Here is a 55,537-nt window from a genome sequence, read left to right on the forward strand (position 1 = left end):
TCCGATCTCGCCGCCGCGCTGTCGGTCTACGACATCGATCCGCACCGCGCCCGCCCGATGGCCTTCGGCGTCATCGGCCTCGTCGACGGCGACGAACACCGCGTGCAGATCGCGTTCCAGGATCGCCCGATTCGGGCGGCCCGGCGCGATTTCTGCTCAGAACGGCTGCGGCAGAACAGGTTCCGCCGGAGGCGGATCCGCGGGCGGGATCGGCGGGATACCGGGTTCCGGGTGCGGATCCGGCGCGGGCGGAATCGGCTCGGGGATCGGCCTTTCCGGTAGCGGATCCGGTGGTGGTATCGGCGGCACAGGTTCCGGTGCCGGCGGAAACGGCGCCACCGCGGTGGAATTCGAGGTAGGCACGAGGGTCCTCTCTGTCGGTCCGGACCGCCGGGGCCCGGGAATTCCGGGAGACATGTTCGCGCTTACCCGCACTCGGCCCGGCTATGCGTGCCGAGCCCGCACGCTGCTCCGCCCGATCGGCCCGCAGCCAGTTGTTCGGGCTGCAACCGCATTACAGCCTCGGTTCCTTCGCCGACCGCAGCCATGTGGTGCACCGTGATCTGTCCGGCATCGAACGCATCCCGCATCTGCTCGAACCCACCGCCACCCCCACCGCGACCGCGGTGGCCGCCCGGCGCGGCGGCCGCTGACCGGACGGATTTCGGCCACTCGGCTAACATCCGGCCCCACACCGTCGATGATGGAGTGGCGGATCCGACCATGCGCGCAGGGGGAAGACATGACCGCTCCGGACGACACCGGCCGACTGTGGAAGGTCTCGGGCCGCGCCGGGCCGCTGGGCCTCGGCATCGACGTGCAATTCCCGTACCACCCGGGACTTCTCGCCGAAATCCTGAAGGCGGAGATCGCCGACCCGCTGACCCTGCTGTTGCAGAAGGTGCTGCACATCACCGAATTCGTCGGTGACTCGCTGCTCGATCCGGGCGGCTCGGCCAAGGCGGGCGATCAGATCTCGGTGCGGCGGCTGCGGCAGCGGCTGGCCACCGCGAAGGCGCCGCGGAAACCGTTGCCGCTGCGGGTCTCCGGCGTCTTCTGCACCGGGGTGCTGCTCAGTTACGGCTGGTGGGAGCGGACCGGTCCGGGCGCCAATCCCGTCGGCCGCAACGACATCCAGCGCTGGACCTACGCCGGCTTCGAGGAATGGGCGCCGTCCTGGGATTTCACCAGCGAGGTGGAATCCGGCGACGAATCCTTCTTCCTGGGCCAGCTCGGCCACGGCGACGAGGCGAATTCGATGCTGGTCGTGGTGGTCGGCCGCCGCGCCCGGGAGATCCGCCGCGGGCTGGTGCCCTCGATGCAGCACCGCAAGGTCGCGGCCGTCTCCGTGGAGGTCACCGGATTGCTGTGCCACCGCAGCCATCTGCGCAAGCGCAACCCCGCGCTGGCCCCGATCGCCGACCGCTGGCCCTACGATTTCAACTACTGCCTGCTGCTCGACTCCGACCACCACCGCATCACCGAGGTGAACGAGGTGCCGGACTTCTATTCGGCGTATCTGTGGAAGTGCCTGTGGGCCACCGACGGTGTCGCCGACGGCACCCTGCCGCGGCTCGACGACTGCTATCTCATCTGGGAGCACACCGATCTGACCAAACCCGACGCGATCCGCTACAACCTGGACAGCCTCCAGCACAAGGAGCAATTCCTGCGCAAGGAGTACGGCGCCCTGGAACTGTTGCAGAAGTCCAGCCCGCTGATCCCGGAGACACCGAGCCTGTCCGCCGGTTCGTTCCAGCGCCTGTTCGGCGCCATCGGCCGGACGTGACCGTGCCGGCCTTCCGCGAACTCACCGACGACCCGGCCGATCTGGCGGCGCTGCGCGCGTTCTACGACACCTTGTACGTCGCGGAATTCCCCGACCCGGACGAGCGGGAATCGCTGGCGAACATGGCCGGCTATCTGCGGCGGAAACGGCAGGGCTGGTACGGCCGCAACAACTATCACATCGTGCTCGGCGAGGCCGACGGCGCGGTGGTGGCCGCCTCGATCAGTGACTATCTCGCCGAGCCCAATACGGGCGTCATCGAATTCCTGCTGATCGCGCCCGCGGGCCGCGGCGCCGGCACCGGGCGGAAGCTGCTCGCCCACACCGAGGCCCTGCTCGACGCGGATGCCCGGCGCGCGCACGATCGCCCCCTGGACGCCGTTCTGGCCGAGATGAACGACCCGCTGGTCAGTTCCGCGGTGACCGACAATCTCGACCCGGTGACGCGGGCCCTGATCTGGCACCGCTGGGGCTATCGCGGCCTGGATTTCCCGTACGTGCAGCCCGCGCTGTCCGCCGACCAGGACCCGGTCACGAACCTGATCCTCATCGGCAAGCCACTGCGCCCCGACTGGTCGGCCGCGATTCCGGCGCCGGTGGTCGCGAGCAGCGTCCACGAATACCTGCGCTGGGCGATGCGGATCGACGATCCCGGCGCCAGCGCCGAATTCCGGGCCATGGCAGCCACTCTCGCCCGCACCGACCGGGTCCGCGGGCTGCCGCTGGACCGCTACGTGGGCCGCGACGGCGCCTTCGAGATACGCCCGGCCACCGACGACGCCGAATTCGACGCGGCGATGACGGTGTACCGCAAAGCCTTTGCGCCCGGCCCGGCGACCGTGCCGGAGTCCGCGTTCCGGCGGGCACGCAGCGATCCGGATCACCGGCTGTGGACCGTGCGCCGGACCCCGGCCGATCCCGTGCCCGCGGGCCTCGCCTCCTTCTTCGTGCTGCCCGCGGCGGGTTTCGCCGGCTACCTCGCGCTCACCGGGCCGCTGCGCCACACCGGCCTGTTCCGGCCGCTGATCGCCCGGATGGAGACCGCGCTGCTGGCGGAGCGGACCGGGATACGCGGCTGGTACGCTGAACTCGCCCCCGGCACCGACATCGCCCCCTATCTCGCGATCGGCTGCCGCGAACTCGACGTCGACTACCATCAGCCCGCACCCGACGTGCCGATGCGCCTGATCTTCAAGGCGCCCGGCCGGTCCTACGCGCCGCCGGTCCTCACGACGGCCGACCACCTCACCGATATCGAGCACATCCTGGCCATGGTCTACGGCATCGCCGAGCCCCGCGAGCACCCCACCCGCCGACGCCTGGCCGCCGGCCTCCCGCCGGCCCCCACCGCCGCGGTCCCGTTGCGCTGAGGGCTATCCCAGCGTCGGCAGCGCTTCCCCGGTGGTCGCGGACCGCCGCTGCTCCAGCCAGAATCCGTACTCCCGCAGCGAGGTTTCCAGCCCGTCGGCCACATAGCCGCGGTAGGCGCGCAGCCCGCGGGTGTTGTCGTGATGGTCGGTGCGGCCGCTGTCGGACCAGGCGCGGCAGGTGTCGTCGATCCACTCCAGCAGCCGCTTCCGCTCGGCCCACCAGTCCCGGATCGCCTCCAGCGTCCAGTGGTCGTCGCCGTCACAGGCGTAGGCGTGGAACGGATCCGACCACGCCGCCGTCAGCACCACCTGGGTCTCGCGTGCGTTGCGCGGCTGCCGGAACACCACCTCGCTGCCCCGGTCGTCCTCGTAGACGATGTGGTCCGGCGCGACGAGCCGTCCCACCCAACACGAATCGGTGAGCGCCCCGTAGAACGGCCCGGGCACGTTGCGCCAGTCCCGATTACCCCACCGGCCCCGCAGATAGTGGTCCGGTGGCCCCAGCAGCATGCCGTCGAGGCCGGAGACCGGCAGCCCGGCCGAACCGGCGACGATCGGTCGCGGATCCCAGTACACCACTTCACGGTACGACGGCGCGGGCCCGTACTCGCGCCGAACCGGGGCCGGTGGCACGGAGATGCCGGATGATCTGGTCCGGGCAACCACAGGTTTCGCCGATGTTCAGGTGGAGCTCGACGGGATCGACCGCGACACACCGCTGCCCGACTACGGCACCTTCCTCGACGCGGACCGGCTGCCGCACAGCAGCTGACGCACCGATCGTCAGCCGGCCGGCTCCGAGAACATGGCTTCGCCGATGGTGGCGGCAGTGACGCGAGCCAGGTTGGCGATGAAGGGGATTCGTTCCGGGATCATCAGCCGGGTGGTGCCACGGACGCCGAGGGCGAAGCGCGCGTGGCCGTCCGGGCCGAAGACCGGGACGGCGATGATCCGGAAGCCCCATTCGGTCTGCTCGTCGTTGAGGGCGTAGCCGGTGTCGCGGGCGAGTTCGAGTTCGGCGGACAGGGCGGCGGCGTGCTGCGGGGTGCGTTCGGTGCCCAGATCGTAGGGCAGCTCCTCGAGCTCCGCGCGGGTCACCGGCGACCAGGCCAGCAGTGCCTTGCCGAGCGCGCTGGCGTGCAGCGGGAAGCGGACCTCGGACAGGTTGTGGCCGTGCGTCTCCCGCCACCGGGTGAAGGCCAGGTTGATGGCGTCGGTGCCGTGCCGGACCGCGATGGAGACGGCGGTGCCGGTTTCGACGGCGAGTTGTTCGAGGTGGGGCTCGGCCAGGTAGATGCGGTGGCGGCGGTAGGCCAGGTGGCCGTACTCGGCGAGCGCGACCCCCAGCCGGTAGCGGCCGCTGCCCGAATCCTGTTCCACGAAGCCGGATTCCAGCAGGGTGCGCAGCAGCCGATGGGTGGTGCTCATCGCGAGGCCCTGGGCGCGGGCGATATCGGTGACGCCGAGTTCGGCATCGTCCTGGAAGCAGCTCAGCACCGCCAGCGCCCGCGACACCGTCTGTAGCGCGGAGCCGTCGACCGTCATCGGCGCCTCCCTTCCGCTCGCCGGGCCCGGCGGGCCGCCGACACTGGCCACCACCGCGAATAATTCCGTATATCGGAATCTCATCCTCACACAGGACCGGATGACTGGCAAGGATGGGGGCCACAGGCAGCCACATCGTGCTACTGCACAGCAATTCGGACATGTCAACAATTCCGATCAACGGAACAGCATCCCTTGTTGCGGTGTTGCCTGATCCCTACTGTCGGAGCCCATGCCCGCACCTGCGCCCAGCCTGCCCCCGACCGCCGCCGTCGCGACGCCGTCGGCGGCGAGAACCGTTGTGCCCGCGGGCTTCCGCGCGGTCGGGCGGTCCGGGCTGGTGGTGTCCGAGGTGGGTATCGGCGCCAGCACCTTCGGTCGCGTCGGCATGGTCGCCGACACCCAGGCGGCGGTGGACCGCATCGTCGGGCGGGCGCTGGATCTCGGGATCACCTACTTCGACGTGGCCGACGTCTACGGCGAGCACCCCGGCCAGAGCGAGACCATGCTCGGAAAAGCGCTGGGAGCCAACCGGGATCGCGTCGTGATCGGGTCGAAGTTCGGGATCGGGCTCAACGGGCTCAACGGCCCCGACTGGGGTGTGCGCGGATCGCGCCGCTACGTGCGGCTGGCCGTGGAGTCCTCGCTGCGCCGCCTCGGCACCGATTGGATCGATCTGTACCAGATCCACACTCCCGATCCGGTGACCCCGATCGAGGAGACGCTGTCGGTGCTCGACGATCTGGTGTGCGAGGGCAAGATCCGCTATATCGGCAGTTCCAATTTCGCCGGCTGGCAGGTCGCCGACGCCGAATACGTCGCCCGCCTGCACGGGCTGACCCGTTTCGTCTCGGCGACCAACGAGTACAACCTGCTGTGGCGGGAGCCCGCCCGGGAATTGCTGCCCGCACTGACCGCCTACGGGCTGGGCTTCTTCCCGTACTTCCCGTTGCAGAACGGATTGCTGACCGGGAAATACCGCCGCGGCGTGGCACCGGCCGGAGCGAAGATCACCAACCTGAAGAAACATCTGCTGACCGCGGCCCCGTGGGAGGCGCTGGACCGGTACGCCGAATTTGCCCGGGAACGCGCGGTCACCCCGGCCGCGCTGGCCTTCGGATGGCTGCTCGCCCACGAATCCGTGTCGAGCGTGATCGCGGGCGTCACCGGTCCCGACAATCTCGCCGCGGCGCGGTGGCGGCCCACGACGGCGGAATTCGCCGAGCTGTCGGCGCTGTTCGGCGGCGATCTCAGCGGTGCGCCCGGCCAGGTCACGGCCTGACCGGCCCGACAGCGGCATTCTTCTCTCCAGCGAGGTGGACACATGACGACGGATTCCGGCCGGAATCGCAGCCTGCATCTGGGCTACATGTATTGGTCGAACGGCACCCATCCGGCGGGCTGGCGGCTGCCCGAGGCCGTGCACGACCGCGGTTTCGACGGCCGCTACGTCGCCGAACTGGCCCAGCTCGCCGAGCGCGGGAAATTCGATTTCTTCTTCTTCGGCGACCGGCTCGCGACCGGACCGGAATATCAATACACCAACACCTCGGTGCTGTCGCGGATCGAACCGTTCACCGCGGCCGGGTACCTCGCGACGCTGACCAGCCGGATCGGCATCGTGGTGACCGCCAATCCGACCTATTACGAGCCGTTCAACCTGGCCCGGCTGACCGCGTCGCTGGATCACATCTCGGCCGGGCGGGCGTCCTGGAACATCGTCACCGGCGCCGACGGCCGGGCCGCGGACAACTACACCCGCACCGAGCACGGCGACGCCACCGCGCGTTACGACCGGGCCGACGAATTCGTGGACCTGGTCCGCCGGTTGTGGGACAGCTGGGAGGACGACGCGTTCCTCCGCAACCCCGAGACCGGAGAGTTCGTCGACGCCACCAAGATTCACACCGTCGGCCACGAGGGCCGCACCTTCCGGGTGCGCGGGCCGCTGAACGTCGCCCGGCCGCCGCAGGGGCATCCGGTGATCCTGCACGCCGGAACCTCCGACCGTTCCCGCGATCTGGGCGCGCGCGACGCCGACGTGCTGTTCGCCGCGGCCGCGACGATCGAGCAGGGCAAGCAGTACTCCGACGACATCCGCCGTCGCACGGCCGCATTCGGGCGCGATCCCGCCGAGATCGCGGTGCTGCCCGGCCTCACCCCGATCGTGGCGCGCACCCGGGCGCAGGCGCGGGAGCTGTACGACCGGCTCAACGCGCTGATCGCGCTCGACGACGACATCCGTTACGGCGGACAGGATCCCGCCGCCTGGTCCCTCGATACGCCACCGCCGCCACGGGAGGCGCAGGGCCGGGGGCTGCGCAATCTGGGCGCGCTGTCGCAGCGGGTGGGCGTGGATCTCACCGGGACGCGGCCGGGCGATCCGCTCGATGCCGCGACGGCGGCGGCGCTGAATCCGGCCGGGCGCGCGCTGCTGGCCGCCGCCGAGGCCCGCACCGGCCGATCCGTCGGCGGCGCACCGCCGGTGACCGTGCTGGATCTGCTGTACACCCACGTCGTCGGCGGGCACATCGTCGTCGGCGACCCCACCGATGTCGCCGACTACATCCAGGCCTGGTTCGACGCCGGTGCCTCCGACGGCTTCAACATCCAATCCGCTTATCTCACCGAGCAATTGGAGATCTTCGTCGAGCTGGTGATTCCGGAGTTGCAGCGCCGCGGCCTGTTCCGGCACGACTACACCGGCCGCACACTGCGCGAACACCTGGGCCTCGCACGCCCAGCCAACCACTGGGCACACGCCGACACCACGTCCGGAGGGCGATAGACGATGTCCGAACCACAGCGCCGACTGCACCTGGGACTCATGTTCTGGGCCACCGGAACCCACACCGCGGGCTGGCGATACCCGGGCGCGAAGGCCGACGGCGCCTTCGACATCGGATTCATCCAGGAGGTCACCCGGCTGGTCGAGCGGGCCAAGTTCGACTTCCTGTTCCTCGGTGACCGTTTGGCCACCGATCCGGCCCTGGCCAAGACGAATCCGGCCCAGATGTCGCGACTGGAGCCGTTCACGGTGGCCGGGGCGCTCGCGGCGGTCACCTCGCACATCGGCATCGCGGTGACCGCGAATCCGACCTACTACGACCCGTTCACGGTGGCGCGGCTGCTGGCATCGCTGGATCACCTCAGTGGCGGCCGCGCGGCGTGGAATCTGGTGACCGGCGCGGACGGCGCCGCCGCCCACAACTTCAGCCGGGACGCGCACTGGGACACCGAGCAACGCTACGACTGGGCCGACGAATTCGTCGACGTCGTGCGCGAGCTCTGGGACAGCACCGAGGACGACGCCTTCCCACGGGACAAGAGCACCGGCCGGTTCCTCGACGAATCGAAGCTGCACACGATCGACCATGTGGGCCCGAACTTCTCGGTGCGGGGGCCGCTGAACGTGGCCCGGCCGCCGCAGGGGCAGGTGGTGCTGCTGCACGCGGGCACCTCCGACCGCTCCCGCGAGCTCGGCGCCCGCGAGGCCGACGTGATCTTCGCCGGACAGCCGAATCTCGCGGCGGCGCAAGCGTATTACGCGGATGTGAAGGCGCGGGCGGTACGGTACGGGCGCAGCGAGCACGACATCGCGATCCTGCCGGGCCTGAGCGTGGTGGTGGCCGCCACCACCGACGAGGCGGTGGCGACCTACGACCGGCTCAACGCGCTGCTGCCGCTGGATCCCGAAGGCGTGGTGGCGGATTCGGTGCGCTTCGGCGGCCTCGGCCAGGGGCTCAAGCGCAATCTGGCCTCGGTGTCGCAGGTGCTCGGCGTCGACGTGACCGGGTACGAACATCACGGCGCGGTGCCCCGCGAGATCTTCGACCGGTCCGGACCCGAGGGCCGGAAGGTGTTCGAGGGCATCACCGAGACGACCCGCCGCACCGTAGCGGGGTCCCGGCCGATCACCTTCTTCGATTTGATCAACGGCATCACCGTCGGCTCCCGCACGGTGGTCGGCGACGCCGTCGAGGTGGCCGACCACATCCAGTACTGGTTCGAACAGCGGGCCGCCGACGGCTTCAACATCTTCCCCGACTTCGTACCGGGCTCGGTGCAGGCGTTCACCGAGCTGGTGGTGCCGGAGTTGCAGCGCCGCAAGCTGTTCCGCACCGAGTACGCCGGGACCACCTTCCGCGATCAGCTCGGGCTGGCGCGACCGGCCGCGCGGCGCCACCGCACCAGCGCCCGGCAGCGGGCGGAAGCCGTTGCGGCCGCGCCGGACTCGGCACAGGCGGGCGTGTGACCATGACCGTCGATCATGCCGAGATCCGGACCGCACCGATGGTGACCCCGCCGCGCCCGGCCGCGGCCCGCCGGGGGCGGTTGCGCACCGCGCTGTCGCGGCGCAATCTCGCGATCCTGGCCGGGCAACTGCTCGTCGTGGCCGCGGTGCTGGGACTGCTGCAATGGCTGGTCGATTCGGGCCGCGTCGGCGCCATCTACCTCGCCTCCCCCACGCAGATCCTGCACGTGTTCCCGCATCTGATCACCCAGGAGCATCTGTTCGGCAATCTGCTGATCACGCTCTACGAAGCGGCGGTCGGCACCGTGCTGGCCTTCGCGCTCGGCGTGACCACCGGAATCTGGATGGGCCTGTCGCGCACCGGCGAACGCTTTTTCAATCCGTTCATCGCCGCGGCGATGGCGGTGCCGAAGGTGACGATCATCCCGCTGCTGACGTTGTATCTGGGCGTCGGGGTGGACCACAAGATCGTGATCGTGCTGCTGTTCGGCTATTTCCTGTTCGTGTTCAACACCATCGCCGGAATCCGGCAGGTGCAGGAGAACCATCTGAAGGTCGCCCGCGCGCACGGCGCCTCCCGGTGGCAGATCGTGTTCAAGGTGATCCTGCCGTCGGCGGCGCCCAGTATCGTCGCCGCGCTGCGGGTGGAAACCGGCACCGCACTGGTGGCGGCGCTGTTCGGCGAGATCATCGCGTCGAAGGCCGGCCTGGGAAACATGCTCAACCGGGCGATCGGCGTCTACGACACCGCCACACTGTTCGCCCTCGTGCTCTCGATCACGGTGTTCTCCGTGCTCGTCATAGCCGCCGTCGACCTGCTGGAGAAGAAGGTCCTTCTCCGCTGGAAATACGCCTGATCCGGCCGCTTTCCGCGCCGGACCGTCCCAGTATCGAAGGAAATATCGTGTTGAAGAGGAAATCCCTGGCCGCACTGATCGGCGTCGCGGCGCTGGCGCTGGTCGTGAGCGGCTGCTCCGGGACGGTCGATTCACTGTCCGGCAACAGTGCGGCCGGGGACGCGGGGCACGCCACGCTGACCCTCCAGGACAGCACCGAATACACCCAGCTGCCGCTCCGATTCGGCGTGGAGAAGGGTATTTTCGCGAAGGAGGGCCTGGACGTGAAGTTCACCCAGGTCCAGGACGCGGTGACCGGTGTGGCCACCGGCGAGCTGACCTTCGCGTTCGGGCCGACCAGCACCTATCTGCGCGCGGCCGCGAAGGGTGCCCCGATCAAGATCGTGAGCTCCGCTTTCCGGAGCAAGGGGCCGTTCTTCCTGATCGCCCGGCCCGGCATCAATTCGGTCGCCGACCTGAAGGGTAAGACCGTCGGTATCGCGGTCGCGGGCAGCGGTATGGAGACCTATGTCCGCAAGATTCTCGCGGCCGACGGACTCGATCCGAACAAGGACGTGAAATTCGTCGCGGACGGGGTCAACCAGCAGGCGTACGGCGCGCTCACCACCGGCCAGGTCGACGCGACGATCATTCACCAGCCGTTCCCGGCGCTGGGTCAGTTGCAGGGCAGATCCACGACGCTGGCCCGGGGCTGGGACTACCTGCCGACCTATCACACCGGCGTGCTGATCGCGGGTGACGACGTGATCAAAAACCACCCCGATCTGCTGAAGAACGGGCTGCGCGCGTACTTCACGGCATACACCTATGCCAAGGAGCACTACGACGAATACCTGCCGTGGCTGAAGTCCAAGCTGCCCACCATCGATCCGCAGGCGGTGGAATTGGCGCTGAAGCAGGAGGACGACATCTGGGACGACAACCCGGCCATCGACCCCAAGGCCATCCAGGACACCCAGGACACCGAGATCTCGGTGGGTTTCCAGAGTTCGCGGTACGACGCCGGCAAGTACATCGACACGCGTTTCATCCCGCAGGAATTCGTGAAGCCCTTCTCCTACCCGAAACCCGCCAACTGACCGCCGGGACACCGGCGGCGGCACGAATCCAGTGAGGTGACACACCCGTGGCAACATTCGACGTGCGGGGGCTGGGCAAACTGTTTCCCACCGATCCGCCGGTGCGGGCGCTCGACGGCATCGATCTGACCATCGAGGAAGGCGAATTCGTCGTCTTCCTCGGGCCGAGCGGGTGCGGCAAGAGCACCCTGCTCGAGATCCTGGCCGGATTGCAGGAGCCGACCGAGGGCGAGGTGCTGCTCGCCGGTGAACCGGTACGCGGTACCGATCCGCGCATCGGGGTGGTGTTCCAGGATGCCTCGCTGTATCCCTGGCGCACGGTGGCGCGCAATGTCGAGATCGGCCTGGAGTTCCGTGGCGCGGGCAAGGCACAGCGGCGCGAGGCTGCGGCGAAATACCTTGCCCAGGTGGGGCTTTCCGGTTTCGAGAAGAAGTATCCGCATCAGCTGTCCGGCGGTATGCGGCAGCGGGCGGGTATCGCTCGGACCCTGGCCGCCGAACCGGACGTGCTGCTGATGGACGAGCCGTTCGGCGCGGTCGACCACCTCACCCGCATCCAGTTGCAGCGGGATCTGCTGGCGCTGTGGGAATCCCGGCGCCGGACGGTGGTGTTCGTGACCCACGACGTCGGCGAGGCCGTCTACCTCGCCGACCGGGTGATCCTGCTGTCACCGCGGCCCGGCCGGATCGCCCGCGAATTCGTGATCGACGAGCCTCGGCCGCGGCAGCGCGGCGATATCGGCCTGCTCGCCGAGGAGAGCGAGATCTACGACACGCTCAGCCGGATCGAACAGCCCTCCGGCGCCTGAGGATCGCCGCGGGTTCAGCTTTGCGGCGGTGGTGCCAGCGGCGAATTCACCTTGTCGACCAGCCAGTGGTCGCCGGACCGTTGCAGCCGCATCACCATCGACAGCTGACCGGGCGCGGGCTTGCCCTGGGTGCCGAGGCTGGTGATGGTCTGGCCGATCACCACGATGGCCTCGGCCGAATCCCGGTCGTTGCTGCGGATCGCGCACTGCACGTCGGTGGCCTTCGACACCACCTGGCCCTGGGTCAGCACATCGCGCAGATCCTTGCTGGTGGAATCGAACTGCTTGTGCCAGTCGCCGGTCGCGCCGTCGAGGACGGCGGCGAAGTAGGCGTCCAGATTCTTGGCGTCGTAGTTCGCCAGCACGGGCGCATATTTGCAGGCGGCGGTCCGCGCCTGCTGCTCGGCATCCGCCAGCTGCCGCTGCTCGTGGTCGCGATGGTAGAAGAAACCGGCCGCCGCGATCGCCGCCACCAGCGCCAGCAGCACCACAGCCCGGCCTGCCAGCCGCGCCGCCCGGCCCGGCGCGGGCACGGTGATGCGCGGCGTGCGCGACTTCTTTTCGGCGGCATCGTCTTTCGTGTCGTCGCCGGGCCGGGAGGCACTCGCCTCAGCAACGGTGTCGAGCGTCCTGGTGGTAGCGGCTGCCGTCTCCGCCGTGGTGGCAGAGGTGGCGGGTGTCCCCGCGGCAGCAGGCGTCTCGGCAGCGGCAGCAGGGGGCCCGGTGGTCTCGGCAACGGCGGCGGGCGTTTCGGCCGCGACTCGTACCGGTTCCGCTGCGACGGCGGCGATATCGGTGACGGCGGACTTCGCCGTCACGTCGACCGGTTGGACCGTGCCGTCGGCGGACCGGGCCGCGGCCGCTGCCGATTCCGCGCCGGGTTCGCCGGGCGTCGGCGCGACGTCCTTGTCGCTCATGATGTTTCTCCTATCGGGCGGGAACGGGCTGGGACAGTTCGTTGCCGGTGACACCCGGCGGTGCGGTGGCCCCGTTGTCGGGGACGTCCGGCCGGGGTGCGTTGGCGGACCCGCGAATCTGCAACGCCGGATCGCTGGTGACGCAGTAGTTGTAGAGACGGACCCGGGTGTCGGCCTGGACCTGGGTGGCGACCACCGGGATGGTGTCGTAGTCACAGGTCGGTCGGGGCCAGGGGTCGACGAGGGTGTGATACATGCCGTCATGCGCCGGAATACCCAGCGCCTCGGCGCCGACCCGCAGCGACGGGAACAGGGCCTCGATCGCCGGGGTGCGCAGTTTCGCCGCCTTGGTGACGGCGACGAAATTCGTCACCAGATTCGTGATCGGGTCCTGGGTCTCGGCGATGAACCCGTCGAGGGTGGCCAGCCGGCCGGGGCCCTGTTGCAGGAACTTGCGCAATTCCTGGTCGGCGGAGGCGAACTGGTCGAACAGCACGCCGCCCGCCTGGGTCAGCGTGCTCAGATCGGGCTGCGCGTGCTGCGTGGTGTCGGCGATGATCTCCAGGTTCTCCAGCAGTTGCCGCGTCTGCGGCAGCAGGTCGTTCAGCCCGTTCATGGCGTGGCTGATCCCGGAGATCATGTCGCGCAACTTGTCCGGGCCGCCGGCCAGGGCCTTGTCGAGTTCGTCGATGATGGTGTCGAGCCGGTCCGGATTGAGCCCGCCGATGAATTCGCTGAGGTTGGTGAACACCGACTGGATCGGCACCGGTACCCGCGTGCTCGAACGGTCCACCAGCGCACCGTCGCGCAGATACGGCCCGGTGTCGGAATCGGGCCGGAAGTCCAGGTACTGTTCGCCGGCCGCGGACAGCCGGCCCACGGCCACCGTGCCGCCCACGGGAATTCGCGCGGCATCCTCGATCCGGGCGACGGCGGCGACCCCGTCACCGGAAATCTTTACCGCCGTGACGGTTCCGACCCGGCTGCCCCGGAAGGTGACGTCGCTGCCGGACCGCAGCCCCCCGGAGGTCGCGAGTTCGACGGTGACACTGTAGGTGTGCGGCAGCGGATCGAAGCGCAGCACGGATCCGCCGATGTAGCCGCACCCGACCAGCAGCACCGCGATCAGGGCGAGGTTGGCCACGGCGATGCGATGCCGCACCACCCAGAGCCACAGCGGCGGGCTCACCGGTCTCCTCCCGACGGCGATTGCGGTTGCGGCGCACCGGGTCCGGGTGCGTCACCGGGTGGCCGCGGTGGACTGTTCAGGCGGCCGAACACCTTCTCGAAAACCTGCGCCAGGCTGCCGGCGAACTGCCCCACGTCCCCGATCTCCGGCGGGCGGCTGCCCGAGGGATCGGTGAGGGCCCCGATGCTCAGGTACGACACCGTCGCCGCGACCGCCAGGGCCGGGCCGCGCAGGCTCGCCATCATCGACGGGTACAGCGCGTGCAGACCGTCGAGGGCGCCGGTGAGCTGGTCGCTCTGCGCGAAGGCCGACATCAGCACCTGGATGCTGTGGAACAGGCCCACGAAATCGCCGCCGGTGGTGGTGGCGAAATCACCGAGCGCGTCGGTGGTGGTGGCCACCTTGGTGAGCAGTTGCACCATCTGCTGGTTGTTCTCGGTGAGCAGGCCGATCAGGGCCGGGAAGGTGTCGGCGGCGGCGCCCAGTTCACTCTTGCGCTGGGCCAGATCACCGGACAGCGTGTTCAGGCCGTTCAGCACCGCGTCGAGGTCGCCGGTGCGCTGGTTCAAAGCCGTGATGGCGCCGGTCATCTCGGTCAGCAGATGGGCCAGTTCCGGTGCGCGCCCGGCGAACATCGAGTTCATCTCGGTGGTGATCCGCGCGGCCTGATTGATGCCACCGCCGTTGAGCAGCAACGACACCGACATCATCAGCTGTTCCACCGACGCGCCCGCGGCGGTGTGGTCGGTGCCGATGGTGTCGCCATCGCGCATCGGCTCCACCGCGACCGCCGCCGCGGGCAGGGTCATCGCCACGAAAATGTCGCCCAGCGGAGTCGCCTGCCGCAGTTCGACGGTGGTGCCCTTCGGCAGCCGGATGTCGTCGCGGATCAGCATCTGCACGTCGGCGAGGAAATTCGTGGTGTGGATGCCGGTGACGATGCCGATATCGGTGCCGCCGATCTTCACGTGCGCGTGGTCGGGCAGATTCAGCGCGTCGCCGAAGGCGGCGTGGAGGGTGTAGCCGGGCCGGCCCAGACCCGGTTTGGGCATAGGCACGGAATTCACCGTCATCGCACAGCCGCTCGCGCCGAGCAGCGCTGCCGCGGCGACGAGGCTGAACGTGGTGGTACGCAGTCTCATTTCGCGTTCGCAATCCCCAATAGTGCGGCGGTGAGCCCGAAGTCGGGGCCGAAGTCCTGGATCTTGCCGGTCCGGCAGCCGTCCAGGCGCAGCTGGATCCGTTCGCAGAACGTCGACAGCGCCTCGCTGTCGAGGACGGACTTGTCCAGCAGGGCGTGCAGCCGCAGCGCCTGATCCTCGCGGCTGGTCGCGTTGGACAGGTTCTGGAACGTCAGCGGGAACAGGTCCACGATCTCGGTGAGGCCGCGTGCGTTCGCGCGCATCTGCCCGGTGATGGCCAGGAAGCGGTTCAGCGCACCGGCGAGCTGTTCCCGGTTCTGCCCCACCAGACTCGCGGTGTCGGTGACGAAGTCGTCGAGCTGGGTCAGCACCGCCTGGATACCGGGCGCCTGCCGGCCCATCAGGTCCACCAGTTCGGTCAGCCGCCCGCTGAAGTCGCGCACGGTCTGGTCGTTGGACGCGATGACGCCGGTGATGTCGTTCAATTTGATGATGGTGTCGGAGATCTGGTCCTTGTTGGCGAAGGTGACCTCGAACGCCGAGGACAGCGCGTCGAGGGTCGCGCGCAGCCGGTCACCGTTGCCGTTCAGCAGCGGGAACAGCACCCGGCTGGCCATCGGGCCGGTCTGGTCGTCACCCTTCAGCGCGTCGCCGAGTTGCGCGAAGTTCTCCAGGATGCGATCCAGCTCGACCGGAACCCTGGTGTGCTGCAACGGAATATAGGCCCCGTCGGCGAGGACGGGCCCGGTGCCGGTGTAGGCCGGGGCCAGTTCCACGTGCCGGTTGGTGATCAGCTGCGGATTCACCAGCGCCGCCATCGCGTCCGCGGGGATCTTCACGGTGCGATCCAGCGACATCACCACCTGCACATAGCTGCCCTTCGGTGTCACCGAGGCCACCGTGCCGACCGGAACCCCCAGCACCGCGACGTCGTTGCCCGCGTACAGGCCCGCGACGTTCTCGAAGTCGGCGGTGACGGTCATCCGGTTGCCGAGGTACTGGCCGGGTATCGCGGTGAGGGTCCCCGGCAGCAGCCCGCACGCCGAGGTGAGCGTGGCGACGGCGCACAGCACGGCCGTCTTCACCCGGTTCCCGAATCTGGTCATGGTCATCCCCGTCTCACCCGCACCCGGCGACGGCCTGCGCGAAGCACAGCCAGTTGTCCGGGAATATCCACGGCGCGTACACATTTCCGTACGGCCCGTCGCCGAGCACGTTGTCGAACTGACGCAGCGCGACCGGCATCACCTGGTAGAGCCGGTCCAGGTTGTCCTTGTTCTTCCGCAGGCCCTCGGACATGGTGTTCAGGTCGCCGATCAGCGGCGCGAGCCGGTTGCCGTTCTCGACACCCATCTGCTGCAACAGTTTCGACAGCGACGCGATGTTGTCCAGCAGTTGTTTCAGCAGCGTCTGACGCTGCTGGACCGCCTGGCCGATCGCCTCGCCGCGGGTCAGCAGCAACAGCACACTGTTCTGGTTGTCGGCGACCAGCTCCGAGACGGTGTCCATCCCCTTCAGCAGGGTGTCCACCTCGTCGCGGCGGTCGTTGATCACCTTCGCCAGTGCGCCCACGCTGTCGAGCGCCTGCACGGCCAGCTGCGGCGAGTCGCCCATCTGCCGGTCCATCAGATCCAGGGCCTGCCGCAGCTTCTGCGGATCCAGTCGCTCGATGCGCTCGAACGACGATTTGTACTGCGGATCCTGGACGACCTTGCTCAGGTTGTACGGCACCGAGGTGTGGTCGAGCCGAATCCGGTTGCCCGGCAGCGCCGGTCCGCTGCCCGGGGTCAGATCCACGTGCAGCCGGCCGAGAATCGTGGACAGTTTGATGGCCGCTCGCGCATCGTCGCCGAGCCGGATGTCGCGGTGCACCTTCATGCCGACGAGCACCTTGCCGTTGTCGAGCGCGACGCTGGACACCTGCCCCACCTCGATACCCGACACGTCGACGGTGGCGCCCGGCCGCAGCCCGGCGGCCTGCTCGAATTCGGCGGCGACGGTCCGGTCCCCCAGCCGGGCCTGCTTCACGACGGTCGAGCCGATCAGCACCAGCAGCACCAGCGCGGCGGCTGACAAGCCCAGCCGCAGATACCGATTGGCGAGGAAACCCGGATAGCGGATCCGGGGCCGGCGTGGTCGTGACGTCATCGGCACACCTCCGAATGCGATCGGCCGCCGACCTGGTTGAACAGGCCGGGTGGGAAGAGCACGCCCCACAGCGACACGTCGAGACTGCATATGTACGCGTTGCCGTAGGTGCCGTAGCTGCTGAATCGCGCGACGGCGTCGAAGATCCCGGGGAATTCCACCGCCGCCTGGTCCAGCGAGGCGCCGTTGAGCAGCAGCAGAGCCACACCGGCGGTGGCGTCGTGCTGGGCGTCGACCAGCCCCGGCTGCACCTGGGCGATCAGGTTCGACAGCGAATCCGTCGCTGTCGCAACGTGTTCCACCGACGATTTCAGCGCCGTGCCCTGGGAATAGAGCGCCTCCACCAGTGCGCGCGCCTGGGTGATCAGCGTCTCCAGGTCGTTGCTGCGATGCGACAGGCCCGCGATCACACTACTGAGATTGGAGATCACCTCGCCCAGGATCTGATCACGCTGCCCGAAGGTGGTGGCCAGCTGCGCGGCCTGGGTGACCAGTGCGCTCAGCGACACCCCGTTGCCCTGCAATGCCTGGATCAGGGTCTCCGACAGGGAATTCACCTGATCCGGTTGCAGCACATCGAACAACGGCTCGAAACCGGACAGCAGCGAGGAGACGTCGAAGGACGGCTCGGTCCGCTCGATCGGGATCCGCCCGCCCGGCGGTAGCGGCTGCCCGGGATCACTGCCGGGCATCAGCGCGACGTAACGCTGCCCGATCAGGTTCTGGTAGCGCACCAGCGCCTTCGTGGTGGTGGTCGGGTGCTGATCGCTCTCGACCCGGAACCCCACCTGCGCGCGGTATCCGTCGGTGAAGGCGATGGTGTCGACCCGGCCCACCCGCACCCCGGCCATCCGGATGTCGTCACCGACGCGCAGCCCCAGCACATCGGAGAACACCGCCGAATAGCTGTGCGTGCGACCGGGAACCGACCGTTCCAGGGTGGACCAGATGGTGTACGAGAGCACCACGGCGATCACGGCGAAAATCCCGAAGCCCGCCAGCGGCTTTCCGGATTTCACGATGCCCCCGCCCCGCCCGCCGGCACCAGATACCCACCGGCGAGCACCGACGACAGCAACAGCACCTGCGCCATGTTCGGCGCACCGCCGACCAGCGCGGCGACCGCATCCGCGCCCCGCAACCCGGCGGGCTGCACGCTCGCGACGGCCGGATCCACCGCGGCTCCGGCCCCGGACGTCCCCGCCGCCGGACCGTCAGGTGCCGTCGATGGATACGAGTTCCCTGGCGGCGCAGGGGAATCAGGCGACACCGGCCCACCGGGACTCGGCTGCGGCGCCGCCGCGCCGTCCGGCGCCGCAGCGGGACCGCCCGGCAACCCCGGTGGGTTCGCGGCCGGCGCGGCACCGGCCGGTGGCACCGGTGCGGTGAGCCCCGGAATCGACGGCAGCATCGGGAAACCGGGAATCGCGAACGGACTCGGCGCGGCGGGCATCGACGGCACGGCGGGAGCCACCGGCGGCGGACCGGCCGCGGCCACCCGGCCCGGCACCAGCTGTGGCGGATAGTCCTGCGGCGGAGCGGTTTCCGGCACGGTCGGGCCGCCGCAGCGCGGTCCGGCCATGGCGCCGTAGTGCGGGCAGTCCTTCGCCGTGTACTGCTGGAACGGGGTGAACGACACGTCCATCTTCCACACCATCTGTTTCTTCGGGCCGAAGGTGAAGGCGGTCTGCAACCGCTGCAACGCCGTGTTGAGGGTGGCGATCGCGTACGGAATGGCCTGCGGATCCTGCGCCAGACTGGCGAACAACCCGTTCAGGCCCGAGACCAGGAACTTCCCGGAATCGGGATTGGCGGCGAACAACCCGTTCACGGTGTCGACGGCGTGCCCGCCGGTGGTCAGCAGTTGCACCAGCGCCGTGCGCTGTTCGGTGAGGGTGCGCGCGGTGGTCACCGACTTCGACAGCATCCCCACCAGATCCGGCGCGGAGACGCTCAGCGCGGACGCCGCGCGGCCCAGATTGCCGAGCAGATCCCCGATCCCGTCGGTCTCGCGGACCTCGGTGATCCACCGGTCCAGCCGCTCCACGGTGGATCCGGGCACCCGGGCCGCGGGATCCAGTGCGGCGGCCAGGGTGGACAGCACCCGGCCCAGCTTCTCGGGCTGGATGTTGTTCAGCACGGTGCGCAGCACGTCCAGCGCGGTCTGTAGTTGCACGGTCGCGGCACTGGTGTCCTCCGGAATCGTCGCACCCGCACGCAGCGTCGCCGCGGTGGGTGCGGTGTCGACCAGTTCGATCGCCGTCACGCCGAAGATGTTGGCGGGCACCACCCGTGCCGCGACGTTCGCCGGAATCGACTGCGCCAGTATGGGTTGCAGTGCCAGCACGGCCTGCTGCCGCGCACCGCGGGCGGTCACCGCGACGTCCTCGACGCGGCCGACGACCATGCCGCGGAACTTCACGTCGGCGCGGGCGGGCAGGCCGTCACCGGTGCTGGTGAGCACCGCCGTCACCGTGGTCTGCGCCTCGAAGCGGCCGGTGTAACGCAGGCCGAGCAGATACAGCACGAGCGCGACCGCGGTGATCATGCCGAGTCCGGCCAGGGTGAGCTGCCGGGCCGTGGGGCCCCGGCCACTGGGATCGAGAATCATCACGGGCCCCTATCCCGAGATCCGGAAACCGGGGTCGATACCCCAGATGGCCAGGGTCATGAACAGATCGATGAAAACCGTGACGACGATGACCATCTTGATCGCGCGCCCGGCCGCCACCCCGACGCCCTCCGGCCCGCCGGTGGCGACATAGCCGTAGTAGCACTGGATGAACGTCGAGATCATCACGAACACAATGACTTTCAGCAGCGACCAGAACACGTCCGGCCCCAGCAGGAATTGATGGAAATAGTGGTCGTAGGTCCCCGCGGTGGTGCCCCCCAGCAGCAACACCGACAGTTTCGTGGTCAGGTAGGCGGCGGCCAGCCCGACGCTGTAGAGCGGCACGATGGTCAGCGTGGCCGCGAGCATCCGGGTGCTGACGAGATACGGAAGCGGCCGAATCGCAATGGATTCCAGCGCGTCGATCTCCTCTGCGATGCGCATCGCGCCCAGTTGCGCGGTGCACCGGCAGCCGGCCTGGATCGCGAACGCCAGGGTGGCGACGATCGGCCCGAGTTCCCGCGTGGTGGCGAAGCCGGAGATGGCCCCGGTGAGCGGGCTCATGGTGAGCAGGTTCAGCGCCGTGAACGATTCCATGCCCACGGTGATGCCGCCGAATCCGCACAGCGCCACGATGACTCCGATGGTGCCGCCGCCGACCACCAGGGATCCGTTGCCCCAGGTCACATCCGCGGCAAGCCGCAGCACTTCTTTGCGATAGTGCTTCAGCACGAAGGGAATCGCGAACAGCGCCTGGAAGAAGGTGATGACCTGATGTCCCAGCCGGCGGTTCACCTGCACCGGCGCCGCGACCACGTTCGCGGCCATCCGCACCGGGCGCAGCGCCGGGGGCGTGTACGTACTGCTCACCTCAGACCACCTTCGCCGGTGACACAGTGTTGTACAGCTGGGTGAGCCCGATATTGGTGGCGAACAGCATCAGCGCGGAACTGACCACCGCCGAGTTCACCGCCTGGGCCACCCCGCCGGGCCCGCCGTGCGCGTGCAGGCCGACGTCGCAGGCGATGATCGCGGTCAGCAGCCCGAAGATCGCGGCCTTGACCAGCGCCACCACCATGTCGTTCGCGACCGCGAAGGAGGCGAACGAGCTGATGAAGGATCCGGGGGTGCCGTGCTGCGCGTACACGTTGAACAGGTAGGCGGTGGCGAAGCCGACGAACACGATGAAGCCGCACAGCAGCATGCTCACCAGCACCGCCGCCGCCATCCGCGGCGCGACCAGTCGTCGCACCGGATCGACGCCCATCACCATCATCGCGTCGATCTCCTCCCGGATGGTCCGGGAACCGAGGTCGGCGGTGATGGCCGAGCCGACCGCGCCGGCGATCATCAGCGAGGTGACCAGCGGCGCCCCCTGCCGCAGGATGCCGAGCCCGGCCACCGCGCCGATGAACGTGGTGGCGCCGACCTGGTCGACCAGCGCTCCGACCTGGATCGACACCACGACCGCGATCGGAATGGCGACCAGGACGGTCGGCGCCGCCGACACGCTGGTCATGAACGCACACTGTTTGATGAACTCCCGGTAGGGGAATCGGCCCCGGACGATGGAGACGACCAGCTGCCGTAGCGCGTCGCGGGCCAGATCCACCTGACGCCCGAGTGTCTCCAGCGACCGCTGCGGATGTCGCCGCCACAGGCCGCGCAGGCTCGCCGCGATCTTCGCCAGTTCGGTCGGTTCCGGGGCCGCGTCGACGATCTCGGCCCGTTCCATGGTGGCGGTCACCGTGCCGCCCTCCTCTCCCCCGTCACGTGTTCACCACGAGGTAGTGCTGCAACAGCACGAGCAGACCGCCGGCAACGACCAATCCCGCTGCGACGGTGGATAATACGGCCAGCCAGAGGCCGTAGCGGAGGACCGGGTTCACGTTCGTACGCCCACCGAGAATCTTCACCCCGGTCACGAGGATGTCGATGAGCCGGACCAGGATCATCATCTACGTCATGCACACGTTCGAGAAGGTGAGCACCGGCCAGCACACGATCGAACCGAGGAACGACACGACCACGTCGACCCCGTGCAACTGCTTCAGGTGCGAGGTGTGGGTCAGGGTCCAGACGACCCCGACCAGCCCGTAGGGAATCGCCAGGATGAGCAGGGTGCCGAGGAATTCGGACACCTTCATCTCGTAGCCGAGTATCCGGTCCAAGCGTTCGATCACGTCACGTACGTCCTTTCAGGTCCTGCCCGCCACCGGGCACGCGCGCCCCGTCGCGCGGCGCGCGTTGCTCCCGGCGGCCCGCCCCCGCCGTCACAGCCAGCGGTCACAGCCGCAGATGTTACTACGAATTCTAGTCAACTTGTCGAGAACGAGTGGACACATCGTATAGGTGAGATCCACACTGACTACGCTGAATCCGAAATTTCTCAGGACATCGAGTTGAGAATGACGGGTAACATAGCATCGACCGCGGCACACCGAGGCGCAGGCGCCCGGGCACGCATCGACGGAGAGAGGTCCGCATGACAACGGCACACCGCCCCGCCCACGCGGCGAACGAGACCACCGCGCCCGCGCTGACCCTGGCGCAGACCCGTATCCCGATCCCCGGCACCCACCGAACCGGCGCCAAGCGCCCGCCGCGGCTGGCGGACGCCCTGGATTTCTGGCAGTTCTCCGGCGCCGCAGCCAATGTCGCGATGCAACTGGCGCGGCCCGGCGTGGGCTACGGCGTGGTGCAGAGCCGGGTGGAATCCGGCGCGCTCATGGTGCATCCGTGGAAACGGTTGCGCACCACGGCTTCCTACCTCGCGGTCGCCATCCTCGGCACCCCGGAGGAGAAGGCCGCCTTCCGTGACGCGGTGAACGTGGCGCACCGCCAGGTGCACTCCGAGCCGGGCGCCCCGGTGAGGTACAACGCCTTCGACCGCGATCTCCAATTGTGGGTCGCCGCATGCCTGTACATCGGCTTCGAGGACTCCTACCAGTTGCTCAACGGCAGGATGAGCCCGGAGCAGGCGGAGTCGTTCTACTCCACCTCCGCGACCCTGGGCACCACCCTCCAGGTCACCGAGGACATGTGGCCGAAGACCCGCGCCGAGTTCGACGACTACTGGAACCAGGCGTGCGGCCGGATCGCCGCCGACGAGACCATCCGCGCCTACGTCGCCGACCTGCTACACCTGCGGATGATCCCCTGGTACCTGCGTGTCACCTTCGGCGGCCTGCTGCGGTTCCTCACCGTCGGCTATCTGGCGCCGCACTTCCGCGAGCAGATGCAGGTGCGGTGGTCCGCGGCCGATCAGCGCCGCTTCGACAACCTCTTCCTGTTCGTCGGTTTCGTGAACCGGTTCATCCCCCGGTTCGTCCGCACGATGGGCACCCATTCGATGATGGCCGACGTGCGACGCCGGATGCGAAAGCACAAGGCGCTCATCTGATCCGGCGCCGCCGGCCGCCTGGCGCGGCCGGTCAGCCCATGTGGTCGATCTGCCGGATCTTGTTCATCGCGTCCAGGGCGGCCACCTTGTAGGACTCGGCGAGGGTCGGATAGTTGAACACCGCGTCCACCAGATAGTCGACCGTGCCGCCGCAGCCCATCACGGCCTGCCCGATGTGGATCAATTCCGTTGCCCCGGTGCCGAATACGTGGATTCCCAGCAGCGACCGGTCCGCACTGGACACCAGCAGCTTGAGCACGCCGTAGGAGTCGCCGATGATCTGACCGCGAGCCAGCTCGCGATAGCGGGAGATGCCGACCTCGTACGGAATTCGCGCGGCGGTCAGCTCGTCCTCGGTCTTGCCGATGAAGCTGATCTCCGGGATCGTGTAGATGCCGATCGGCTGGAGCGTCGACAACGCCTGCACCGGTTCACCACACGCGTGGTGCGCGGCCAGCCGGCCCTGCTCCATCGAGGTCGCGGCCAGCGCCGGGAAGCCGATCACGTCACCGACGGCGTAGATGTGCGCCACCTCGGTGCGGAAGTACTCGTCCACGGTGATCCGGCCCCGTTTGTCCGCGGCCAGTCCCGCGTTCTCCAGCCGCAGCGACTCGGTCATGCCCTGCCGGCCGGCCGAATACATCACCACCTCGGCGGGAATCTTCTTGCCGCTCTCCAGGATTGCGATCGCGCCGTTGGCGTGCCGCTCCACCGCCGCGACCGTCTCCCGGAACCGGAAGGTGACCGCCAGATCGCGCAGGTGGTACTTCAGCGCCTCGATCACCTCGATATCGCAGAAGTCCAGCATGCGCTCGCGCGCCTCCACCACCGTCACCTTGGAGCCCAGCGCGGCGAACATGGAGGCGTACTCGATGCCGATGACCCCGGCGCCCACCACGATCATCGACTGCGGCACCCGATCCAGCGCGAGGATGTCGTCGGAGTCGATGATGGTGCGGCCGTCGAATTCGACGGTGGCCGGGCGCGCGGGCTGGGTGCCCGTGGCGATCACGATCTTCTCCGCGGTGACCCGGGTTTCGCGGCCGGTGCCGTCCACCACCTCGACGGTGTGCTCGTCGACGAACGAGCCCATCCCCGGCAGCATCGTGACCCGGTTGCGGGTGAGCTGACTGCGGATGACATCGACCTCGCGGCCGATGACATGCTGCGCGCGCGACAGCAGGTCGGTGATGGTGATGTCCTCCTTGACCCGGTAACTCTGCCCGTACATCTCGCGCTGGGACAGACCGGTCAGATAGAGGACGGCCTCGCGAAGGGTTTTGGACGGGATGGTGCCGGTGTTGATGCACACACCGCCGATCATGTCCCGCCGCTCCACCATGGCCGCCCGTTTGCCGAGTTTCGCGGTGGCGATCGCCGCCTTCTGGCCGCCGGGCCCGGACCCGAGAACCAGCACGTCGCAGTCGTACATGCAGCCAGTGTGACAGCGAAATGTAAAATCCGATGTGCTTGCCGAATGCCGTGGGCCGACGGGATTCCGACGAGTTTCCGACGGGAAGCCGGGCCCGCCCTATGATCGGAGGGTACGAGCGCCTGTAGCCATCCGGTGGCTGGGCACGGATTATCGGGGTGGCAACATGGATCCGGTCACGATCATCGTCGCGGCACTGGCCGCGGGTGCGGCGAAGGGTGTCGGCGACACCGCGTCCAAGGCCGTCGCGGACGCCTATCAGTCGTTGAAATCGCTTGTCGCCGGGAAGTTCTCGGGCAAACCCAAGGCCGGGCTGATCCTGGCCGAACACGAGGCCGCCCCGGCCGATTGGGAGAAGCCGCTGGCCACCGCGCTGCGCGAGGCCGGGGCCACCGACGACGAGATCGTCGCTGCCGCCGAACATTTGCTGAATGTCGCGGACGCGAGCCCCGCCGGCGCGAGCCGATTCCATATCGATGCCCGCGGCGCCGCCATCGGCGCCATCGGCGATCACAACCGCCAGCAGAATGTGTTCGGCGCGCCGGTCCGCGACACTCCGGAATCCACCGACTGACGATCCGCGCACCGAATACTCGATCCGTATTCACGCACCCGGAGCGAACAACCCAATGCGTCCGCTTTGTCCGCAATATCCGATATCTTCCGGGGCGCGGTCGATTGTTCGGCTGGACGCCGGTACGATAACTATGTGGCGTCGGTGCGCATGCACTTGTCACGGCCCAGCTACGGTTCGGCCGTCGGCCCCGGCGTTCAGCGATGCGATCGAGCACGCGGCGGCAACGCGATTTATCGAACAGTAATGTGATGTGCGAAACACACGAATCCATCTGCGGATAGTGCGTGGAGGCAGAAGGTATGCAGCCGAACGAGCAGCAAACGGTGTCGGCGATCTTCGATACGGCCGTAGCCACCGCGGTCCGGGCACCGTCGATACACAACACCCAGCCCTGGCGGTGGCGGCTGGACGGTGAGACCATCCGCCTGTCGGCCGATCGCGATCGGCAGCTGCCCGCCACCGATCCCTCCCAGCGGGCGTTGCTGCTCAGTTGCGGCGCCGCACTGCACCACATGCGGGTGGCGCTGGCGCGGGCCGGTCTCGCGGCCACCGTCACCTACTTCCCCGACCTGAGTGACCCGGATCACCTCGCCGACCTCACCGTCACCCCGGCCGCACCACCGGCGGACGAGCTGGATCTCGCCGCCGCCATCGCGCACCGCCGGTCCGATCGGCGGCGCTACGGGCCCCGCCCGGCGCCCGCGCGGCACCTGCGGTCCGTGGCGCGGGCGGCGGTGCCCTACGGCGCCGCCGCGCGCCTGGTCCCGCCGGATCTGCGCGAGTTGCTCGCCCGGGTCAGCCACACCGCCGCCGACCGGCATCGTCACGACGCCGCGTACCAGCGGGAACTGTCGGCCTGGAGCGGGCGGCACGGCACCACCGACGGTGTCCCGGCCGCCAACACACCACCGATGCACGACGACGACATCGCGCTGCGTGCCTTCGCCGCACCCGAACTCGCCGACCCACAGACCGCCGACCAATCCGACTGGCTGGCGTTGTGCACTCCGGCCGACGACCGGCTGTCCCGGATCAAGGCGGGCGAGGCGGCCAGCGCGGTCCTGTTGACCGCCACCGCCCTGGGCCTGTCCACCTGCCTCCAGACCGAACCGCTGGAACTGCCGGAGCTGCGGGCCGAGGTGCGCTCGGAGGTGTTGTTCGACTGCGCCTTCGCGCACGCGCTGGTGCGTGTGGGTACGGTACCCGCCGAAGCGGAATCGTTGCCGGTGACGCCGCGCCGCGCGCCCGCCGACGTCGTCGAGTCCGGCGAGCGATCGGAAAGCGCCGTTCGGATCTGACCGAACGGAATTGGTAATCGGTTGTACGCCAACTGGTATCGAATACATATGTGACGGGCTGGTAAAATCGGGCATCGAAAGCGGTGTTCGAGAACGCGACCACAACGACGTGGGGGCGGGGAAGAGTTCAAACATGGTCCGTTCCACCGATTCCGATGTCCCACCCTCCGCACATCGGGGTATTCGCGGCGCAGATCTCAACCGCCGCACCCTCTTTCGTGGGGCCGCCCTGGGTGCCACCCTCGTCGCCACCGGCGCCGCCGTGGCGACGGCCGCGCCGTTTCCCAGCCTGAGCGCGGGCGACGACAACAACGTGCCCTGGGCCGATCCGAAACTCCCGGCGCCGCAGGGCGTGCTGACCCGCCTGCCCGGCGACGGCAATCAACTCGCGTTCACCGTGGACGACGGCACCACCAGCGAGGTCGTCGCGGCCTACGCGCGGATGGCCGTCGACAACGGCTTCCGCCTCACCTTCTTCCCCAACGGCGTCTACCCGTCCTGGGCCGAGAACGCGGGACTGCTACGGCCGCTGCTGGATTCGGGGCAGATCCTGTTCGGCAACCACACCTGGTCGCATCCGGACATCACCAAGCTCAGCCACGATCAACTGGTCGACCAGATCACCCGCAACGAGCAGTTCCTGCAGAACACCTTCGGTGTCAGCGGTCGCCCGTTCTTCCGGCCGCCGTACGGCAACCACAACGCCACCACCGACCGGATCGCCGCCGACCTGGGCTATCAGACCATCACCCTGTGGAGCGACACCATCGGCGACGGGCGCGTCCTCGGCGAGGCCGAGGTGACGAACGCGGCCTCGCACGCCTTCCAGCCGCAGAACATCGTGCTCGGCCATGCCAATCAGCGTTCGGTGGGCCGGGCCCTGCCCTCGCTGGCCGGGATCATCCACGACCGGGGGCTGGCCACGGTCAACCTGGGCGATGTCTTCGCCACCTGATCGGCCGCCGGCTCACCCCCAGATACCGAAGGGCACCAGCCCGATCGCCCGCCCGCGCGACCCCAGCAACCGGCCCATCCGCTCGAGAGTGCGCAGGTTCAGCTGCCGCTCGGTGATGTGCAGATTCGGGAAGCGTTGCCGCAGGCGGGATTCCAGCGCGATACAGTCCTGCTGGGTGCGCAGCCACGCGATCAGCAGGACATTGCTGTCGTCGTCGGCGACCGCGCTGCACAGCCGGATCTCGGGCCAGGCCGCCAGCGTCGCGCCCAGTTCGGTCAGTTCGTCGGCGGGCAGCCGGGCCCAGAAACACAGACTGAACGCCCAGCCCGCCGCCTCCCGGGCCACGTCGCAGCGGAACACCAGCCGATGGGAGCGGGTCATATCGCTGATCCGCCGCAGCACCGTCGCATCGCTGAGGCCGGTGTCGGCGGCCAGTTCCACGGCGCTGCGGCGCGCGTCGCCGCCCAGCGCCACGATCAATTCCAGGTCACCGGTGCGCCGCCGCGGCGACGGGGGCGGCAGCCGATGCCGGTCCGCGGTCAGCGCCGCGCGCTGCGCGGCGTCCAACGCCTGCGGCCGCCATCCACTGCCCTCCACGAAGACGTGCAGGCTGGTGGCCACCACCGCCTCGGTCACACCGGGCCGCTGCGCCAGCGCCGCGGTGACGAAATCGTCGAGGGCGGCGGGATCGGCCGCCGCCACCAGCAATTGGAAGGACCGGCGGCCGCTGGTCCGCTCGACGGTCACGACACACGGGCAGGCGCACAGCCATTCGCCGAGCGCGGTCGCGGCATCGGGCCGGCAGCCCACCCGCACATGGGCGATGGTCGCGAACTCCGGCGCGTAGGCGGTGAGCCAGGCCAGGCCGTTGCGGCGTCTCCTGATTACGAATGAAGATATCCGGCATTTTCGAGGTCATCCCCGCCATGTGCCCCATTGTGGCGAAACCATCGCGACCTGGTGGCCGGCCGCGGCTGATCGTGGCGCCGGCGATGGCCGTCACCGTCGTGCTGCTGGTACTGCTGCCGCACGTCGGGTCGATTCCGGTGTTCGCCACGATCGCGGCACTGCTGGCCGCGGTGGCGTCGCTGGCCTACATGCCCGCCTTCGCGGTGCCGCTGCGGGCGCTGCCGCCTGCGGTGATCGGCGCGGCGATGGCGGTGATCATCTTCGGCGGTCAGCTCGCCGGGGTGGTGACCCCGCTGCTGTTCGGCATCGTCACCGATCACTTCTCGTACGCGACGGCATTCGTGGTGCTGGCCGCGGGCCCGCTGCCGGCCGCCGCCGTCGCCGCGTGCGTACCGCAATCCGCCGATGCGTTCCGGGCCCGCCTGTCCGGGCGGTTCGCCGTCACCTCCGATCCGAAGGAATCCCTCGCATGACCGCCCCCGCACCGGAGATCGACGCGCACTGGTTTCAGGTATACCGCCACCTGCACGCGCATCCGGAGCTGTCGTACGCCGAATTCGACACCGCCGCACTGGTCGCCGACGAGTTGCGGGCCCTGCCCGGCTGGGAGGTGACCGCCGGGGTCGGCGGCACCGGCGTGGTCGGGGTGCTGTCCGGCGGTCCCGGACCGGCGATCTGGCTGCGCGCGGACATGGACGCGCTGCCGGTGGCGGAGGAGACCGGGCTCGACTACGCCTCCCGCACACCGGGGGTCATGCACGCCTGCGGGCACGATATGCACGTCGCCGCCCTGCTCGCGGCCTGTGCGCGATTGTCGGCCGAACCGCCGGCCGGCACCGTGGTGGCGATCTTCCAGCCCGCCGAGGAATCCGGCGGCGGGGCGCTCGTCGAGCAGATGCTGCCGCAGGGGATGCCGGCCAACCACTCCCCCCGGTTCGCGCCGGATCCGGAGCAGACGCTGCCGGCCGCGACCAATGCCCTGCTGGTCGCGGCCCGCGCCGAACTCGCGCGTTAGCGGGTCGGCACCGCCGCCGGCCGGTCCGCGGCCGGTTCGGCGGCGCGGTCGCGGCCGAAGCGCAGGATGCCGTCCTCGATCGGGCCCCTGCGCAGCAGTGCCCGATCCCGGAAATAGTTGTTGATCACCCGCCACGGTCCCCGCGCGCCCTGCCGGGGTGCGACCGCGTCGCCGCGCTGGACGTAGCCGGAGGTCAGGGTGCCGCCCATGATCGACTCCGGGGAGCGGTCCTCCGGTTCCGGCACCGCGACGAAACGGGTGTAGCCGTGGGTGCGCATGTGCGCGAGCAGGCGGCAGAAGTATTCGGCGGCCAGATCGGCCTTCAGCGTCCAGGAGGCGTTGGTGTAGCCGAGCACGATCATCGCGTTGGGCACCGTGCCCAGAAGTGCGCCCTTGTAGGAGACCAGATCCCGGGTGGCCAGCATCTGCCCGTCGACCTCCAGTTCGGCGCCGCCGAGCATCTGGAGGGTCAGGCCGGTCGCGCTGACCACGATGTCGGCGGGCAGTTCCGCGCCGGACCGCAGCCGGATGCCGGTCTCGGTGAACGTCTCGATGTGGTCGGTGACGATCGAGGCGCGGCCGCTGCGCAGGGCCTTGAACAGGTCGCCGCCGGGCACGATGCACAGCCGCTGATCCCACGGATCGTAGGACGGGCTGAAGTGCCGCATATCGATCCCGGATCCGACCTGCGCCCGCACCGCGGCCAGCAGCAGCCGCCGCGACAGCCCCGGATTCGACCGCGACAGCTGATAACTGGCCCGCTGCAAGGCGATGTTGCGCGCGCGACCGGCCCGATACGCCAGCGCCGCCGGGACCTTGGCCCGCTTCAGGCCGACCGCGACCGGATCGTCGGCGGGCAGCGCGGCGATGTAGGTGGGCGACCGCTGCACCATGGTGACGTGGGCAGCGTCGGAGCACATCGCCGGAATCAGGGTGATCGCGGTGGCGCCGCTGCCGATGACCACGACGCGCTTGCCGCGGTAGTCGAGGTCCTCGGGCCAGTGCTGCGGATGCACGATGGTGCCCGCGAAGTCCTCCTCGCCGGGGAATGTCGGCCGGTAGCCCTGGTCGTAGTCGTAGTAGCCGGTGCAGCCGACCAGGAAGTTCGCGGTGTAGGTCTCGGTCTGCCCGGTCTGCTCGTCGAGCGCCTCCGCGGTCCAGACGCCCTGCGCACCGGACCAGCGCACGGCGGTGACCTTGCGGCCGAAGCGGATATGGTCGGTCACGCCGTACTCGGCGGCGGTCTGCTCGATGTACGCCCGGATTGCCGGGCCGTCGGCCAGCACCTTGGTGCCCAGCCAGGGCCGGAAGCCGTAGCCGAAGGTGTACATGTCGGAGTCCGAGCGAATGCCCGGATAGCGGAACAGGTCCCAGGTGCCGCCGATCGCGGTGCGGCGCTCCAGGATCAGATAGCTGCGATCGCCCTGCTCGCGAGTCAGATGGCAGGCCATGCCGATGCCGGACAGGCCCGCGCCGATGATCAGTACGTCGACATGCCGCGTCATTGAGGTACTCGTTTCGTTCCGGTGGTGACCGCGGCACCCGTGCCGCGCTCCCCGCACAGTATATGTGATTTATGGTTACGTCTACATGGGTTGGGAGCGGTCACACATACCACGTCCGATGATGGGCCGGTGGCGATCGGCGCGCGAATCGGCAACATCGCCGCGTTCCCGGCGCATTCCGGACCCCGCACCCCGGCCGGGGGCGCGGGGTCCACTTCCGTATTCTTCGAAACATACTGGTGCACAGGCTGTTACGACCGACCGCCGAGTGGCCCGCGACTCCGGTGGAACACCGCCGACCCGGATGCCATGATGTCTGCATCCACGAGATCCCGGTCGCCCGTGTAAAACTCCGATTGCGTGATATCCGAGTGGCCGAATAATTCCCAGCCGACCCATTGCCTTTTCCCCGTTCGGCATTGAGAATCAGCCGCATGGCAAAACTCGATGTGCACGCGAAGATCGACCAGGTCGTCGCCGACGAACTGCGCGCCGCACGCGCCCGCCGCCGGCTCAGTCGTGCTCAGCTGTCGGCATCCTCCGGACTCGCGGTGTCCACCATCCAGCGCTTCGAAAACGGCGAGCGCTCACCGGATCTGCGGCAACTACACGATCTCTGCGCGGCGCTGCGCATCTCCCCGGTCGATATCGTCTCGGTGATCAGCAAGATCGACGAGAAATAAGGCTCCGGTTACCCGGCCGGTGACAGCGGCTGCAACGACCGCAATTCTTGCGCGAGATTATCCCGAGCCCTCGATTCGAACCTTTCACGCGCGGTGACGGTACGAAACAATACCGGCCGGTCGATGAATCGCCGCAACACGGCCGCCCGGCCCTGCCGGTACCACTCGGTGGGCACGTGCCGATACTCGGCGCGCACGGCACGGGCATAGGCGGCGTATTCGGCCTCCGAGGCACCGAGCACGGCCAGGTCGGCATCGCAGAGCACCGCACCGTTCCCGTCCTCCCCGGCCGGCGTGTGCGCCGCGGTCAGGCGAATCAGCCGCACCACCTCCGCCACCGTGTCCGGCCGCACCCCGAGGCTCGACAACGCCGAATCCGCCAGTCGCGCACTGCGTTCCTCGTTGTCCCCGCGCTGCACCGCGTACACCGCGTCGTGGAAGAAAGCCGCGTACCGCACGGCCTCCAGATCGACTGCGGCGGCGGCCAATTCGTCCACCACCCAGAGCATGGAGCGAAGATGGCGCCCGGTGTGGTAGCGGCGGTGCGGCTGCCGATAACAGCGGATCACCGCCGTCCCGAGTGCATCGGCACGGGGTCCGGCCAGCAGTTGCCACCGATCGAGCAACTCGGCGTCGAGTTCCGTCATGCCCACAGTGTCGGCCGCCGCGGGCGGTCACACCAGATGTGTTGACGGACATCACATTCCGCCGGGCCGCCGAACTTCTGGCCGGTGTGGTCACCGGCCGCGCCGCCCGAAACTTGCGGTATACCGCACGGCGCGCGGCAGCACTCCCGTTCCGCCACGCCGCGCGCCGAATCGGCGATTGACTGGACGTTTGCTAGCATCCCCGTGCGCTGCCGCCGACGAAGGGAGACACGGAACTCATGGGGTTCTCGCATCTGCCGACCTACCGGGAGCAAGCCGATTCGATGATTCCCGGCCGCCCCGACGCGATCGTATTCGACTGCGACGGAACGCTGATGGACACGCACGCCTGCGTCCGGCACGCGCTCGACGAGGTGTTCCAGCGCCGCGGCCGGCTGTGTTCGGCGGAGATCCACGAGGGCGTGGTGGGCCTGTCCATCCCGGCGATGGCGGTGCTGCTCACCTCCGTGTTGTGCGCCGACGCCGACCGGCTGGCCGGGGAACTGCTCACCGCGATGATCGACCACGTACCGGTCGCCGCCGTTCCGCTGCCCGGCGCCGTGGAGATCGTCACCCTGGCCGCGAGCGATCTCCCGGTCGCCATTGCCAGCAATTCGCCACGCCCGCTGCTGAACGCCAGCCTCACCCAGGGCGGCCTGCTGGAGCTGGTCCACGTCACCGTCGCCGCCGACGAGGTCCGCGCCCCCAAACCCGCCCCCGACCTCTACCTGGCCGCCTGCCGCTACCTCGACGTCGCCCCGCACCGCGCGCTGGCGATCGAGGACAGCCCGATCGGCGTCACCGCCGCCCGGGCCGCGGGCCTCACGGTCCTCACCGTCGGCCCCCGCACCCGCGGCTCCCAGGCCCACGTCGACCACCTCGACAACCCGATCCTGCTGCGCCGCATCTGCGAGATCTCCACCCCGGAACCCGACCTGGTGTCCTGAGCCGGACATCGAATCCGGCATTGCGAATTTCTCGGAAATTGCATGTCCGAGATCGGTCGACCCATATTCGGCAATCACCGCTCGGACCCGTTACGAATATTCGAAACCACCTGTTTCGCAGCATTTCCCGCGACACGCACGCAATTTGCCATCGACGCGATGCCGGTGGCACAGTGGCCCGCATGCCGAGCACGACACACGAAATTCCGCTCGAGCTACTACGCCGGAACACACGATCGGCGATTCCATTACTCGACATCGCCGGCGTAGCGGTCCCCCCGGAACGCCACCATCCGCACGGCCGACAGCACCTCGCGATGATCGTCGTATCCCGGTCCGGCCCTCCCGATGTGGACGAACGCCGGGCCTGATGCGGTGACATCACCATGGCGCAGTCGTTACTCGGCAACGCGATCGACCTCGACGACCCCGCCGACCAGATGCTGATATCCGAACACCTGCTCACGATCGATCCCCCCTACGCGGCACCTGCACCAGGTGGGTGCACAATGCCGCGTCGGATCCCGCCGAAAAGCGCTCATGCGCATGAAATTCCCGGCCAACGAATTCATGGACACCCTCGAAGTCCAGGGTAACGCCGAAAGCCGTATCGAAGAGGCCCAGCAGAATCTGCTCCGATGCCGCGAGGTCCAGGGAATTGATACTCCGGATCGGATCCGGATGCGCATCGAATCCTGTATGGACCTCCAGCGGATCGAAGCACGGCTCGGAGTTGCCGCCTTCCATGGTGGGCGGAAGGCCGCGTTGCTCAGACGGTCAGGGGTCGGGCACCGGGGTGGGTGCGGCGCCAGACGACGGCCAGGAAGATCAGCAGGCCCCACAGGGGGAGGGTGCCGAGTACCCAGCTGAAGGCCAGGGGTGGGCCGGGCTGGTCGAGAACCTGGATGGCGGGGAGGACGCCGACGCCGTGGCCTTCGGGGCCGTCCAGGGCGAAGGTGAAGGTGTAGGTGCCGGGGGCGTCCAGGGAGCGGACGTCCAGGCCCCAGGCATCTCGCTTTCGGGGGTGGCGAACGAGAGTCGTTGTGGCGCGGCCCTTCCGGACGGCCGGGCCCTGGATGGTGAGGGTGCCGGATTTTCCGGCTGTGCCGCCGTCGGGCATGAAGGTGAAGTCCAGGGACTTCATCGCGCGGATCGGCCAGGTGGAGAACCCGACGGTGAGTTGATACGGGCCGGCTTGGACACGTTCGGTGTGCACGATGTCGACCGGGGCGTAGGCGTTCGCGGGACCGGCGGTGATCAGGGCCAGCAGCGCGAGGGACAGCAGGACGGCGGCGCGGCGCAAACCTCGGGAAACGGGGCGCATCATGCCCCTTCTCCGGTCGGGGCCGTGCTGCGCAGCATCGCGGCGAGACGGCCGCCGAAGAATCCGGCGATCAGGCCCAGCGGGATGCCGAGCAGCGCGAGGATCGCCGTCGCCGAGGCGCCGGTGTGGGCCAGCGAATCGGTCAGGGAGCGTTGCAGTACCAGGCCCAGGGCGGTGAGAACGCCGGAGATGGGGCCGAACAGCAGCAGCGGTGTGCGGAGGTCCGTGCCGCGAGCGCGGGCACGACGCAGCAGCAGTTCGGCCAGGACGGCGGAGACGATCAGGAACATCGGCATCATCGCCGGGAAAGTCGGTGGGCGCGGGGGTAATCCGTCGCGCAGCGGGAGGCCGATCGCCGCGGCGTAGGTGTGCGCGGCCCACGGCGAGAACCACCACAGCCCGCCCTGCTGCACCCCCATCGCCACCGCGATCCAGATCGCCGCCCACGGCCGCGCCAGCACCACCGCGCCGACGATCAACAGCAGCGGGGCGAACAGCACCGCCCCCGCCACCACGGCGTTGATCGGCAGCGACAGGTTGTTCAACGCGTCCGCCGACACCGGGGCGAAGGCCATCAGAATCACCAGCGCCACCACGAAACCGATTCGGCCCCACAGTTTTCCGAGGTGGGAAGCGAAGACGATCAGGCTGCCGATCATCGTGGTGGAGATGGACAGGAACAGGGCCACGTGCGAGGGCGTGTTGAGCACCGCGTCGAAACCGTAGATGGCGTGCCAGCGCAGATCGAACAGCCCGTACAACAGGAACAACGCCGCACCGGCCCCGGACACCATGTACCCCAGCGGCGCGGTGAGCGTGCTGCCGAACACCCGCACCGGCACCCCGCCGGCCCACGGCACCGGACGTCCCGCCCGTTGCGCCGCGGTCGCCCGCACCACCATCGCCAGACTGGCGAAACCGGAGATGGCGCTGCCGGAATACAGGAACAGATGCGGCAGCGTGAAGAAGGTGTCCGGCCCGACCTCGTTGTGCCACTGGATGTCCCAGCTGATGCCGACCACGGTGACGACGGTGCCCAGCAGCACCGCCCAGGCGCCGGCGCCGGCCGCGATATCCGCGGTGTCGGCGACCCGGCTGCCCGGGTCCGCCCGGCCGACGGCCGCGTCGAACGGTATGGAGGTCATCGGATGAGGCCCCTTCCTGGTCGGAACTCCCTACAGCACAGCATCGGTCAGCCGCCGATCCACACCGGCAGCACCAGCGTCCCGGTGTCGTCGACGGTCATGCGCAACTCCCACTGCCCGGTCGACATGAACGGCACCGCGGCGGCCAGATACCGGCCGCTCCCGGCGGCGACGGCGGTCACCGGCGCCTCGGCCATCCCCATCCGCGGATCCACCGCGTCGATCCGGATCACGGCCCCCTCCACCGCTTTTCCCTCCCGATCGGCCAGCGCGATCGCGATATCGGAGGACCCGAGCCGCGGCCGTTCCACGGTGACGGTCACGATCCGCTCCGGCGTACCCGCGTGCATTTCGAGCGGTCCCGCCGACTGCGGCCACAACCACCACACCACGACCACCACGACCACGACCGCCGGCACCCCGCCGACCACCGCGGGCCGTCGCCGCGTCCACATATCCCTGCCGAATTCGACTGCCCGAGAACGCATCCCGTCAAACCTCATACCAGGCCTCCTGCCGCCCGATTGCCGGCGGCGTCCGATCCGACGGAACCCGGTGCCGGGGCAGCACACTCGCCGTGACATACCTGGGCTCCATCATGGCGGTCCGCCCGGCCGAACAACAGTGAGTCCATCCGGTCACGGCTGTCCTCCCGGTCCCGCCACGTCGATCACGAACGGCACCGTGAGCACCGCGTAGTTCCGCTCGACCTGGATCCACACCCGGTATCGGCCCGGCAGCGGGAAGACGAAGGTGAACGGCACGCCGGGGCCGTAGGCCGCCACGGTTTCGTCGGGACCGCTCTCACCGTTCACCGGAGGCATCAGCATCGCGTTCCCGGTGCCCATATCCGCCATTCCCGGAGCCGAGTCGCCCGTGGTGCCGGGCGTCGATCCACCGGGCGTCCCGGTCGCACCCGGCATCGGGCCGACCCGATCGCCGCCGGAGCCAGGCGTCGATGTGCCGGACGGCGGGAGCATTCCCGGCATCGGCCCCATCGGCTCGTCCCCGGGATGAGCTGCCGTCGACGGCGTGGGGGCCGGAACAACCTGCGGGACAGCGAGATTCGAGTGGTTCATGCCGGGCATGGCGACCGGGCCGCCCATGGAGTGGGCGTGGCCCCAGATCGGGGCCTGCTGGACGGCGGTGCCGAGATCGGCGTCGGCGGGTAGCGGGCCCGCGACGATCATGTGGCCGACCATGCCCAGCCAGGGTTGCAGGTCCGGGGTGTCGCCGAAGGTGGCGGTGACGGTGATCGGGGTCCCGGCTGTCGCGGCGGTGACGGCCAGGGTTGCCGGGCCGGCGGTGGCCGCGCGCGTGGTGCCGCTCAGGATCGGCACGGGGGCAACGGGTTCCGAGGGTGTGGCGGACGGGATCAGCAGACCTGTTGCGGCACGGACCAGGTGGATGCCGCCGCCGCGGCGTTCCAGTTCGGCGGAGACGGCGTAGCGGCCGGGGCCGGGCGGGGTCAGCGGGACCTCGTAGCGGCCGGGGGCGGTGCGGATGGGGTGCAGGTGCCACAGCTCGCCGCGCGGACCTGCGATCAGCAGGTGGATCAGGGCCTCGTCGTGGACGACCAGATCGTCGACCGGGGTTCCGGTGGCGGCGTCCACGAGGGCCAGCCCGAGGTCGGTGGGTGTGCCCGCGGCGGTGGGGGCGGCGGTCACGGTGAGCAGGACCGGGGGCCGGGAGTAGTCGGCGATCTGCGGGCGGGCCGACGCGTAGGGGTGGGTGACATTGTCGACGCCGGGGTCCAGATGCAGACCGGGCTGGGGTGGCAGCGGGAGGGTGGCCGACAGCACCGCCGCGGTGATCGCCACCGACACTCCCGCGACCGTCCCCGCGCCCGGGAGCAGCGCCCATCCCGTGCGGCGGGCTCGGACCGCGACCAGCACGGTGACCGGCAGCAGGACGCCGGCGGCGAGGAAACCCCAGTACACCAGCCGTTCCGGGGGCGAAGTGACCTGGGCGGGCACGAGGAACGGGATGCGGGCGACACGGGCGCCGTCGTCGACGGCCAGTTCCCAGGGACCGGCCCGGTCGACGGGCACGGTCGCGGAGACCATGCCCGGGGTGCCGCCGAGGTCGATCGTGGTGTGCGCGGTGGCCACGCCGGGGGCGGGTGAGATCGCGGTGGTGGCGGCGCCGGTGGGGGTGACGGCCAGTCGCAGGCGGCCCGCGGCGACCCCGGCGTGGGTGACGATGTCGACCCGCAGCGGGCCGGGCACGGAGGTGACCCGGCGCAGGGTCACGGTGAGCTCCCGATCGCCGAGGGTCTGTGCGACGGCGATGTCGCCGCCGGCGCCCGCGCTGTCCGCGTGCGCCGCGCCGGGCGCCGCCGACAGCGCGCCGATCAGGGCGACGAGCAGCAGGGCGCACCTGGGTCCGGACGGAGTCACCGCGCCGAGTCTAGCCGCGGCCATCGAGCGTGATCGGCAGCCGCCGAAGGCAATTCGGCTACCATTCGGATTAAACGGACAATTCAACCAAGCCCGGCGCGCCGGACGCCGACCATGTCCGGGGGTCGTGCTTGAATGGGTCGGAATCCGCCGATTCCGCGAGGTGATGAAGCAGTGGAGACCCGGACCATCGTCGACGACTGGGTGCGGCTGGGCAGCCGTACCGTCGCCACCAACGGGATCGAACTCCGGGTGGTCGAGCACGGCTCCGGGCCGCCGGTGGTCTTCTGCCACGGCTTCCCCGAGCTCGGATTCTCCTGGCGGCATCAGGTTTTCGCGCTCGCCGACGCCGGGTATCGCACGCTCACCCCGGATATGCGCGGCTACGGCGGCAGCTCGCGGCCGGAGCGCATCGAGGACTACGACATGCCGACGCTGTGCGCGGATCTGGCGGGGCTGCTGGACGCCGTCGGCGCGCAGGACGCCGTCTTCGTCGGGCACGACTGGGGCGCCTCGGTGGTGTGGCAGTTCGCGCTGATGTACCCCGAGCGGGTGCGGGCGGTGGCGGGGCTGAGCGTTCCGGCCACCCCGCGGTCGAAACTGCCGCCGCTGCGCATCTTCCGGTCCCGGCTCGGCGACGACTTCTACATGGTCTGGTTCCAGGAGCCTGGCGTGGCGGACGCGGTCCTGGCCTCGGATGTGCGGCGCACGCTGTTGCTCGACGGTGTGGTGAATCTCCGCGACATCGCCGACCTCCCGGCCGAGGGAGCGGTCCCGAGCTGGCTGTCACCGGCCGAGGCGGACCACTACGTCGACACCTTCACCGCGACGGGCTTCACCGGCGGGCTGAACTACTACCGCAATCTGGATCGCAACTGGGAGCTCAGCGAACATCTCGCCGGCGCGACGATCGACTGCCCGTCGCTGTTCGTCGCGGGGTCGGCCGATCCGGTCATCGCGTTCACCCCGCTCGGCAGGCTCGCAAAGATCCTCACCGATCTGCGCGGCACCGTCATCCTGGAGGGGGCCGGGCACTGGATCCAACAGGAACGGGCCGCGGAGGTCACCGCCGCATTGCTCGATTTCCTCCGCGGCCTGGACGCCTGACGCCGGACCTCGCGCGCGGAGGCAGGTCCCGGGCGCGGTCGGGACCTGCCTCCGGTGCGGAATTTACAGCGCCAGTACGAGTTTCCCGGTGTTTGCGCCACGAAACAGCATGCCGAGAGTGTCGCCGAAGTCGGCGACGCCACCGGTGACCACATGTTCGCGGGCCGTCATCGCACCGTCGGCCAGCAGCCGCGAAATCTCCGCTACCGCTTCGCCGTAGCGATCGGCGTAGTCGAACACCACGAAGCCGGTCATCGAGGCCCGGAATACGAGCAGCGACATGTAGCGGCTGGGTCCCGGTGGCAACTTCTCGGCGTTGTAGGCGGAAATCGCGCCGCAGAGCACGATCCGGGCGCCGCGGCGCAAATTGGCCAGCGCGGCCTCGAGGATGTCGCCGCCGACATTGTCGAAGTAGATGTCGATGCCGCCGGGAGCGAGCGCGCGGATCCGCCGCAGCACGTTCTCGTTGCGATAGTCGATCGCGGCGTCGAAGCCGAATTCCTCGGTCAGCACCCCGCACTTCTCCGGACCACCGGCGATGCCGATCACGGTGGCGCCCTTGGCCTTCGCCAGCTGGCCGACGACGCTGCCGACGGCACCGGCGGCCGCCGACACCAGCACGGTCTCCCCCGGTCGCAGCCGCCCGACCTCGAGCAGCCCGAAATAGGCTGTCATGCCGGGCATTCCGAGCGCACCCAGCCAGGTGGGCCCGGAGGCGACGGCGAGGTCCACCCGCTGCACGTCGGCGCCGTCGGTGACGGCGTATTCGGTGACGCCGAACGTGCCGGACACCGTGTCGCCCACCGCGAAGCCGGGATGCTCCGACGCCACCACGGTGGCGATATCCATCGACCGCATGACCTCACCCAGACCGACCGGCGGCAGGTACGAGCGCACGTCGTCGAGCCAGCCGCGCATGGCCGGGTCGAGGGAGATGTAGTCGATCTTCACCAGGAACTGCCCGGGCGTGAGCGCGGGCAGTTCCTCGGTGGTCACGGTCCAGGTGTCCGCATCGGGCAACCCGATCGGCCGTCGCGCGAGGCGCACCTGCTGAGTCTTCGTCATGCGAAACCTGTTCCCGTGGATCGGGTCAGAGTGCGCCGAGGCCGGCGTCGCCGTTGGGGACGGGCGCGAGGACCTGGACGTCCAGCGGTGCGGCGAGGATATCGGCCAGCGCCTTGCCCAGCTCGCGCAGCGCCTGGCCCTTGCCGTGCACGCCGAGCGCCTCCTGCGATTCCCACTTCTCGACCATGATGTACTCGCCGGGCTTGCCGAGGTTGCGATGGAACGCGTACAGCAGGCAGCCGGGCTCGGCGTGCACCGCTTCCTGCGCGGTGGCCACCGCCTTCTCGACAGCCGCCTCCTCACCGGGCTTCGCGACGATCGTCGCCACCACCACGACCGGTTCCGACATGGGTGTCTCCTTCTCTCGGGGATCCGCGCCCCTCAGGGTCATCGAATCCGAATTCGAAGTCAAGTACGACGCGGGGCCCTCAGGCGCCCGCACCCTCGCGCAGCAGTTGCTCGGCCGCCTCGGCCTGGATGCGCTCGAACTGCGCACCCATCGCCGCGGCCAGCGCGGTGGCACCCGACAGCGGCCGCACCATGACGGTGAGCTCGTCGACGCGGCCCGTCTCGTCCAGATGCAGGAAGTCGCAACCGCTGATCCGCTTGCCGTCGACGACGGTCTCGAACAGCAGCGCGAGGTCGCGCCCGTCCGCGGACGCGATCTCGCGCACGTACCGGAAATCCTCGAACACCCGCAGGACACCGCGCAGGCTGGCCGCGGTGATCGCCCGCCCGGTATACGGATGGAAGGCGACCGGGCTGGTGAACACGACCGACTCGGCGAGCGTCGCCTCGATCGCGGCCGCGTCGTGTGCCTCCACGGCGGCGCGGAACGGATGCATCAGGACCTCCCTATGCAACGTGTTGACTAGGTGCCCCCGAGCCTAGAGGCCCGGGGACACGCCGTCGACGGCCGATTCGGGTTGCAGCTGCAAGGCGTTCGCCCAGAGCTGGGTGAGGGTGGTCAGCAACTTCTCGAAGGAGATGCGCCGGTTGTTCACGAACACCGAGTAGGCGGTGCGGCTCACCATCACCGACAGCGCCAGCGCGGTGATCTGCGGATCGAGGTCGGGTGCGGCCCGCCCGGACACCTGCAACGCGCGGATCATCGCGGCATTGCGCCGCACGAAGGCGTCGGCCCGCTCGGTGCGCAGCCGCCGGAAGTTCTCGTCGACCTGCGCGACCTGCTCGAGCACCGCCATCAGCCGGGCATTGCGTTTGTAGGACAGCAGGTACTCGCGGTGGGCGGCCTCGATCAGCGCGATCGGATCGGTGACGCCGGTCCGATCGCGGATGTGCGGATGCAGCATCTCCTCCTGCACCTGCTCGAGGACGGCGGCGAAGATCTCCTCCTTGCCGTCGAAATAGGTGTAGAACGACCCGGACGCGAGGTCGGCGGCGCGGGCGATGTCGGAGATCTTGGCATCGAGGTAGCCGTCGCGTTCGAACACCTCGCGCGCGGCGGTGATCAGCGCCGCGCGCGTCCGGACCCCGCGGCGGGTGCGCGGGGTGATGCGGCGGGGCTCTGCGGCGCTTCCGGCAGGTCGGGCGGCGCTCCCGGCGGGTTGGGACACGCACCCACGGTACCCCCTCCGGCAATTGTTGCTGTGGCGCAGAGGTTTTCAGATTTTTATGAACCTGGCGTCAACTTCGATAGTACAGTGACCTGCATGTCCAACACCGCCGCCGCCATCTGGGAACACGCCGACCGCGATCCGGACCGGATCGCACTGCGCGGGGACGACGGCGCCGGCTGGACCTATGCCGAGCTGCGCGCCCACGTCACGGCCGTGGTCGGGCAGCTCACCGCCGACGGCGTCGGGCCCGGTGACCGGGTGCTGTTCGTCGCGCCGTCGGTGCCGGAATTCGCGGCGGGCTACTACGGCATCCACGCCGCGGGGGCCATCGCGGTCACCGCGAACACCATGGCCCCGGCCCCGGAACTGGAGTACCTCGCCCGGGACACCGGGGTCTCGGCGGGTGCTGGGCTGGCATGCCGTCACCCCCGCGCCGGAGCAGGTGGCCGCGGCCCTCGGCGTGCCGTACCGCGCGTTGCGTCCGGGCCTGGCGGGACTGCCCGCCGGACCGGCGATACTGCCGTATCCCGCCGCCGACGACGACACGGCGACCATCATCTACACCTCGGGCACCACCGGCCGCCCCAAGGGCGCGCAGCTGACCCACGGCAACTTCCTCGCCTGCGCGGACGCGTTCCGGACCGTCTTCGACATCACCCCCGACGACCGCAGTGGCACCGCGCTGCCGCTGTTCCACGTCTTCGGCCAGGCGTGTGTGCTGGGCACCGCGATGCGTTCCGGCGGCAGCCTGTCGCTGCTGTCGCGCTTCGATCCCGAACGGATGCTGGCGATGATCGGCCGCGATCGGCTCAGCTTCATCACCGGTGTGCCGACCATGTGGAACGCGATGCTGCGCGCCGCCGCCGACGACATCGATCCGGCGGACTTCACCGGGCTGCGGCAGGCCTCCTCCGGGGGCGCGTCACTGCCCGGAGAGGTGTTGCGCGCCTTCGAGAAACGCTTCGGCTGCGCGATCAGCGAGGGCTACGGCCTCACCGAAACCACCAGCGCCGCCACGTATCAGCCGGCGGACCGGCCGGTGAAGGTCGGGTCGGTGGGCCGTCCGCTGCCCGGAATCGACATCGTGGTGCGCGATTTCGACGGCAACGAGCTGCCCGCCGGGGAGACCGGTGAGATCTTCCTCCGCGGCCCGGTGGTGACCAAGGGCTACTGGAACCGGCCGGAGGCGACGGCCGAGGCGCTGCACGACGGCTGGCTGCGCACCGGCGATCTGGGGGTGTTCGACGCCGACGGCGATCTGCGGATCGCGGGCCGGGTCAAGGAGATGATCATCCACGGCGGCTACAACGTGTATCCGCTGGAGGTGGAGGAGGTGCTGTATCAGCACCCCGACATCGTGGAGGCCACCGTGGTCGGCGTGCCCGACGACCATTACGGCGAACAGGTCGCCGCCGCACTGGCATTGCGCCATGGCGCGGACTTCGATCCCGCCGCACTGCGCGAGTGGACCAAGCGGCAGCTGTCGGCCTACAAGGTGCCGCGGCTGTACGCGGTGCTCGATCAGCTGCCCAAGGGCCCGTCCGGCAAGATCCAGAAGAACGCCCTGGACCGCTCGATCTTCGTCGCCGCGACCCGGACCGACTGAACGACCGGGAAATTCGCTGGACCGGGTTCCTAGGCTGAATTCCGTGACACCGCACGCGATCCCGCTCGGCCCGGCCGACGCCGGGGAGATCCTGACCCTGCAACGCGCCGCCTACGTGACCGAGGCCCGCGCCCACGGCGATCTGTCACTGCCGCCGCTGACCCAGACGCTGCCGGAACTGCTGGACGAACTCGCCCGGCCCCAGGTGCTGGGCTTCGGCGTCCGCGCCGCCGCCCGGCTGGTCGCCGCGGTGCGAATTCGAGTGGACGGCACCGTCGGTCATCTCGGGCGGCTGACCGTGGCGCCCGACCTGCACGGGCAGGGGCTCGGGTCCGCGCTGCTCACCGCCGTCGAAACCCGGCTGCCCGCCGGGATCACCGAGTTGCGCCTGTTCACCGGCGAGCACAGTCCCGCGAATCTCCGCCTCTACCACCGGTTCGGGTATCGCGAGACCGGGCGGACCCCGGTGCCGGGCTATCGGCTGGTGCACCTCGTGAAGGCGCTGCCCGGCAGGTGACTTCGTGCCTCAGACCGGCACGCCGCCGAGCCGGGCGTTCACCGACGGCGCCGCCAGCACCTGATCGAGAATCATGGCGGCACAGGCCTGGACGCCGGTGGGGGCCTCGGCGCTGCCCGGCTCGATGCGCAGCGACCGGGTGGCCAGCGCCGAGGACTGCTGATAGATCCGCTCCCGCAACCCGGCGACCAGCGGTTCGGCGGTGTGCGAGAGATCGCCGCGCACCACGATCACCGCCGGATTGAGCAGATTCACCGCCGCCGCGACCACTTCGCCGATCCGGCGGCCCGCCTCGCGCACCAGCCGCAGCGCGTCGGAATCCCCGGCCCGCACCAGCTCGTTCAGCTCGTGCAGATTCGCCACCGATTTCCCTTGGTCGGCAAGCTCTTTCAGCACCGCCCAGCCCGCGGCGACGGTCTCCAGGCAGCCGCGGTCGCCGCAGCGGCACTGCCGCTGCTCGGCGCCGGCGACCTTGATGTGGCCGATCTCACCGGCCCCGCCCCAGGCGCCGCGCTGCAACCGGCCGCCGGCGATGATGCCCGCGCCGATGCCGGTGGAAGCCTTGAGCACCAGCAGATCCCGGACCTCCGGGTGCCGGGCCTGCTCGGCGAGGGCCAGCACGTTCACGTCGCTGTCGACCAGCACCGGCGCCCCGAACCGGTCGGCGAGGAATTCGGCCACCGCGATATCACCACGTCCCGGGCCGGTGCTCAGGCTCATGCTGTGCCCGGTGGCCACGTCCACCGCGGACGGCACACCCACGCCCACCCCGTACACCACCCGGTCGGCGGGCAGCTGCTCGCGCAGGGTGTCGAGCTGATCGGCGGCGGCGACCAGTACCTGTTCGGTGCGGCCGACGGTGGCGAATTCGGATTCGGCCAGCACCGCGCCCGCCAGATCGCACACCGCGACCTGCGATCGGCCCGCACCCAGCGAAACCGCGAACACCACACCGGATTCCGAATTGAACGCCAGCCGCGCCGGCGGCCGGCCGCCGGTGGAACCGCCCTCGGCGCGTTCGGTGACCAGCCCGTGGTCGAGCAGCTGCTCCACGCGCAGTGTGACGGCGGTACGCGAGAGCCCGGTGAGCCGGCGCAGATCGGCGCGGGTCACGACGGCACGCCCGCGGATCAGCTCCAGCACATCACCCACCGAGACCCCGGGCGTGACCATCGGCCGACCCATCGCGTTCCTTCCCGGTGCGACTCGCGCATCCTCACCGAACACTGTATCCGGCGTGTTCAGGACACCTTAGTCGGTAGTTAGGTCTTTACCGAACCAAAGTTGGCTTGCTAGAGAACAAAAGTCGGACTAGGGTTTGTGTGTTGAATCACACGTTTAATTCGAAGGAGTCCGCGATGTCGGCCTCATCTCGGATCGGCCCCTGCGACATCGTCGTGTTCGGCGGCACCGGTGATCTCGCGCTCCGCAAACTGATTCCCGCGCTGTACCTCCGTGATCGCGACGGCCTGCTGCCGCGTGACACCCGCATCATCGGGGTGTCGCGCGCCGGGCTGGAGGATGTGGGTTATCGGGTGAAGATCAGTGGCGAACTGGGCCATTCGCTACCGCCCGGCACCGCCGATCCCCGTGCCGTCGCATCCTTCGTGCGACGGCTGCACCACATCACCCTGGATGTCGGCGGCCGGTTCACCACCGAGGAACAGGCATGGCGGGACCTGGTGGTCGCGCTGGCCGACAGCGGCCGCACCCGGGTGTTCTATCTGGCCTGCGCGCCGGACCTTTTCGGCCCGATCTGCCGGAGCCTGCGCCGCTGGGGGCTGATCAATTCCGGCGCCCGGGTCGTGCTGGAGAAGCCGATCGGCCACGACCTCGCCTCCGCGCGCCGGATCAACGACGAGGTCGCCTCGGCCTTCGCCGAGGACCGGACCTTCCGCATCGACCACTATCTGGGCACCGAGACCGTCCAGAACCTGTTGACGCTGCGCTTCGCCAACGCCCTGTTCGAGCCGCTGTGGAATTCCGCCGCGATCGACCACGTGCAGATCACCGTCAGCGAATCCCTGGGCGTCGGTGGGCGGGTCGGCTACTACGACGACTCCGGCACCGCGCGCGACATGTTGCAGAACCATCTGCTGCAACTGCTGTGCCTGGTCGCGATGGAACCGCCGATCCGGCTGGACCCGGAGGCCGTGCGCGACCGCAAGCTGGAGGTGCTGCGCGCGCTCGCCCCGCTGACCGGCGCCGAGGTGGCGCGCGCGACCGTGCGCGGCCAGTACACCGCCGGCATCGTGGACGACCGCCCGGTCCCCGGCTACACGGACGAACTCGGCGGCAGGCCCAGCGACACCGAGACATTCGTGGCCTGCAAGGCCGAGATCAGGAACTGGCGCTGGGCCGGGGTGCCGTTCTACCTGCGGACGGGCAAACGCCTGGATCGGCACGCCGCCGAGATCGTAGTGCAGCTGCGCGGGGTGCCGCACTCGATCTTTCCCGGAGTGTCACCGGCCGCGCTGCCGCCGAACCGGCTGGTACTACGGTTGCAACCGGACGAGGGCGTCGAGTTGCAACTGGTCGGCAAGCAACCCGGCCCCGGTGACCTACGGCTGCAACCGGTCCCGATATCGCTCGGCGCCACGGGGCGTTCCGGGTTGCTGTCCCCCGGGCCCTACGCCCGGTTGCTGGGCGATGTGCTGCGTGGCGACCCGACCCTGTTCATGCGCCGCGACGAGGTCGAGGCCGCCTGGGCGTGGGTACAGCCGATCCTCACCGCCTGGTCCGAATCCGGCAGCGCCCCACTGCATTACGCCGCCGGCACACCCGGTCCCGCCGCCGCTGACGAACTCGTCGCGCGCGACGGGCGCGGCTGGGTGTGAGCGGGCGACCGAGATACCTTGCGGCATATCATTTCCGGCCTCCCGGTTGATGCGCGGACAGGTATCGCGGCAGGGCCGCCGACGGGTGCGGCGCCGCCCGGACAGTCGCGGCGACGGTGATCGCCACGCATTCGCCACGCCGGGCCATCCGGAAGCGGCGATGAAACCGGATGGCCGGGAGCGGGTTTCCCCTCATCGGCAACCCCTCAGGGGGATTCGCCCGTCGGAGCGCCGCCCGTTAAGCTGACCCGAGCGCGCGTGCGCGCGAGGTCGTCGCGGACGGCCGGTTCAGCTCGGTGGTAAAGAGGCGATGCGGCAGATCCTGTTCGCGGCGGCAATCGCGGTCGTGGTGTCGATGGCGGTGACCCGCGCACTCGTGGTCACGGGCACCCGGCGGCGCAACGCCGAACGGGTGCGGGTGCCCGTCGGCGGGCCGCCGGTGCACAGTGCCGCACGCGACACTCCGACCATGGGCGGCCTCGCGATCCTCGCCGGAATCTGGGCCGGCTATCTGGGCGCACACCTGGTCGTCGTCCGGTTGCACACCCCCGGACCGTCCGCGACCGGACTGCTGGTGCTGGGCCTGGCCACCGCGCTCGGCGCGGTCGGATTCCTCGACGACAGCATCAAGATCCGCAAGCGGCGCAACCTCGGTCTCACCGGTGCGGGCAAGGCCGCCTTGCAGATCGTCGCCGCTGTGGTGTTCGGGCTGCTGGCGCTGCGCTTCCCGGGCGCCGACGGGATGACCCCCGCCACCCGCCACATCTCCTACGCCCGCGACATTCCCACGGTGTCGGTCGGCCTGGTGGCGTTCCTGATCGGGGTGAGCTTCCTGGTGACGGCCTGGTCCGGCGCGGTCGCCGTGACCGACGGACTGGACGGATTGGCCACCGGCACATTGGTGTTCGCACTCGGGGCCTACGTCGTGATCACCTTCTGGCAGTACGACAAGGCCTGCTCGGCCATGCCGTGCCCCGGCTGCTACCACGTGCGCGACCCGCTGGATCTGGCGCTGATCAGCGCGGCAGCCGCGGCGGCGTGCGCCGGGTTCCTCTGGTGGAACGCGGCGCCGTCCCGGATCCTGCTGGGCGGCACCGGATCCCAGGCCATGGGCGGGCTGATCGCGGGACTGTCCATCACCACCCACACCGAACTGCTGATGGTCATCGTCGGTGCCGTGCTGGTCGCGGAGGCGCTGTCGGTGCTGTTGCAGGTGGTGGTCTTCCGGACCACGCGCAGCCGGCTGTTCAAGATGGCGCCGTTCCACCACCATTTCGAACTGAGCAAATGGGCGGAGTCGACGGTGGTCGTGCGGTTCTGGCTACTGGGCGGCATCGCCGCGGCCGCGGGCCCGGCCCTCTTCTTCGGGGAATACTTCTCACAGCGACGCTGATCATGCCGTTCGTACACTCGTCTCATGAGGTTCTCGATGGACGTGGCCGTGCTCCCACCGAGCCTGGTCGAGATGGCGACGCGGTACGTGCGGTCCGAGATACTCAGCGGCGAGTTCGAGCCCGGCGCGCGCATCGTCGAGGAGACGCTGTGCGCGCGGCTGGGGACCAGCCGCGCGCCGGTGCGGGAGGCGCTGCGGCTGCTGGCCCAGGAAGGCCTGATCGACCATCTGCCCCGGCGCGGATTCCGGGTCGCGGTCTGGTCGTCGACGGACATCCTGCAACTGTTCGAACTGCGGCGGGTGCTGGAGCGGCACGCGGTCGAGCGCGCCTTCCCGCTGCCGCCGGACGGCGATCCGCTGCACGCGGTGCGCGCCGCGCTCGAGGAGATGCGGGCCGCCGACGAACGCGGTGACGACCTGGAGCGGGACAACGCCCATCGGCGCTTCCACACCGCCATCGTGGCCCTGGCCGGCAACCGGCAACTCGACCTCGCCTACGAGCCGATCCTGCTGAAGCTCCAGCTGCCGATGGCCCGCAATATCCGCGAAGAGGCCCGGAAGACGTCCCATTACAACGGCATTCGACGCCATACGGAACTACTCACCGCCCTGGAGTCCAACGACCCGGCCGTCGCGTACCAGGCCCTGCAACAGCACGGCGAACTGGTCTATCTGGAACTCGAGATCTAACACGGCCGATACACGGCGGGCCTTCCGGATTCACACATTCTGTCGACAATCGACAGATGCAAACTTCCGGCCCCAGCGTGGCGGAGATTCTCGCCTCGCACGAAAGTGGCAGTGGCTCCCCGACGAAGACCGCCGCACGGGTCGCGGACGCGATCGCGGCCCGCGGCGGCGACGGCACCTGGATCACCCCGGTGCCCCGGGATCGGTTACTCGCGGCCGCCGCCGAGATCGAACGGCGGCCGGGCGCGCGCACGCTGCCCCTGTACGGCGTCCCGTTCGGCGTCAAGGACAGCATCGATGTGGCGGGCTGGCCCACCACGCTCGCGTGCCCCGACTTCGCCTACACCGCAACCGAAACCGCGCCGGCGGTGCAGCGGCTGCTGGACGCGGGCGCGCTGTTCGTCGGCAAGACCAATCTCGACCAGTTCGCCACCGGCCTCAACGGCACCCGCACGCCGTATCCCATCCCGCGCAGCGTCTTCGGCGGCAACATGATCTCCGGCGGCTCCAGTTCCGGTTCGGCGCTGGCGGTCGCGCTCGGTGAGGTGCCGTTCTGTGTGGCCACCGACACCGCCGGTTCCGGGCGGGTGCCTGCCGCACTCAACGGCATCGTCGGCTGGAAACCGTCGCGCGGGCTGATCAGCACGGTGGGGCTGGTACCGGCCTGCAAATCACTGGACTGCCTGACCCTGATGGCGACCCGGATCGACGATCTGGACCGGGTTTTCGACGTGATCGCCGCCGAGGACCCCGACGATCCGTGGAGCCGCCCCCGTGGCGCGTCGTTCGGCGGCGGCCCGATCCGGGTGGGCCTGCCGCCGGAATCGGAGCTGGAGTTCTTCGGCGACGAACCGGTGCGCGCGGCGCATCTGGCGTTCCGGGAACAGTTGGGCCGGTTGGGCTTCGACCGGGTGGAGATCGACTCGAAGCCGTTCTTCGACGCCGGTGAACTGCTCTACGCGGGACCGTGGGTCGCCGAGCGGCTGGTGGAGTTCGACACCTTCCTCAGCGAACATCCCGACTCGGTGCTGCCGGTGATCCGCGAGATCCTCAACACCGGTTACCGTTTCGACGCCATCGACGTGTTCCGCGCGCACCAGACGTTGCAGCGGCTGCGTTCGGTGGTGGCCCGGATGTGGTCCGGATTCGACGTGGTCGTGATGCCGACGATCGGCACCACCTTCACCGTCGAGCAGGTGCTCGCCGACCCCATCGCGACCAACACCGTCCTGGGTCACTACACCCATTTCGGAAACCTGCTGGACCTCACCGCGATCGCGGTGCCGGTGGGTACCACCTCCGACGGCCGCCCCGCGTCGGCGATGGTCTTCGGACCCGCGCTCGCCGACGATCTGGTGCTCTCGGTGGCCGCCCGGATTCTCGACGAGCCGCGCGCCGTCCACGACGACACGCCCACCGCAGCGCCCACCCTCCGGCTCGTACAGAAGGAAACACGATGACCGCAGCAGAACCACTTGCGACCGGGACCATCGCGGCCCGGCCCACCGAATTCGCCTTCGACCCCGGCACTCTCGCGCTGCTGGTGATCGACATGCAGCGCGACTTCCTGCTCCCCGGCGGCTTCGGCGAGAGTCTCGGCAACGACGTCGCACTGCTACAGGCGGTCGTCGAACCGCTCGCGGGCCTGATCGCCGCGGCGCGCGCCGCCGGGGTCCCGGTGATCCACACCCGGGAGGGCCACGAGCCCGACCTGTCCGACTGCCCGCCGGCGAAACTGCTGCGCGGCAACCCTTCCCAGCGCATCGGCGATCCGGGCCGGTTCGGCCGGATCCTGATCCGCGGCGAGTACGGCCACGACATCGTCGACGAGCTGGCGCCGATCGAGGGGGAGGTGGTGATCGACAAGCCCGGCAAGGGCGCGTTCTACGCCACCGAACTATCGGAGGTGCTGCAACGCGACGGGATCGAGACCCTGCTCGTCACCGGCGTCACCACCGAGGTGTGTGTGCACACGACCGTGCGCGAGGCGAACGACCGGGGCTATCGCTGCCTGGTCGTCTCCGATTGCGTCGGTTCGTATTTCCCCGAATTCCAGCGCGTCGGGCTGGACATGATCGCCGCCCAGGGCGGCATATTCGGCTGGGTCGCCGACTCGGCCGCGGTCGTCACCGCACTCATCCCCACCGCCGCCGGCAGCGCCTCGGCCCGATGACAGGAACTCCGATGTCCGTCGACACGAAAATCCCCGATACACCCAGTCCCGTTGCCCGCCTGTCACTTCCGTGGTGGACGCGCGGGGACACCAATGCCTTCTTCGGTCTCTCGTTCAACATCCTGGTCAATGTCCTGACCCTCACCACCCTGTCGATCGCGGTCGTCAAGATCCCCAGTCACGACGTGCTCGGCACCACGCTGCCCGCGCTGGGTGTGGCGCTGGTGCTCGGCAACCTGTACTACATGCTGCTGGCCCGCCGCCTCGCCCGCCGCGAGAACCGCGACACGGTCACCGCGCTGCCCTACGGGCCCAGCGTGCCGCACATGTTCATCGTGGTGTTCGTCGTCATGCTGCCGATCTTCCTGAAGACCGGCGATCCGATGAAGGCCTGGTCGGCGGGTCTGGCCTGGGCATTCATGATCGGCGTGATCGTCATGATCGGCGCGGTGGTGGGCCCGTTCATCCGCCGGGTCACCCCGCGCGCGGCGATGCTCGGCACGCTGGCGGGCATCTCGATCACCTTCATCGCCATGCGGCCCGCGGCGCAGATCTGGGATGCCGCCTGGATCGGCCTGCCGGTGCTGGCGATCCTGCTGATCGGCTTCTTCACCGATGTGAAGCTGCCCGGCAATCTGCCCATCGGCCTGGTGGCGCTGCTGGTCGGCACCGCGATCGGCTGGATCGGCGGTTACATGTCGGTGCCGGAGGTCACCAAGGCCGCGCACGACGTCGCGGTGGGATTGCCGACGCTGCAACTGCATCTGCTCTGGGACGGCCTGCGCAACCTGTCACCGCTGCTGGCGACCGCGATTCCGCTGGGCGTCTACAACTTCACCGAGGCGATGAGCAACGTGGAGAGCGCCTCGGCCGCGGGTGACAGCTACAACCTGCGCAGCGTGCTGCTGGCCGACGGTTGCGGCGCGATCATCGGCTCCGCCTTCGGTTCGCCGTTCCCGCCGGCGGTCTACATCGGCCACCCCGGCTGGAAGGACGCGGGCGGGCGCACCGGCTACTCGCTGGCCAGCGGCGTCGTGATCGGCGCGATGTGCCTGCTGGGCCTGTTCGGCCTGCTCGCCACCGTACTGCCGACCCCGGCGATCGTGCCGATCCTGCTCTACATCGGCCTGCTGATCGGCGCCCAGGCGTTCCAGACCGTGCCGAAGATCCACGCGGTCGCGGTGGTGGCGGCGCTGCTGCCCAATATCGCGGAATGGGCGACCGGGCAGATGGACAACGTGCTGTCCGCCGCGGGCACCACCGCGGACAAGGTCGGCATGGACGCGCTCGGCCAGGCCGGTGTGGTCTACAGCGGCCTGAAGACCCTCGGCAACGGCGGCGTGCTGGCGGGCCTGGTGCTCGGCGCGGTGGTGACCTTCGTGCTCGACAAGAAGTTCATCTCGGCGGCGATCGCCTCCGGCATCGGCGCGATCCTGGCCTTCGTCGGCCTCATCCACGCGACCGAGGTCGCCTGGGCGGCCGCCCCGAAGGTCTCGCTGGGCTATCTGTTCTTCGGGCTGATCTGCCTGGCCTACGCCTTCCTGCCCTCGGTCCGCACACCGGCGGCACCGGCGCCGGCGCCCATCGAGGAAACCCCCACCCCCGACGAGCCCACGGCCGCCGAGGAAACCCCGGAGCCCGCGGCCTCCACGGCCTAGCCGACACACGCGGTGGCGAACCAGGGGCGCGGCCCGCTACGGCGGACCGCGCCCCACTCGTGTGCGCCGGCGGATCGGCACGCCCACCGCCGGATCGGCACGGCCGGGGCACTCGCGATTACCGTGTGAGGGTATGAACAGGGTAGAAGAGACCGTGTCCGTCAACGGAATTCGGATTCACCACACCCGATCCGGCGACGGCCCCGCACTGGTGCTGCTGCACGGCTGGCCACAGACCTCGTACTGCTGGCGGCACCTGATCGAGCCGCTGTCGCGCACCCACACCGTGATCACCCCCGACCTGCGCGGCTACGGCCGCAGCGACAAGGCCCGCGAGGGCTACGACAAGCGCACCATGGCCGCCGACATGTCCGCGCTGCTGGGCGCTCTCGGCCTCGACACCGCCGCCGTGGTCGGGCACGATCGCGGCGCGCGCGTCGCGCACCGCTGGGCACTGGACCGTCCGGCGGAGGTGACCCGGCTGGCGGTGCTGGACATCGCCCCCACCCGCGCGGTCTGGCAGCGGATGGACACGCTGGTGGCGCGCGGCTATTGGCACTGGTTGTTCCATCTGCAACCGGATCTGCCGGAATTGCTGGCGGGCAAGGACATTGCCGCCTATCTCGGATTCTTCTTCGAGCGCTGGACCTTTCAGCGGGCCGGGCTGCCACCGGAGGCGATCGCCGAATACGTGCGCGCCTTCTCCGCCCCGGGCGCGCTGCGCGCCGGATTCGACGACTACCGCGCCTCGTTCCCGGCCGATGCCGAACTCGACGACGCCGATGCCGCGGCGGGCCGCCGCCTCACCGTGCCGGTGCTGGCCCTGTGGGGCGCCGAGGGCCTGCTGGGATCGCTTCCGACCCTGGACATCTGGCGCGAGTACGCCGACGATGTCCGCGGTCGCGCCCTGCCGGACTGCGGTCACTTCCTCGCCGAGGAGCAACCGGAGGTCCTGACCCGCGAACTACTCGACTTCCTGGAGAGCTGATCCCGCCCAACGCCTCAGGACTCCATGCGGCGGCCCAGTAGCGCCAGCAGCCGGTGCTGCGGGCCCGCGGTATCGGACACCGGCAGCGGAGGCGCGAACCTGCCGCTGGCCGTCATGGCCGGCTGGGCCCGCTCGATCGCGGGCAGCAGCGCGGCCACCAGGTCGGTGTCCAGTGCCTCGTCGGCGCCGACGGCGTGGGCCAGATCCCAGGTGTGGGTGGCGAGATCGGCGGTGAGGACGAGGAGCAGATCCGTGACCGTGCCCTCGCCGCCGAACGGCAACGGCACGGTCCGATCCAGCGCGCCGGGCACCACGAAGCCGGAACGCACCGCCGCGACCACGACCGGCCAGGTCCGATGCGGTTCGTCGTCGACCGCCTCGAACGGGCGGCCGTGCAGCAACCCCGCCATCCGGCGATGATTGCCCACCACGTGATCCACCAGCGCTCGCACATCCCATTCGGTGCACGGCGTGCGCAGATCCCACTCGCCCGCGCCGACCCGGTCGATCCGGGCGCCGAAATGGTCGGCCGCCCGCCGATGCATCTCGATCACGTCCATGCCGATCAACCTGACACGGCCGGTGTGCGCCCGCCAACCCCAGCGGACGTTACCGGCCGGTCGGCCGATCGGCACGGACACGTGCCGTGACTACGGCACCACCTCGATGATGTCGCCGGGATTCAGATAGTCGAAGAATGCCTGCGCGCCATCGGGTGTCATACGGATACAGCCGTGCGACTGTTCCTCGATCGGGCCGATGTGGGTGGCGATGTCCCCGTTGAAGAAGATCGCGTACCGCATCTCGGCATTGTGCATGGTGCTCCAGTGATATTCCTTCTTGAACGCCACCGGGAACACCCCCGGCGGCGTTTCGTAGCCCGGCCGCCCGTGGGAGATCGGCGTGGGCCCGAAGGTCACCCGGCCGTTGTCCATCAGCCAGGCCTCGTTGGTGGACAATCGCATACAGCCCCGGGCCGCCTCGGAGCAAGGGGCGGTGACCGGCGCCGGCGGCCCGGCGAACCAGGGCGGCGGCGGTGGCGGCGGCACCGGAGCGCCGGGCTGGTCCGGGTCCATCGGTGGCCCCGGCTCCGTCGCCGGACCAGGGATCAACGCCGGCACACCCGGGATGTCCGGGCCGCCGGGCCACAACGGATCGGCGCGGGCGACGGTGGCGCCGAGGAGCTCGGCCGCCATCGCCCCGGCGAAGACCGCCAGCCACGTGAGACGGGCCAGCGAACGCATGCTACTCATGGAATCCGACCTCTCTGTCCATGCCCGGACAGCCCGGCCGGTGCCCGGCCGAGTGTCGAGGACAAAACGCTGTGAGGGACTTCCGCAGCTGCTGCTGGTCAGATTCTCGAGTGGCGGCCGGGACACGTGGGACGAAACCGACAATTCAGGTGTCGATTCGTGATACGGACCCGGCCCGCGCCCACTGTCCGCTACTTGACCGTGACCGTCAGCGAGTAGTGCGGCCCGGTCGCCCCCGGCTCCCACGGCCGCGCCGACACCAGCGTCAACGTGGTGGTGCCGGGCGCCTCGGCCGCGAACGTCCACACCGTCTGATCCGGCCCGCCGGGGACGAAACCACCGGCCGGGTTGGCGCGCGACTGCGGATCACCGTCGAGGCGCAGCACGTTCTGGTCGAGATCGCCCAGCTGCCAACGGTATCCGGTCGACGGGTTGTCCGGGAGCGCGATCGCCAGCTCCTGGCCGACGGTCAGGTTCACCGCGTGCCCGTCGTCGTCGGAGCCCAGCACCACCGGCTCCGAGATCGGGGCGGCATGGATCACCGGCGCCGCGCCGGCGACCGCCACCGCGCCGCCGCCCCCGGCGGCCACCGCCAGACCGAACACAACCATCAGCAAAGGTGTACGCACCACAGTCCTTCCAATTGCTCGAGACAGCGTGCACACCTTACAGTCGCACCCCGCCCCGGCGTCCACCCGATGCGCGAAAACCCTTCGG

General features: G+C 69.4%; 57 protein-coding genes and 2 pseudogenes. 29 read left to right on the forward strand and 30 right to left on the reverse strand.

Annotated elements, in window-relative coordinates; genetic code table 11:
- From LBW94_RS38245 to LBW94_RS38260, 4 genes and pseudogenes are all read left to right on the forward strand, one after another.
- Positions 1–282: pseudogene (locus tag LBW94_RS38245) on the forward strand (hypothetical protein); the annotation flags it as partial.
- Between the two features lie 164 nt (positions 283–446).
- Positions 447–653, forward strand: a complete 207-nt coding sequence (locus LBW94_RS38250; protein ID WP_225057916.1) for a hypothetical protein — start codon at positions 447–449, stop codon at positions 651–653.
- A gap of 89 nt (positions 654–742) precedes the next feature.
- Positions 743–1,789 (forward strand): hypothetical protein, encoded by a 1,047-nt coding sequence (locus tag LBW94_RS38255; protein ID WP_225057915.1) that lies wholly within the window; start codon positions 743–745, stop codon positions 1,787–1,789.
- The gene (locus tag LBW94_RS38260; protein WP_225057914.1) at positions 1,786–3,159 is read left to right on the forward strand and encodes a GNAT family N-acetyltransferase; all 1,374 of its coding nucleotides are present in this window, start codon (positions 1,786–1,788) and stop codon (positions 3,157–3,159) included. The genes LBW94_RS38255 and LBW94_RS38260 overlap by 4 nt, the downstream gene beginning before the upstream one ends.
- Before the next feature lie 3 nt (positions 3,160–3,162).
- Here the strand turns inward: LBW94_RS38260 and LBW94_RS38265 are convergent, their stop codons facing one another.
- Entirely contained in the window at positions 3,163–3,735 is a 573-nt protein-coding gene (locus tag LBW94_RS38265) for a ferredoxin (protein ID WP_225057913.1), read from the reverse strand.
- Positions 3,736–3,796: 61 nt separating this feature from the next.
- Here LBW94_RS38265 and LBW94_RS38270 point away from each other — a divergent pair, with 61 nt between their 5' ends.
- Entirely contained in the window at positions 3,797–3,931 is a 135-nt protein-coding gene (locus LBW94_RS38270) for a hypothetical protein (protein ID WP_255634281.1), read from the forward strand.
- Positions 3,932–3,942: 11 nt separating this feature from the next.
- On the opposite strand, the gene LBW94_RS38275 is transcribed toward LBW94_RS38270, so the two are convergent.
- Positions 3,943–4,704 (reverse strand): IclR family transcriptional regulator, encoded by a 762-nt coding sequence (locus LBW94_RS38275; RefSeq protein WP_225057912.1) that lies wholly within the window; start codon positions 4,702–4,704, stop codon positions 3,943–3,945.
- Between the two features lie 232 nt (positions 4,705–4,936).
- On the opposite strand from LBW94_RS38275, the gene LBW94_RS38280 reads away from it, so the two are divergent.
- Genes LBW94_RS38280 through LBW94_RS38305 form a run of 6 tightly spaced genes read left to right on the forward strand, consistent with a single transcriptional unit; the run spans position 4,937 to position 11,704 of the window.
- Positions 4,937–5,986, forward strand: a complete 1,050-nt coding sequence (locus LBW94_RS38280) for an aldo/keto reductase (RefSeq protein WP_225057911.1) — start codon at positions 4,937–4,939, stop codon at positions 5,984–5,986.
- A 42-nt stretch (positions 5,987–6,028) separates the two neighbouring features.
- A complete protein-coding gene (locus LBW94_RS38285) occupies positions 6,029–7,492 on the forward strand; it encodes an NtaA/DmoA family FMN-dependent monooxygenase (protein WP_225057910.1) in 1,464 nt (487 codons plus the stop codon).
- Between the two features lie 3 nt (positions 7,493–7,495).
- Positions 7,496–8,959, forward strand: coding sequence for an NtaA/DmoA family FMN-dependent monooxygenase (locus LBW94_RS38290; protein WP_225057909.1), 1,464 nt, complete (start codon positions 7,496–7,498; stop codon positions 8,957–8,959).
- Between the two features lie 2 nt (positions 8,960–8,961).
- Positions 8,962–9,816, forward strand: coding sequence for an ABC transporter permease (locus LBW94_RS38295; RefSeq protein WP_225057908.1), 855 nt, complete (start codon positions 8,962–8,964; stop codon positions 9,814–9,816).
- Between the two features lie 47 nt (positions 9,817–9,863).
- Positions 9,864–10,895, forward strand: a complete 1,032-nt coding sequence (locus LBW94_RS38300; protein ID WP_225057907.1) for an ABC transporter substrate-binding protein — start codon at positions 9,864–9,866, stop codon at positions 10,893–10,895.
- A gap of 47 nt (positions 10,896–10,942) precedes the next feature.
- On the forward strand, positions 10,943–11,704 hold the full coding sequence (locus LBW94_RS38305) for an ABC transporter ATP-binding protein (RefSeq protein WP_225057906.1): 762 nt from the start codon (positions 10,943–10,945) through the stop codon (positions 11,702–11,704).
- A 14-nt stretch (positions 11,705–11,718) separates the two neighbouring features.
- Here LBW94_RS38305 and LBW94_RS38310 read toward each other — a convergent pair whose 3' ends face one another.
- The 11 genes from LBW94_RS38310 to LBW94_RS38360 are packed head-to-tail and all read right to left on the reverse strand — an operon-like array spanning position 11,719 to position 21,861.
- Positions 11,719–12,621, reverse strand: a complete 903-nt coding sequence (locus tag LBW94_RS38310) for a hypothetical protein (protein WP_225057905.1) — start codon at positions 12,619–12,621, stop codon at positions 11,719–11,721.
- Positions 12,622–12,631: 10 nt separating this feature from the next.
- Positions 12,632–13,810 (reverse strand): MCE family protein, encoded by a 1,179-nt coding sequence (locus tag LBW94_RS38315; protein ID WP_225057904.1) that lies wholly within the window; start codon positions 13,808–13,810, stop codon positions 12,632–12,634.
- Positions 13,807–14,952, reverse strand: coding sequence for an MCE family protein (locus LBW94_RS38320; protein ID WP_225057903.1), 1,146 nt, complete (start codon positions 14,950–14,952; stop codon positions 13,807–13,809). The genes LBW94_RS38315 and LBW94_RS38320 overlap by 4 nt, the downstream gene beginning before the upstream one ends.
- Positions 14,949–16,064 carry an MCE family protein gene (locus LBW94_RS38325; protein WP_225057902.1) on the reverse strand — a complete coding sequence of 372 codons (1,116 nt, stop codon included), beginning with the start codon at positions 16,062–16,064 and terminating at the stop codon, positions 14,949–14,951. Before LBW94_RS38325 ends, LBW94_RS38320 begins: the two co-directional genes overlap by 4 nt.
- A 7-nt stretch (positions 16,065–16,071) precedes the next feature.
- Positions 16,072–17,100 carry an MlaD family protein gene (locus LBW94_RS38330; protein WP_225057901.1) on the reverse strand — a complete coding sequence of 343 codons (1,029 nt, stop codon included), beginning with the start codon at positions 17,098–17,100 and terminating at the stop codon, positions 16,072–16,074.
- The gene (locus tag LBW94_RS38335) at positions 17,097–18,119 is read right to left on the reverse strand and encodes an MCE family protein (protein WP_225057900.1); all 1,023 of its coding nucleotides are present in this window, start codon (positions 18,117–18,119) and stop codon (positions 17,097–17,099) included. Before LBW94_RS38335 ends, LBW94_RS38330 begins: the two co-directional genes overlap by 4 nt.
- Positions 18,116–19,711 carry an MlaD family protein gene (locus tag LBW94_RS38340; protein WP_225057994.1) on the reverse strand — a complete coding sequence of 532 codons (1,596 nt, stop codon included), beginning with the start codon at positions 19,709–19,711 and terminating at the stop codon, positions 18,116–18,118. Before LBW94_RS38340 ends, LBW94_RS38335 begins: the two co-directional genes overlap by 4 nt.
- Positions 19,712–19,720: 9 nt before the next feature.
- Positions 19,721–20,584: an ABC transporter permease gene (locus LBW94_RS38345; RefSeq protein WP_225057899.1), complete on the reverse strand. Its 864-nt coding sequence runs from the start codon at positions 20,582–20,584 to the stop codon at positions 19,721–19,723.
- Between the two features lies 1 nt (position 20,585).
- Entirely contained in the window at positions 20,586–21,449 is an 864-nt protein-coding gene (locus LBW94_RS38350) for an MlaE family ABC transporter permease (RefSeq protein WP_225057993.1), read from the reverse strand.
- A gap of 34 nt (positions 21,450–21,483) precedes the next feature.
- Positions 21,484–21,672, reverse strand: coding sequence for a hypothetical protein (locus LBW94_RS38355; RefSeq protein WP_225057898.1), 189 nt, complete (start codon positions 21,670–21,672; stop codon positions 21,484–21,486).
- Positions 21,673–21,861 carry a hypothetical protein gene (locus LBW94_RS38360; RefSeq protein ID WP_255634300.1) on the reverse strand — a complete coding sequence of 63 codons (189 nt, stop codon included), beginning with the start codon at positions 21,859–21,861 and terminating at the stop codon, positions 21,673–21,675.
- 338 nt (positions 21,862–22,199) lie between these two features.
- Between LBW94_RS38360 and LBW94_RS38365 the strand changes: the two genes are divergently transcribed.
- Entirely contained in the window at positions 22,200–23,117 is a 918-nt protein-coding gene (locus tag LBW94_RS38365; protein WP_225057896.1) for an oxygenase MpaB family protein, read from the forward strand.
- Positions 23,118–23,148: 31 nt separating this feature from the next.
- On the opposite strand, the gene sthA is transcribed toward LBW94_RS38365, so the two are convergent.
- Positions 23,149–24,549: a Si-specific NAD(P)(+) transhydrogenase gene (sthA, locus tag LBW94_RS38370; protein WP_225057895.1), complete on the reverse strand. Its 1,401-nt coding sequence runs from the start codon at positions 24,547–24,549 to the stop codon at positions 23,149–23,151.
- Between the two features lie 166 nt (positions 24,550–24,715).
- On the opposite strand from sthA, the gene LBW94_RS38375 reads away from it, so the two are divergent.
- From LBW94_RS38375 to LBW94_RS38385, 3 genes are all read left to right on the forward strand, one after another.
- A complete protein-coding gene (locus LBW94_RS38375; protein WP_225057894.1) occupies positions 24,716–25,123 on the forward strand; it encodes a hypothetical protein in 408 nt (135 codons plus the stop codon).
- Positions 25,124–25,425: 302 nt separating this feature from the next.
- Positions 25,426–26,424 carry an Acg family FMN-binding oxidoreductase gene (locus LBW94_RS38380; protein WP_225057893.1) on the forward strand — a complete coding sequence of 333 codons (999 nt, stop codon included), beginning with the start codon at positions 25,426–25,428 and terminating at the stop codon, positions 26,422–26,424.
- Between the two features lie 133 nt (positions 26,425–26,557).
- Positions 26,558–27,379, forward strand: coding sequence for a polysaccharide deacetylase family protein (locus tag LBW94_RS38385; RefSeq protein WP_225057892.1), 822 nt, complete (start codon positions 26,558–26,560; stop codon positions 27,377–27,379).
- A gap of 12 nt (positions 27,380–27,391) precedes the next feature.
- Here LBW94_RS38385 and LBW94_RS38390 read toward each other — a convergent pair whose 3' ends face one another.
- Positions 27,392–28,195, reverse strand: coding sequence for an Lrp/AsnC family transcriptional regulator (locus tag LBW94_RS38390; RefSeq protein WP_225057891.1), 804 nt, complete (start codon positions 28,193–28,195; stop codon positions 27,392–27,394).
- A 176-nt stretch (positions 28,196–28,371) separates the two neighbouring features.
- On the opposite strand from LBW94_RS38390, the gene LBW94_RS38395 reads away from it, so the two are divergent.
- Positions 28,372–28,761, forward strand: a complete 390-nt coding sequence (locus tag LBW94_RS38395; protein ID WP_225057890.1) for a hypothetical protein — start codon at positions 28,372–28,374, stop codon at positions 28,759–28,761.
- On the forward strand, positions 28,758–29,303 hold the full coding sequence (locus tag LBW94_RS38400) for a M20/M25/M40 family metallo-hydrolase (protein WP_416277040.1): 546 nt from the start codon (positions 28,758–28,760) through the stop codon (positions 29,301–29,303). Before LBW94_RS38395 ends, LBW94_RS38400 begins: the two co-directional genes overlap by 4 nt.
- Here LBW94_RS38400 and LBW94_RS38405 read toward each other — a convergent pair.
- On the reverse strand, positions 29,300–30,808 hold the full coding sequence (locus LBW94_RS38405) for a flavin-containing monooxygenase (RefSeq protein WP_225057889.1): 1,509 nt from the start codon (positions 30,806–30,808) through the stop codon (positions 29,300–29,302). The two genes, LBW94_RS38400 and LBW94_RS38405, sit on opposite strands and share 4 nt — an antisense overlap.
- 434 nt (positions 30,809–31,242) lie before the next feature.
- Here LBW94_RS38405 and LBW94_RS38410 point away from each other — a divergent pair, with 434 nt between their 5' ends.
- Positions 31,243–31,491, forward strand: coding sequence for a helix-turn-helix domain-containing protein (locus LBW94_RS38410; protein ID WP_019925045.1), 249 nt, complete (start codon positions 31,243–31,245; stop codon positions 31,489–31,491).
- Positions 31,492–31,499: 8 nt separating this feature from the next.
- Here the strand turns inward: LBW94_RS38410 and LBW94_RS38415 are convergent, their stop codons facing one another.
- Positions 31,500–32,138, reverse strand: coding sequence for a metal-dependent phosphohydrolase (locus tag LBW94_RS38415; RefSeq protein WP_225057888.1), 639 nt, complete (start codon positions 32,136–32,138; stop codon positions 31,500–31,502).
- Between the two features lie 239 nt (positions 32,139–32,377).
- On the opposite strand from LBW94_RS38415, the gene LBW94_RS38420 reads away from it, so the two are divergent.
- Positions 32,378–33,085 carry an HAD family hydrolase gene (locus LBW94_RS38420; RefSeq protein ID WP_225057887.1) on the forward strand — a complete coding sequence of 236 codons (708 nt, stop codon included), beginning with the start codon at positions 32,378–32,380 and terminating at the stop codon, positions 33,083–33,085.
- Positions 33,086–33,547: 462 nt separating this feature from the next.
- Here LBW94_RS38420 and LBW94_RS38425 read toward each other — a convergent pair whose 3' ends face one another.
- The 5 genes from LBW94_RS38425 to LBW94_RS38445 all read right to left on the reverse strand — a co-directional run bounded on the left by LBW94_RS38425 (position 33,548) and on the right by LBW94_RS38445 (position 37,953).
- Positions 33,548–33,832, reverse strand: coding sequence for a hypothetical protein (locus LBW94_RS38425; RefSeq protein ID WP_225057886.1), 285 nt, complete (start codon positions 33,830–33,832; stop codon positions 33,548–33,550).
- 22 nt (positions 33,833–33,854) lie between these two features.
- On the reverse strand, positions 33,855–34,412 hold the full coding sequence (locus tag LBW94_RS38430; protein WP_225057885.1) for a hypothetical protein: 558 nt from the start codon (positions 34,410–34,412) through the stop codon (positions 33,855–33,857).
- Entirely contained in the window at positions 34,409–35,554 is a 1,146-nt protein-coding gene (locus LBW94_RS38435; RefSeq protein WP_225057884.1) for a hypothetical protein, read from the reverse strand. The genes LBW94_RS38430 and LBW94_RS38435 overlap by 4 nt, the downstream gene beginning before the upstream one ends.
- Positions 35,555–35,601: 47 nt before the next feature.
- Positions 35,602–36,042, reverse strand: a complete 441-nt coding sequence (locus LBW94_RS38440) for a FixH family protein (protein ID WP_225057883.1) — start codon at positions 36,040–36,042, stop codon at positions 35,602–35,604.
- 150 nt (positions 36,043–36,192) lie between these two features.
- Complete coding sequence (locus LBW94_RS38445) at positions 36,193–37,953, reverse strand: hypothetical protein (protein ID WP_225057882.1); 1,761 nt, start codon at positions 37,951–37,953, stop codon at positions 36,193–36,195.
- A gap of 174 nt (positions 37,954–38,127) precedes the next feature.
- Here LBW94_RS38445 and LBW94_RS38450 point away from each other — a divergent pair, with 174 nt between their 5' ends.
- A complete protein-coding gene (locus LBW94_RS38450) occupies positions 38,128–39,060 on the forward strand; it encodes an alpha/beta fold hydrolase (RefSeq protein ID WP_416277041.1) in 933 nt (310 codons plus the stop codon).
- A gap of 63 nt (positions 39,061–39,123) precedes the next feature.
- Here the strand turns inward: LBW94_RS38450 and LBW94_RS38455 are convergent, their stop codons facing one another.
- The 4 genes from LBW94_RS38455 to LBW94_RS38470 all read right to left on the reverse strand — a co-directional run bounded on the left by LBW94_RS38455 (position 39,124) and on the right by LBW94_RS38470 (position 41,702).
- The gene (locus LBW94_RS38455) at positions 39,124–40,125 is read right to left on the reverse strand and encodes an NADP-dependent oxidoreductase (protein ID WP_225057881.1); all 1,002 of its coding nucleotides are present in this window, start codon (positions 40,123–40,125) and stop codon (positions 39,124–39,126) included.
- Positions 40,126–40,150: 25 nt separating this feature from the next.
- A complete protein-coding gene (locus LBW94_RS38460) occupies positions 40,151–40,474 on the reverse strand; it encodes a putative quinol monooxygenase (RefSeq protein WP_225057880.1) in 324 nt (107 codons plus the stop codon).
- Between the two features lie 79 nt (positions 40,475–40,553).
- The gene (locus LBW94_RS38465) at positions 40,554–40,970 is read right to left on the reverse strand and encodes a nuclear transport factor 2 family protein (protein WP_225057879.1); all 417 of its coding nucleotides are present in this window, start codon (positions 40,968–40,970) and stop codon (positions 40,554–40,556) included.
- Between the two features lie 42 nt (positions 40,971–41,012).
- Positions 41,013–41,702: a TetR/AcrR family transcriptional regulator gene (locus LBW94_RS38470; protein ID WP_323138036.1), complete on the reverse strand. Its 690-nt coding sequence runs from the start codon at positions 41,700–41,702 to the stop codon at positions 41,013–41,015.
- Between the two features lie 96 nt (positions 41,703–41,798).
- On the opposite strand from LBW94_RS38470, the pseudogene LBW94_RS38475 reads away from it, so the two are divergent.
- Positions 41,799–43,311: pseudogene (locus LBW94_RS38475) on the forward strand (class I adenylate-forming enzyme family protein).
- 43 nt (positions 43,312–43,354) lie between these two features.
- Complete coding sequence (locus LBW94_RS38480) at positions 43,355–43,828, forward strand: GNAT family N-acetyltransferase (RefSeq protein ID WP_225057878.1); 474 nt, start codon at positions 43,355–43,357, stop codon at positions 43,826–43,828.
- 9 nt (positions 43,829–43,837) lie between these two features.
- On the opposite strand, the gene LBW94_RS38485 is transcribed toward LBW94_RS38480, so the two are convergent.
- A complete protein-coding gene (locus LBW94_RS38485) occupies positions 43,838–45,013 on the reverse strand; it encodes an ROK family transcriptional regulator (protein ID WP_225057877.1) in 1,176 nt (391 codons plus the stop codon).
- Positions 45,014–45,186: 173 nt separating this feature from the next.
- On the opposite strand from LBW94_RS38485, the gene zwf reads away from it, so the two are divergent.
- From zwf to LBW94_RS38520, 7 genes are all read left to right on the forward strand, one after another.
- The gene (zwf, locus tag LBW94_RS38490) at positions 45,187–46,665 is read left to right on the forward strand and encodes a glucose-6-phosphate dehydrogenase (RefSeq protein ID WP_225057876.1); all 1,479 of its coding nucleotides are present in this window, start codon (positions 45,187–45,189) and stop codon (positions 46,663–46,665) included.
- A 310-nt stretch (positions 46,666–46,975) separates the two neighbouring features.
- On the forward strand, positions 46,976–48,058 hold the full coding sequence (gene mraY, locus LBW94_RS38495) for a phospho-N-acetylmuramoyl-pentapeptide-transferase (RefSeq protein WP_225057875.1): 1,083 nt from the start codon (positions 46,976–46,978) through the stop codon (positions 48,056–48,058).
- Positions 48,059–48,082: 24 nt separating this feature from the next.
- Entirely contained in the window at positions 48,083–48,748 is a 666-nt protein-coding gene (locus LBW94_RS38500; RefSeq protein ID WP_225057874.1) for a GntR family transcriptional regulator, read from the forward strand.
- Between the two features lie 56 nt (positions 48,749–48,804).
- A complete protein-coding gene (locus LBW94_RS38505) occupies positions 48,805–50,208 on the forward strand; it encodes an allophanate hydrolase (protein WP_225057873.1) in 1,404 nt (467 codons plus the stop codon).
- Positions 50,205–50,921, forward strand: coding sequence for a cysteine hydrolase family protein (locus LBW94_RS38510; RefSeq protein ID WP_225057872.1), 717 nt, complete (start codon positions 50,205–50,207; stop codon positions 50,919–50,921). The genes LBW94_RS38505 and LBW94_RS38510 overlap by 4 nt, the downstream gene beginning before the upstream one ends.
- Before the next feature lie 11 nt (positions 50,922–50,932).
- Positions 50,933–52,579, forward strand: a complete 1,647-nt coding sequence (locus LBW94_RS38515) for a regulator (RefSeq protein WP_225057871.1) — start codon at positions 50,933–50,935, stop codon at positions 52,577–52,579.
- A gap of 133 nt (positions 52,580–52,712) precedes the next feature.
- Positions 52,713–53,567 carry an alpha/beta fold hydrolase gene (locus LBW94_RS38520; RefSeq protein WP_225057870.1) on the forward strand — a complete coding sequence of 285 codons (855 nt, stop codon included), beginning with the start codon at positions 52,713–52,715 and terminating at the stop codon, positions 53,565–53,567.
- A 14-nt stretch (positions 53,568–53,581) separates the two neighbouring features.
- Here the strand turns inward: LBW94_RS38520 and LBW94_RS38525 are convergent, their stop codons facing one another.
- From LBW94_RS38525 to LBW94_RS38535, 3 genes are all read right to left on the reverse strand, one after another.
- Positions 53,582–54,127, reverse strand: a complete 546-nt coding sequence (locus LBW94_RS38525; RefSeq protein ID WP_225057869.1) for a TIGR03086 family metal-binding protein — start codon at positions 54,125–54,127, stop codon at positions 53,582–53,584.
- Positions 54,128–54,217: 90 nt separating this feature from the next.
- On the reverse strand, positions 54,218–54,820 hold the full coding sequence (locus LBW94_RS38530) for a L,D-transpeptidase (RefSeq protein WP_225057868.1): 603 nt from the start codon (positions 54,818–54,820) through the stop codon (positions 54,218–54,220).
- Between the two features lie 191 nt (positions 54,821–55,011).
- Positions 55,012–55,431: a protease inhibitor I42 family protein gene (locus LBW94_RS38535; RefSeq protein ID WP_225057867.1), complete on the reverse strand. Its 420-nt coding sequence runs from the start codon at positions 55,429–55,431 to the stop codon at positions 55,012–55,014.
- Between the last annotated feature and the right edge of the window lie 106 nt (positions 55,432–55,537).

This window comes from Nocardia sp. alder85J, assembly GCF_020176955.2.
In the GTDB taxonomy this organism is placed as follows: Bacteria; Actinomycetota; Actinomycetes; order Mycobacteriales; family Mycobacteriaceae; genus Nocardia.

Excerpts from the sequence above, each read along its gene's own strand:
- LBW94_RS38250 (WP_225057916.1), top strand. The coding sequence starts at position 447 with ATGCGTGCCGAGCCCGCACGCTGCTCCGCCCGATCGGCCCGCAGCCAG.
- LBW94_RS38255 (WP_225057915.1), top strand. The coding sequence starts at position 743 with ATGACCGCTCCGGACGACACCGGCCGACTGTGGAAGGTCTCGGGCCGC.
- LBW94_RS38270 (WP_255634281.1), top strand. The coding sequence starts at position 3,797 with ATGCCGGATGATCTGGTCCGGGCAACCACAGGTTTCGCCGATGTTCAG.
- LBW94_RS38275 (WP_225057912.1), bottom strand. The coding sequence starts at position 4,704 with ATGACGGTCGACGGCTCCGCGCTACAGACGGTGTCGCGGGCGCTGGCG.
- LBW94_RS38280 (WP_225057911.1), top strand. The coding sequence starts at position 4,937 with ATGCCCGCACCTGCGCCCAGCCTGCCCCCGACCGCCGCCGTCGCGACG.
- LBW94_RS38285 (WP_225057910.1), top strand. The coding sequence starts at position 6,029 with ATGACGACGGATTCCGGCCGGAATCGCAGCCTGCATCTGGGCTACATG.
- LBW94_RS38290 (WP_225057909.1), top strand. The coding sequence starts at position 7,496 with ATGTCCGAACCACAGCGCCGACTGCACCTGGGACTCATGTTCTGGGCC.
- LBW94_RS38295 (WP_225057908.1), top strand. The coding sequence starts at position 8,962 with ATGACCGTCGATCATGCCGAGATCCGGACCGCACCGATGGTGACCCCG.
- LBW94_RS38310 (WP_225057905.1), bottom strand. The coding sequence starts at position 12,621 with ATGAGCGACAAGGACGTCGCGCCGACGCCCGGCGAACCCGGCGCGGAA.
- LBW94_RS38320 (WP_225057903.1), bottom strand. The coding sequence starts at position 14,952 with ATGAGACTGCGTACCACCACGTTCAGCCTCGTCGCCGCGGCAGCGCTG.
- LBW94_RS38325 (WP_225057902.1), bottom strand. The coding sequence starts at position 16,064 with ATGACCATGACCAGATTCGGGAACCGGGTGAAGACGGCCGTGCTGTGC.
- LBW94_RS38330 (WP_225057901.1), bottom strand. The coding sequence starts at position 17,100 with ATGACGTCACGACCACGCCGGCCCCGGATCCGCTATCCGGGTTTCCTC.
- LBW94_RS38340 (WP_225057994.1), bottom strand. The coding sequence starts at position 19,711 with ATGATTCTCGATCCCAGTGGCCGGGGCCCCACGGCCCGGCAGCTCACC.
- LBW94_RS38350 (WP_225057993.1), bottom strand. The coding sequence starts at position 21,449 with ATGGAACGGGCCGAGATCGTCGACGCGGCCCCGGAACCGACCGAACTG.
- LBW94_RS38355 (WP_225057898.1), bottom strand. The coding sequence starts at position 21,672 with ATGATGATCCTGGTCCGGCTCATCGACATCCTCGTGACCGGGGTGAAG.
- LBW94_RS38360 (WP_255634300.1), bottom strand. The coding sequence starts at position 21,861 with ATGAAGGTGTCCGAATTCCTCGGCACCCTGCTCATCCTGGCGATTCCC.
- LBW94_RS38365 (WP_225057896.1), top strand. The coding sequence starts at position 22,200 with ATGACAACGGCACACCGCCCCGCCCACGCGGCGAACGAGACCACCGCG.
- sthA (WP_225057895.1), bottom strand. The coding sequence starts at position 24,549 with ATGTACGACTGCGACGTGCTGGTTCTCGGGTCCGGGCCCGGCGGCCAG.
- LBW94_RS38375 (WP_225057894.1), top strand. The coding sequence starts at position 24,716 with ATGGATCCGGTCACGATCATCGTCGCGGCACTGGCCGCGGGTGCGGCG.
- LBW94_RS38380 (WP_225057893.1), top strand. The coding sequence starts at position 25,426 with ATGCAGCCGAACGAGCAGCAAACGGTGTCGGCGATCTTCGATACGGCC.
- LBW94_RS38385 (WP_225057892.1), top strand. The coding sequence starts at position 26,558 with ATGGTCCGTTCCACCGATTCCGATGTCCCACCCTCCGCACATCGGGGT.
- LBW94_RS38395 (WP_225057890.1), top strand. The coding sequence starts at position 28,372 with ATGGCCGTCACCGTCGTGCTGCTGGTACTGCTGCCGCACGTCGGGTCG.
- LBW94_RS38400 (WP_416277040.1), top strand. The coding sequence starts at position 28,758 with ATGACCGCCCCCGCACCGGAGATCGACGCGCACTGGTTTCAGGTATAC.
- LBW94_RS38405 (WP_225057889.1), bottom strand. The coding sequence starts at position 30,808 with ATGACGCGGCATGTCGACGTACTGATCATCGGCGCGGGCCTGTCCGGC.
- LBW94_RS38410 (WP_019925045.1), top strand. The coding sequence starts at position 31,243 with ATGGCAAAACTCGATGTGCACGCGAAGATCGACCAGGTCGTCGCCGAC.
- LBW94_RS38415 (WP_225057888.1), bottom strand. The coding sequence starts at position 32,138 with ATGACGGAACTCGACGCCGAGTTGCTCGATCGGTGGCAACTGCTGGCC.
- LBW94_RS38420 (WP_225057887.1), top strand. The coding sequence starts at position 32,378 with ATGGGGTTCTCGCATCTGCCGACCTACCGGGAGCAAGCCGATTCGATG.
- LBW94_RS38425 (WP_225057886.1), bottom strand. The coding sequence starts at position 33,832 with ATGGAAGGCGGCAACTCCGAGCCGTGCTTCGATCCGCTGGAGGTCCAT.
- LBW94_RS38430 (WP_225057885.1), bottom strand. The coding sequence starts at position 34,412 with ATGATGCGCCCCGTTTCCCGAGGTTTGCGCCGCGCCGCCGTCCTGCTG.
- LBW94_RS38435 (WP_225057884.1), bottom strand. The coding sequence starts at position 35,554 with ATGACCTCCATACCGTTCGACGCGGCCGTCGGCCGGGCGGACCCGGGC.
- LBW94_RS38440 (WP_225057883.1), bottom strand. The coding sequence starts at position 36,042 with ATGCGTTCTCGGGCAGTCGAATTCGGCAGGGATATGTGGACGCGGCGA.
- LBW94_RS38455 (WP_225057881.1), bottom strand. The coding sequence starts at position 40,125 with ATGACGAAGACTCAGCAGGTGCGCCTCGCGCGACGGCCGATCGGGTTG.
- LBW94_RS38460 (WP_225057880.1), bottom strand. The coding sequence starts at position 40,474 with ATGTCGGAACCGGTCGTGGTGGTGGCGACGATCGTCGCGAAGCCCGGT.
- LBW94_RS38465 (WP_225057879.1), bottom strand. The coding sequence starts at position 40,970 with ATGCATCCGTTCCGCGCCGCCGTGGAGGCACACGACGCGGCCGCGATC.
- LBW94_RS38485 (WP_225057877.1), bottom strand. The coding sequence starts at position 45,013 with ATGGGTCGGCCGATGGTCACGCCCGGGGTCTCGGTGGGTGATGTGCTG.
- zwf (WP_225057876.1), top strand. The coding sequence starts at position 45,187 with ATGTCGGCCTCATCTCGGATCGGCCCCTGCGACATCGTCGTGTTCGGC.
- mraY (WP_225057875.1), top strand. The coding sequence starts at position 46,976 with ATGCGGCAGATCCTGTTCGCGGCGGCAATCGCGGTCGTGGTGTCGATG.
- LBW94_RS38500 (WP_225057874.1), top strand. The coding sequence starts at position 48,083 with ATGAGGTTCTCGATGGACGTGGCCGTGCTCCCACCGAGCCTGGTCGAG.
- LBW94_RS38505 (WP_225057873.1), top strand. The coding sequence starts at position 48,805 with ATGCAAACTTCCGGCCCCAGCGTGGCGGAGATTCTCGCCTCGCACGAA.
- LBW94_RS38510 (WP_225057872.1), top strand. The coding sequence starts at position 50,205 with ATGACCGCAGCAGAACCACTTGCGACCGGGACCATCGCGGCCCGGCCC.
- LBW94_RS38515 (WP_225057871.1), top strand. The coding sequence starts at position 50,933 with ATGTCCGTCGACACGAAAATCCCCGATACACCCAGTCCCGTTGCCCGC.
- LBW94_RS38520 (WP_225057870.1), top strand. The coding sequence starts at position 52,713 with ATGAACAGGGTAGAAGAGACCGTGTCCGTCAACGGAATTCGGATTCAC.
- LBW94_RS38525 (WP_225057869.1), bottom strand. The coding sequence starts at position 54,127 with ATGGACGTGATCGAGATGCATCGGCGGGCGGCCGACCATTTCGGCGCC.
- LBW94_RS38530 (WP_225057868.1), bottom strand. The coding sequence starts at position 54,820 with ATGAGTAGCATGCGTTCGCTGGCCCGTCTCACGTGGCTGGCGGTCTTC.
- LBW94_RS38535 (WP_225057867.1), bottom strand. The coding sequence starts at position 55,431 with ATGGTTGTGTTCGGTCTGGCGGTGGCCGCCGGGGGCGGCGGCGCGGTG.